Here is a 43,133-nt window from a genome sequence, read left to right on the forward strand (position 1 = left end):
TCCTGCGCCGCGGCCACCCGGGGGCGGGCGGCGATCCGCCGCTGGGAGAAGTCGGCGACCTGCTGGGTCAACACGGCGTGGCGCGCCACCCGCTCGTCGACCTCGGCGACCGCCGCCGCGCACTCGGCGACCGCGGCCTCGGCGTCGGCCAGCCGGGTGATCGCGGCGGCCCACTCCCCCGTCGGGCGTCCGGTCGGGGTGAAGTAACGCCCGTATTCGGCGTCGATGCGTTCGATGAGCAATGGCTCGGTGCCGCACAGCCCGCCGCTATCGCCTGCGGCGACATCGAGCGCGCGGGAGAGCGCGTCGCACCCGGACAGATCGACCGCGGCGGTCGACGCCGACTGCAGCACCCGCTGGGCGTGCCACAGGTCGCTGTCCACCGTCTCGGCCAGCATCGCCCGGACCCGTTCGTGGGCTTCGTCGCCGGTCAGTTGTTCGCGGCAGGGCCGGACCACCGTCAGCTCTGTCTCGCACTTCTTGTGAAAACGCTTACGATAGACGAATCGGTAAGGACCGCAACTGATTTCGGCGGATACCTCGGAGCCCACGTCGCTGTGGGTCGGCTTGACCTGTTTGACTTCCTTCTTCGTCGAGCGGTCGCGGGCCTCCAACAACAGGTCCAGGGCTTCGATCATCGACGACTTGCCGATTTCGTTGGCGCCGCACACCACCACGACCCCATGATCGGGGAATTCGATTTCCCGGTGCGAAATCCCGCGGTAGTTGGTCAGGATCAGCCGGTGCAGCTTCACGCCGCGCCCCGGTCGGTGAGGCGCAGCAACAGCGCCAGCGCCGCCTGCGCGTCGACGGCGGTCGCGGAGTCCTCCTCGCGGGCCGTCGCCACCAGCTCTTCGACCGCCGCGGCGGCGAAACCTCCGATGCCGAGATCGCTGAATTCGCCGTCGGCCGGGATCACCGCCAGGTCGGTGTGACGTTCCCAGAGGCCCAGCCACGCGAACAGCCGTGCGTATTTGTCCAGGCAGGCGTCCAGCGCGGCGCGGTCGGTGACCGTCAGCGACCCGGTCAGCGCCAGGCGCACCACGGTCCGGTCCTTCTCGGTCATCAGGTCGAGGTTCAGGTCGAGATCGGCGATGTCTCGGCTGGTGTCGACCTGTCGGTGCATGGTGACGAACCGCCAGCTTCCGACGCGTCGCGGCGTCACGGACACCGCCCGCCGCGGGTCGGCCTCGTCGATGTCGACGATCAGGACGTGGCCTGGGTCGGATTCCACGTCGTCGAAATTGGTGACTTCCGGGGAGCCGGAGTACCACACCCGGCCGCTGCCGCCGACCTGGGTGAGTGAGTGCTTGTCCCCCAGCGCCACGTAGTGCACCGCGCCGCGGGACAGCGCGTCGTCGACTGTGGCGAGCCGGATCAGCGAGGGCTTGTCCCGATCGGGATCCAGGATGTCCACCCCACCGTGCGCCACCAGGATCCGGGTGACCGCGGCGGCGGGCAGTTCGTCGAGGACGTCGGCGACCAGGTCGGTGGTCGGCACCTTCGATCGCCACGGCGCGGCGACGATCTCCAGTCCGGGACGCACCCGATGCGGGCCGGCCTGGTCGAGCACCGTCACGTTGTCGGGGCGCTCGGCGGCGAACAGCGCGCTGGTGTACACCGACGAGGCGTCTAAGGGATCGTGGTTTCCGGGCAACAGGTAGACCGGAATCCCGATGGCGCGCATGGCTTCCAGGGACTGTCCGATGACCTTTGGGGGAAGCTGATTGTGTTCGAAGACGTCGCCCGACACGACGACGAACTCGGCGCCGACCTCTGCCGCCAACGCGCCCAGACCGGCAACCGCGTCGCGGCGGGCCGCCGAATAGCGCGGCTGCGCGTCACCGGCGAGGAAGTGCCGGGTCATGCCCAGCTGCCAGTCGGCGGTGTGCAGGAATCGCATGCCGGCGACCCCCTTTCGAAGTGCGTGTTTACCGGGGCATCGCGAGTTTAGGTCTGCGCACCGACAAGACGCGGGACCTCGATCGGCAGGTCTTGGTGTGAGAAATCCGGCCAGGTCCTGGGGTTGTCGATCGGCGGGTCGAATCCGGGCCGACACCGACTCGAGGCCGCGGTCAGAAACCCTGGCGACCGTGCCGCAGATGAGTTGCGCCAGTGTGAATCTAGACCAGAAGACCTGCACAAGCCGGTGCGGTCAGTCTCGGTACGTGGGAACTGCCGCAATGCCTTTAGATCGGCACGGTGAAGGTGCCGTTGCAGCACGCTTGGGGAAAGCGACGTAGGAGATGGCTGCGACCCAAGCTAACTTGGCGGGTTCACCGGCCTGCCGGGATTCGGAAACGCCGGGTTGGTGTAGGCCGGCGTCTGTGGCTCATCGCCGGGATTCGGATTCATGGTTGGTGGTGGCCCGGACTCTGGCTCAGCCGATGGAGGCGGGGGTGCCCGGTGTTCGGGCGGTGGCGGCTTGGGCACCAGATAGTTCTTCCACGCGCCCGGCGGATTCGGTGCAGGGCCGATCGTGTTGTCCGGCCAGCGCCATGAACAGCTACCGGAAGCACCCCCGAAATCGCCTGCGGGAATGGTCAACCCGAAACCCATGAAACTTCCACCGATGGGGGCGTTGCCACCTGGACCGCCCATGTTCCATCCGCCGTATTCGCAGTGCCAGTGCGTGCTGTTCTCTTCGGTAGGAAAATCGCAGTAGTACGTCGTGGCTCCCGCCTCGAAGGTACTTCCGCCAACACCGGGATAGTCGCACACGCCGGGGCCCGGAAGGTTGCCGCCCGGCCCGGCCCAGGCTGCCGGCGAATTGAGGATCACCCAGAAGGTAACTCCCGGTGCCACAAGTAATCGAATTCCCGTGCGCAACGACTCTTTCACTGTAACGCCTTCTGGCTTCGGCAATGGCAGCGCGTGCCTCGAGCGGGTGACTGCTATTCCAAGTTCTACAACGCCCGGGACATATTCGCAGAGGAATTAGGATTCGTCCCCTCGGCCGGTCCTGGCCGTCGGCGTCAGAGACCGTGCTGCCCGTCGACCGACCATCTCCACCCCGCTATGCCTACCGGGTGCAGCCGAGCTCGGCCCCGTCGTCTGCCAACCCACACCTCCCACCACCCCGAAAAACTGCGCGACGGCGACGGGGATGACGACCGCGTGCCGCACTGATTAATCTGATTGCTCGTGACTGGCCGGCGCACCTTGCTGTTGATGCGGCACGCGAAGTCCGATTACCCGCCCGGCGTCGCCGACCACGACCGGCCGTTGGCGCCGCGGGGAATCAGGCAAGCCGGACTGGCCGGCGACTGGATGCGCACCAATGCGCCGCCCATCGACGGCGTGCTGTGTTCCACGGCGACACGCACCCGGGAGACGTTGCTCAACACCGGCATCGACGCGCCGGTGCGATACAGCGAGCGCCTCTACGCCAGCACCCCCGGCACGTTGATCGACGAGATCAACACGGTGGACGACGCCGTCGGCACGCTGCTGGTCATCGGGCACGAACCGACGATGTCGGCCCTGGCGCTGGGGCTCAGCGGTGCGAGGAACACGAACGTCGGTGCCGCCGAAAGGATTTCGGCCAAGTTCCCCACGTCGGCGATCGCGGTGCTCACCGTGCCGGGCGCGTGGAAAGACGTGGAACTCGGCGTGGCCACGCTGATCGGCTTCGAGGTGCCGCGCTAGTCCGATTGCCCGATCAGGAGTTCGTGGCCAGCGTCAGCTCCATCAGCTTGATGGCCTGACCGCACGCGTCGATGCCCGGCGCCTGCGGGTTGACCCACCAGCCGACCACCCCGGCGGCATCGCTGGCCACGCCGCACGCGCCGTTCGCGTCGTCGGGCCGCATCACGATCGAGTCGATGCCGGCGATCGAACGCGTCTCGACCTTGTACTTCAAGAACTCCGCGACCTTGCGTTCGTTGGACAGGCTGCCCTGCTCGAACCAGAACCGGGTGATGTCGATCAGGCCGGCCGGGTTGGCCGCCTGCCAGCGGCAGATCGCGCCGACGAATGTGCTCTGGATGTCGAGCGGGTCGGCGCCCACCGTCTTGGCCAGGATGTCGCTGGTCAAGACCTCACACTCCTTGAGCAGGTTCGGATACTGCTGCTGAGAGTTGTTGTTGCGGGGCACATTGCCACCCGCCTTGACCGCGTTGCCCCCGATCGAGCGGGAACAGCCCGTCACCACCAACAGCGCCGCGATCAGCACGGCCACGGCGAGGCGGGCGCTCATTCTGCCGCGCGATCCCGCGCGCGTCGAGGCCATCATTTCGAATTCGCAATCGACTGACGAGCCAGTTCCTTCGCGATGTCGCACGGCGGCGGGAACGGCTTCTGGCTGAAACTGATTGACCACTCGATGAAGTCGTCGGAGAACTGGATGCCCACCTCGCACAGCGAGTCGCCCAGATTGGGCTCGTTGCCGACGGCGATGAAACCGCCGTGGCCGTCGATGTTGATGTCATCGACGCTGGCACGCGAAAGTTCCTCGGTCTTGCGCTCCCGACCGATCGGGCTGCCGCGATACCAGGAGAAGGAGAAGTGCGGCCCCAGGATGCCGCCCCCGGCGAGCCACTGGCACCCGACGGAGTTGCGGGCGGTGTTGATCAACCCGGTGACCTTGGTGAGCTCCGCCACGGTCTGGTCGCTGATGCCGCCGCACTGCGGGAACATCGCACCGTGGTTGCCCTGGCCGTTCTGCGGCGTCGACGAGGCCGTCGCGCCCGGTTTGTTGCCGCCGGAATCGGAGCAGCCCGCAGCCGCGGGGATCAGGATCGTCAATGCTGACGCCACGAGAGCCAGCGCCCTCGTGCTACGCCGCACCGCTACCCTGCTTCCGTTCCGCCCGCTGCTGGTCCACACGATGCACTGTAGCGGCAGCCCAGCGGGTCAACCACCGACGCGCCTGAGCAGGTATTTCGGGGCCGCAAACAAGTGGGGTGCCGACCTTGACCGTCCGGCGGTTGGCGGGGACGGTATGCGACAGTTACCCCATGCTCCTGGCACTGCTGCGCCAGTACATCCAGCCGTACCGACGGCTGGTGGCGGTGCTGATGGTGCTGCAGCTGATCGGCAACCTCGCGTCGCTATATCTGCCGACCGTCAACGCCGCCATCATCGACGAGGGCGTCGCCAAGGGCGACACCACCACGATCGTCCGGCTGGGCATGGTCATGCTCGGGGTCACCGCGGTGCAGGTGCTGTGCTCGATCGGGGCGATCTATTTCGGCTCGCGCACCGGGATGGGCTTCGGCCGCGACCTGCGCGCCGCCATGTTCGAGCACGTCACCACCTTTTCCGAACGCGAGACCGCCCGGTTCGGAGCGCCGACGCTGCTCACGCGCAGCACCAATGACGTGCGGCAAATCCAGTACCTGGTCCAGATCAGCGGCACCGTGCTGGTGACGGCCCCGATCATGTGCCTCGGCGGGATCGTCATGGCCATCCGCCAGGAGGCCGCGCTGACGTGGCTGCTGCTGGTCAGCGTGCCGATCATGGCGGTGGCCAACTACTGGGTGATGTCGCACATGCTGCCGCTGTTCCGCCGCATGCAGGGCCTGATCGACGGCATCAATCGGGTGATGCGCGACCAGCTGGCCGGCGTCCGGGTGGTCCGCGCGTTCGCGCGGGAAGGTTTCGAACGTGACCGCTTCGCCCGCGCCAACACCGCCCTGTCGAACACCGCACTGACCGCGGGCAACTGGCAAGCGTTGATGCTGCCGGTGACCACGCTGACCATCAACGTGTCCAGCGTCGCGCTGATCTGGTTCGGTGGGTTGCGCATCGACCGCGGCCAGATGCAGGTCGGTTCGCTGACCGCCTTCCTGGCGTACTTCACCCAGATCCTGATGGCGGTGCTGATGGCGACGATGACGCTGGTGGTGTTGCCGCGCGCCTCGGTGTGCGCCGAGCGGATCACCGAGGTGCTCGCCACCCGCCCGGCGGTCACCGATCCCCCGAACCCGCGGTCCCCGCGCGGCGCCATCACCGGAGCGGTGCGCCTGGACGGCGCGACATTCACCTATCCGGGCGCCGACCGCCCTGTGCTGCAGGACATTTCGCTGACCGCGCTGCCCGGAACCACCACCGCCGTCGTCGGCAGCACCGGCTCGGGAAAGTCGACGCTGGTGTCGCTGATCTGCCGGCTCTACGACGTGACCGGCGGGTCCGTCTCGGTCGACGGCATCGACGTCCGCGATTACCAGACCGAGCGGCTGTGGTCGGCGATCGGACTGGTCCCCCAGCGCGGCTACCTGTTCTCCGGGACGGTCGCGGACAACCTGCGCTATGGCGCCGCCCCGCACCAAGTGCTTACCGACGAACAGATGTGGGAGGCGTTGCGGGTGGCCGGCGCCGACGATTTCGTGCGGGCCCACGATGACGGGTTGCAGATGCGGGTGGCCCAAGGTGGCGTCAATTTCTCCGGCGGGCAGCGGCAGCGAATCGCCATCGCCCGGGCGGTCATCCGCCGCCCGGCCATCTATTTGTTCGACGACTCCTTCGCCGCGCTCGACGCGCGCACCGACGCGCGGGTGCGTGCCTCGCTACGGGATGCTGCCCGGGACGCCACCGTCATCGTTGTCACACAACGGATTTCGATCGCGTCCACAGCCGACCAGGTGATCGTGATCGACAACGGCAATCTGGTGGGCGCCGGCACTCACGAATCGCTGCTGGCCGATTGCACCGCCTACGCCGAATTCGCCGACTCGCAGTCCGTCGGCGCCGTGCGATCCGGTCGAGTCGGGGGCACGCCGTGACCCCCGCGGCCACCCGGGCCGCCAACCCGCAGGCCCCCGCAACCCGTTCCCGTGACTTCTGGGGTTCGGCCGCCCGCCTGGTGAAACGGCTTGCGCCGCAACGACAGCTGTGCATCGCGGTCATCGCGCTGGGTGTCACCGGCACGGCCATCGGGGTGGTCGTCCCGCGAATCCTGGGCCACGCCACCGATTTGCTGTTCAACGGTGTCATCGGGCGCCAGCTGCCCGCCGGAATGACCAAGACCCAGGCCGTCGCGGCCGCACGGGGCCGAGGCGCCGACACCTTCGCCGACTTGTTGTCCGGGATGAACGTGACGCCGGGGCAGGGCGTGGACTTCGGGGCGGTCGCACGAACGCTGGCGCTGGCGCTGACCCTCTATCTCGCTTCCGCGCTGCTGATGTGGATGCAGGCCCGGCTGCTCAACGTCACCGTGCAGCGCACCATGGTGGCTCTGCGTTCCGATGTCGAGGACAAAATCCATCGGCTGCCGCTGTCCTACTTCGACCGACGCCAGCGTGGCGAGGTGCTGAGCCGGGTCACCAACGACGTCGACAACATCCAATCGTCGCTGGCGATGACGATCAGCCAGCTGCTGACGTCGGTTCTGACCGTGGTGGCGGTGCTGGCGATGATGCTGTCCATCTCGCCGCTGCTGGTGATGATCACCGTGCTGACGGTGCCGCTGTCGCTGTTGGCGACGCGCGCTATCGCGCGACGTTCGCACCGCCTGTTCGTCGCGCAGTGGACCAGCATCGGGCGCCTGAACGCCCACATCGAGGAGACCTACAGCGGTTTCACGGTCGTCACGACGTTCGGCCACCAGGCGGCGGCGCGCGAGCAGTTCCGCACCCTCAACGACGACGTCTACCGGGCCAGCTTCGGCGCTCAATTCCTCTCCGGGCTGGTGGCACCGGCGACGACGTTCATCGGCAACCTCGGTTACGTCGCCGTCGCGGTGGTGGGCGGCCTGCAGGTCGCCACCGGCCACATCACCCTGGGCAATATCCAGGCGTTCATTCAATACGTGCGGCAGTTCAACTCACCGCTGAGCCAGCTCGCCGGCATGTACAACACCCTGCAGTCCGGGGTGGCCAGCGCCGAGCGCATCTTCGCGCTGCTCGACGAACCCGAGGAAGCGCCGGATCCGGTCCCGGCCGACTCCTCCCCGCAGCCTCGTGGGCGCGTCGAATTCGCCCACGTGAGCTTCGCCTACCGCCCGGGCACCCCGGTGATCGAAGACCTGTCGATGGTGGCCGAACCGGGCAGCACGGTGGCGATCGTCGGACCGACCGGAGCGGGCAAAACCACGCTGGTGAACCTGCTGATGCGGTTCTACGACGTCGACGCGGGCCAGATCCTGCTCGACGGTGTCGACATCAGCACGCTGGACCGCCGGTCGCTGCGGTCGCGCATCGGCATGGTGCTGCAGGACACCTGGCTTTTCGAGGGGACGATCGCGGAGAACATCGCCTATGGACGTCCCGACGCCGGCGAGGACGAGGTGCTCGAAGCCGCCAAGGCCGCCTACGTCGACCGTTTTGTCCGGACGTTGCCGGCCGGCTACCAGACCCGGATCAGCGGTGACGGAGGCAACATCAGCGCCGGCGAGAAGCAACTCATCACGATCGCGCGCGCGTTCCTTGCCCGCCCTCAGTTGTTGATCCTGGACGAGGCGACCAGCTCGGTCGATACCCGCACCGAGGCCGTCATTCAGCACGCGATGTGCGAGCTGCGCCGCGATCGCACGAGTTTCATTATCGCGCACCGACTTTCGACCATCCGCGACGCCGACCGCATCGTGGTGGTCGAGGCCGGCCGGATCGTCGAACAGGGCAATCATGCCGACCTGCTGGCCCGGCGCGGCGCGTATTACGCGATGACACAGGCGTAATGCCGCGCGTCTGGCGCGCGCATTGATAAGCGCCCGCGATCGCTACCAAGAAGTTATTGAGAAGACACCAAGGAACAAACGAGACCCTGGGATCGTCCTACTCAATAACGCACCTGAAAGGGGTGGCAGCAATGTTTTCACGCCGCATCACGAAGATGGCCACCACCGCAATCGGCACCGCCGCCGTGGGGTTCGCCGCCCTTGGCTTCGCCGGCACCGCCGCCGCCAGCGCAGTGCAGACCGCCGACGAGGCATTCCTGAGCCAGATGCAAAGCCTCGGCGTGTCTTTCCCGTCGACCCAGGCCGCCGTGCAGACGGGCCACCAGGTGTGCACCGAACTGGCCGCAGGCCACACGCCGATGGCGGTTACCGTCCAGATCTTTCGGCACACCAGCCTGACTCCGCCGCAGGCGGCGCACGTGGTCATGGCGGCGACCCAGGCCTACTGCCCGCAATTCTCCGGTCAGCCCGCCTGAGCCGTGGGGCGCCGGACTCCGCCGGCGCCCGCCCGTCGACCGATATGTGACGACGGCGCAAGTCAATTCGTGCGACGCACCGATTATCGTGCTGGGTACGAACGCATTTCAGGCCCGGCATCGCGCCGAGTGCCGTTGCGGGCTGATAGTTGGGACGACATGCCGCCGGAGCTGGCCGGTTTGTCGGGATTCGTAACGAATCTGCCGGCTTGCCGTCACAATCTCAATGGTGAGCTCAGGGCATCCGACGCCGCGGACGCGGAAAGGCTGGTAGGCGGGATGGCGGACGACGATCTTCAATTCGGTCTGCTCGGACCGTTGGAGATGAGCGTTGGCGGCACCCTGGTGCCGTTGGGCACACCCAAACAGCGGGCGGTGCTGGCCATGCTGCTGATGAACCGCAACAACCCGGTCGGCGTCGACCGGCTCATCACCGCCCTGTGGGACGAGTCGCCACCGTCGGGGGCACGGGCCAGCATCCACTCCTACGTGTCCAACCTGCGCAAGCTGCTGACCGGGGCCGGCGTCGACCCGCGCGCGGTGCTGGTCGCGGCACCACCGGGGTACCGGCTCAACATCTCCAACGACCATTGCGATCTCGGCCGGTTCATCGCCGAAAAGAACGCCGGCGTGCAGGCCGCGGCCGCCGGCCGATTCGAGCAGGCCAGTCAGCACCTGTCGGCGGCCCTGGCCGAATGGCGCGGCCCGGTGCTCGAGGACCTGGACGGTTTTCGGTTCGTCGACGCCTTCACCACTTCCCTCGTCGAGGAGAAGATCCTGGCCCACACCGCGCAGGCCGAGGCCGAAATCGCCTGCGGGCGTGCCTTTACCGTGATCACCGAACTGGAAGCCCTGACGGCCGAACATCCCTACCGCGAGCAGCTGTGGGCTCAGTTGATGACCGCCTACTACCTCACCGACCGCCAATCCGACGCGCTGGCGGCCTACCGGCGCGTGCAGAAATCGCTGGCCGACGACCTCGGCATCGACCCCGGCCAGAATCTGCGCGCCCTCAACGACCAGATCCTGCGTCAAGAGCCGCTGGACGTGAAGAAAAACGCCATGACGACCGCGGCCGTCGCGATCACCGTGCTCGAGCACTACCCGACCGACAAGAAGGCGGTCGCCTACCTGCACGAGGTGACGGGGCGCAGTTATCCGCTCCAAGGATCGACAACCATTGGGCGGCTTAGCGACAACGACATCGTGCTCGACTCCCCCAAAGTCAGCCGTCACCATGCCGTCATCGTCGACACCGGAAGCAGCTACATCATCGACGACCTGCGGTCCTCGAACGGCGTGCACGTCCAGGATCGACGCATCCACGCCGCCGCCACGCTGCAGGACGGTGACCGCGTGCGGATCTGCGACCACGAATTCACCTTCCAGCTCGCCGCTGACAGCGCCGACGAGGCCTGAGACCTCGGCGAGCCGACCCGGGCTGACACGCGCGGCAATTGTTCCGGTTATCGTGCGGTGGGACGCCTGCGCGCTTACCGTCATGATTGCTCAGTCACGGGTTGCGATTGTGTCTCTGCCCGCACGGTCTCGACAGAGAACGGCAGGCCAGGGGTTGGGTTGGAAGGATGAGGAATGAGTGACGAGCAGTCCTCACGGGCGGGGTCGATGTTTGGCCCCTACCACCTGAAGCGGCTGCTGGGCCGCGGCGGGATGGGTGAGGTCTACGAGGCCGAACACACCGTCAAAGAGTGGACGGTCGCGGTCAAACTCCTCTCCGAAAGCTTCAGCCGGGACCCCGTGTTTCGCGAGCGGTTGAAGCGCGAAGCCCGCACCGCCGGTCGTTTGCAGGAACCGCACGTGGTGCCGGTGCACGACTACGGCGAGATCGACGGCCAGATGTTCCTCGAGATGCGGTTGGTCGAGGGCACCGACCTGGACAGCGTGCTCAAACGCTTCGGCCCGCTGACCCCACCGCGCGCGGTCGCCATCATCACCCAGATCGCGTCCGCGCTCGATGCCGCGCACGCCGCCGGGGTGATGCACCGCGACATCAAACCGCAGAACATCTTGGTCACCCGCGACGACTTCGCCTACCTGGTCGACTTCGGCATCGCCAGCGCCACCACCGACGAGAAGCTGACACAGCTCGGCACCGCGGTGGGCACCTGGAAATACATGGCGCCGGAACGGTTTTCGGACGCGGAAGTCACTTACCGCGCCGACATCTACGCGCTGGCCTGTGTGCTGTTCGAGTGCTTGACCGGGTCCCCGCCCTACCGCGCCGACAGCGCGGGCGTGCTGGTCTCCGCTCACCTGATGGACCCCATACCCGCGCCCAGCGCGCAGCGCCCGGGCGTCCCAAAGGCCTTCGATGCGGTGATCGCCCGCGGCATGGCCAAAAAGCCGGAGGAGCGCTACGCCAGCGCGGGCGACCTGGCCCTGGCCGCCAGGGAAGCGCTGAGCAACCCCGACCAGGACCGCGCGGCCACCATCTTGCGCCGCAGTCAGGAAGCCGCACTGCCCACCGCCGAGTACCCCGGCGCGCCGGCCAGCGCCGCTGCGGCGCCCCCGCAGCCCTTCGGGCCCGCGTTCAACACCCCGCCGCCGTCGCCGTTCGACCCGCCGCCGGCCCCGAGTTCGGGGCCGATACCGTCGCAGGGCGGCCAGGCCTGGACCCCCACCAGCGGGCCCATCCCCGCGGCCGGTTCGCCGTATTACCAAGGTGGCAACGCCAACTGGGGCGCCCCACCCCAGTTCACCAGCTCAACGCCCTGGGGTCAGGCACCCCCCAAACCGCACCGCTCGATCTGGCCCATCATCGCGGCCGTCGCCGTGGTGCTCGTCGTGATCGCGACCGGGGTGGGCATCTGGCTTGTCGTTCGACCCAAGCCGCAACCACCCCAGGCCGCCCCGCTGGGGCCCGAACGCCTCAGCGGCCTGCTGCTCGGCCCGGCCGACGTCAACACAGTGATGGGCTCGTCGTCGATGCAGCCGGGCAAGCCCATCACGTCGACGGACAGCTCTTCGGTGACGGTGTCCGCGCCCGATTGCCAAGGGGCGCTCTACACCACGCAGGATCCGGTCTACGCGGGCACCGGCTATTCGGCGGTCAGCGGACTGGTGTCCTCGGAGGCCGGCGATAACTACGACCACTGGGTCAACCAGGCCGTGGTGCTGTTTCCCTCCGCCGACAAGGCCAAGAGTTTCGTGCAAACCTCGGCGGAGAAGTGGAAAGGTTGCGCCGGCAAGACGGTGACCGTGACCAACAAGAGCAAGACGTATCGGTGGACGTTCGCGCAGCTTCAGGGCAGCCCACCGAAGATCACGCTGATGGACACCCAGGAGGGCGCCGACGGCTGGGAGTGCCAGCGCGCGCTCAGCGTAGCCAACAACGTCGTCGTCGACATCAACGCCTGCGGATACCGCATCAGCGATCAGGGCGCCCAGATCGCCGACAAGATCGTCGCCAAGATCGACAGCGAGAAGCCCGAGGGCTGAGGCGCGACGGCCCCGTCAGGACTGAAGATCGGGGCCCTGCGCGCGTAGGTCGTCGACCGCCGACATCGCGCCGCGCAGTTTGGCCAGCCACTCTTCGGCGTGCTCACCGACCAGCTTGACCGACCAGGCGAGGGCGTCGGCGCGTGACCGGGCGACGCCGGCGTCCACCAACGTGTCGAGCACCTGCCGTTCGGGTTGTTTCAGCCGGGTCATGACCGGTACGGCGATGTGCGTGAACAGGATTCGCTCGGTGCCCGCCTTGGAGACGACCTCGACGCCCCACGAAACCTTGCGTCCGTAGCGGTCCTGCGCTTCGTCGGCGATGTGCATACGCTCCGAGCGGGTGTCTTCGCGGAATCGCGAGGCCCGCCCGGCCGCGCGGGCCTCGCTCGCTTCGCCTTCCGCACTCTCGGGCTCCGGGAGCTTGCCGATGACGGTGATCTCTTCGCGGTCGACGACCACCGTCGGGTCGCCGTCGAACCAGTTCTCCGGGAGACGTCCGGCGAACCACTCCGCGGCGTCGCTGGCGTCGGGTTGCTGGGCTTGCTGCCAGCCGCCGGGGCGGCCATACCGCCTGTGTGCGTGATGAGCCTTCATGATTACATGATTACACCGTTGCATGCGTAAGGGAATGGCCGTTCACCGGGAGCGAAACGACGGCCGTCACGGGCGTGATTGTCGGCTGCGCGGCGACGCCGGATAGCGGTCCTCGAAGACTCGGACCGACTGGCGAAAACCCGTTGATAAGGGCTGTTGGTCGGCGTATTTTGGTTAGCGAAGCAGGCCCGGGAAGCGACCAATTCGAAGCGCTGGAACACGGGGTAGGAATCCGGCCGCGTAGGACACGCATAAGACGTAGTCACACGCCCCCTAGAGTCGCACCGGGCCTGCCCATGCGTCGGTCACGTTTCTCTCGCCCGGGCGGCGGGCCATCAGTCGCCGTCGCCGCGCCGGACGCGGAAGAGCTTCACCTCGTTCTTGATGCCCTTGAGGCGCCGGGCGCCGGCGAACGAGCCGGAGAACTCACCGCTGTCGCCGATGACGTCCCAGACCGAATCCGCGACCAGGACCGTGCCCGGGCGCGCCACGTTGGTGACCCGGCTGGCCACGTTGACGGGGCTGCCGAACCAGTCGCCGGCGCGGCTGACCGCCATGCCGGAGGCCACCCCCGCGCGCAGCCGGGGAAAGTCGTTGTCGGTGTCGACGGCCTCGACGAGTTTCACGATGACGTCGAGCAACGGCAGCGGATCGGGACACACGAACATCACCGCGTCGCCGATAGTCTTGACGAATCGCACCGGCGGCACCGTCATGTCCCGGGCGAGGTTGGCCAGCCGGTTGGCCAGATGCCCCAGCTCCTCGGGTGACACCGCCTCGCCGATGCGGGTGAAACCGACCAGATCCGCGAAGGCAACGGTGATTTGGCGCGCCCCGGGCAGCGGCTCGCCGGCGGCTCGCTCCGCGGCATTGATCGCCTCGGTTTCCATCATGTGGCGCAGTTGCATGAACAACATGTGCTCGATCATCGGGCCGAGCATGGGCGCGATCTCGCTCACCAAAGCCTTTGACGCCTTGGCGATTTCGAGCTCGCTGGCACCCGGTCGCATGATCGCCGAAAGCGCGGTGGAGCGCATGACTTCCGCGGCCCGCGACAGGCCTTCGGCCAGCACCCGAACCACGAGAACCACCTGTTCGGGATCGAGCCCCAGCTCGACGAATCGCTGGGAGAAGGCGGCGGCTTCGCCGTCGGCGCGCATGTGTACGACCGCGTCCGGGTCGTCCACCCGGACCAGGCCGATCGCGCGCTGCACGCGCTGCAACAGCCCCAGGTCGATGCCGTGGGTCTCGCTGATCTCCCGGGTGGACACGTAGGTGCCGTCGTCGCCGATGAGATGGCGGGTGGCCAACAGCAGGGGCGGATTGGTGGTCCGGATCTCCTCGGGGGTGATGCCCTGCTCGAGCAGCCATCGCACCAGATCGGCGCGTTCCATGCGCGCGGTTCCCTCGAGCCCCTCGAGCAGATCCTCGATGTCCTGGTCGGCTCCGTCGTGCACGTCGTCAACCTACAACGCGGGCCAGTCATGATGTGAGGCGATGAGCGCACCGCTGCTAGGCGCCCGTCAGGACACCGGCGGTCGCCGAAGGGCCCACGGCCGGGCCGCTTCGATCTGCGCCGACAGCGACAACAGCGTCGCCTCGTCATATGGCCTGCCGACGAGCTGGACCGACAGCGGCAGGCGGTCGCCGTCGAAGTCCCACGGCACCACCGCCGCGGGCTGTCCGGTCAGGTTCCAAATCTGTTGGTAGGGAACGTATCGACCGACCCGCAGCAGTGTCGACACCGCGCCGCGGCGTTGATAGGCGCCGATGCGCGACGGGCCCGTCGCGGTGCCGGGCGTGACGACGACGTCGACGTCGTCGAAGATCGCCTTGATCCGCGAGACCACCGCCCCCTCATTGGCCCGGATGGCCTCCATCCGCCGGTCCGAGAAGAACGAACCCATTCGGGCGATGTTGCGGGTGCGCGCCTCGAGACGTTCCGGATGGGCCAGGGCGTCCGCGTCGTCGCAGATACCGCGCAGATACCGGGGCAGGTAGTTGGCGAACATCGCCGACGCCGGATACTCGGGATCGGCCGTGATGACGTCATGGCCGAGATCGCGCAGCAGCGCACCGGCCTGATCGACCGCCGCCAACTCCGCCTTGCCCACCCTGACCGGCAACGGGGTTGGCACCTTGGTGCTCAAGGCAATTCGCAACCGGCCGGGACTGCGACCCGCCGCCGTGACGAACTCCCCTTCGGGGCCGGGCACCGTCGACGTGGCATCCAGGAACACGGCGGCGTCGAGCACCGTCCGCGCGATCGGGCCGTTGACGCTCAGCCCGTACCAGGCGTCGTCGTGCGGTTCCAGCGACACGCGGTCGCGCTGCGGCTTCAGGCCGAACAGCCCGCACCACGTCGCCGGGATGCGGATCGAGCCGCCCCCGTCGGATCCCAGGGCCAGCGCGGCCAACCCGGCGGCGACGGCGGCGGCGCTTCCCCCGCTACTGCCGCCCGGGGTGCGGGTGGGATTCCACGGGTTGCGGGTGGCGCCGAAGGTCATCGACTCCGTGTAGGGCATCATCATCAGCTCGGGCACATTGGTCTTGCCGATGATCACCGCGCCCGCGGCGCGCAACCGGCGCACCACCTCCGCGTCGGAGCTGACGGCCGGCCGATGTCCGCCGCTGCCGAACGTCGTCACCTCCCCTGCGACGTCGACATCGTCTTTGATCGCGATCGGCACGCCGAGCAGCGGCAGTCGTTCGCCCGCGTCCAGGCGCTCCTGCGCCACGGCGGCCTCATAGCGAGCTTGATCGGCGAGCACCACGCGGTAGCACCGCAGCTGGCTGTCCAGCCGCGCTATCCGCTCCAGGTAGACCTCGAGCAACTCGGGCGCGGTCAGTTCACCGTTGGCCAGCATGCGCGCTTGTGCCGCCGCGCCGGCGAAGGCGAGATCGTTCACCGCGGCAGCGTATCCCGCGATTCGCGGCTGGTCTCGGCGTGGCCGTGGCGAAGCAACCAGTACCGTGGGCGACATGTCCTGCGTGTTCTGTGCGATCGTCGCCGGCGAAGCGCCGGCCATCCGGATCTACGACGACGACGACTACCTGGCCATCCTCGACATCCGCCCGTTCACCCGCGGCCACACGCTTGTGCTGCCCAAGCGGCACAGCGTCGACCTCACCGACACCGCGCCGGAGACCCTGGCCGGGATGGTCACCCTCGGCCAACGCATCGCCCGGGCCGCGCGGACCACCGAACTGGCCGACGCCACCAACATCGCCGTCAATGACGGTCGCGCGGCTTTCCAGACCGTGTTGCATATCCACCTGCACGTTTTGCCTCGCCGCAACGGCGACAAGCTGTCGATGGCCAAGGGAATGCTGCTGCGCCGCGACCCCGACCGGGACGCCACCGGCCAGATTCTGCGCAACGCGCTGGCCCGCATCGACGCAAGTCAGCCCGATTGAGCCGATCGGCGACCGTTCCACGCTGCCCCAACCTGGCTAAAGCCGCACTTCGCGAACGTCGGCAGCGGTTTAATGCCCAGTAACTCGTGGTGAGGTCGCTCGTTTCTTCGCCACATAGCAGGGGATTGGCTGGAGCGGTGATGAAGCGCTGGGCGGTAAATCCGTGGCGGCGGTCGGGGGTGCCCGCGCGTGCGGGCTGGACCCTCGCCGCCGCATACGGCGTCGCCGAATTGCTGCTGTTGCTGTCCTCGTTCCGGGGTTTGCATGGCCCGTACGGGACTCGGCCGGTCAACGAGTTCGTCACCGCAGCTTGTCTGGTGATCGGCGCGGGATGCGCAGGCCGCGCGGCCCATCACACGTCCGGGCGCCAGCGTTACGGGTGGCTGGCGCTGGTGACGGCCCAGCTCGGCTGGGCGGTGGGCGAGATCATCTGGGCGGTCTATGACGTGCGACCCGAGGTCGAGCACGCCGCCCATCCGGCGGCGTCGGAGATCGTGCTGCTGTTGTGGCCGTTCGGCACCATGGTGTCGCTGATGCTGCTGTCCCAGCTGTCGCGCAACAGCCCCCGGCGGCTGCTGCTCGACGGCCTCATCGTGGCGACCTCGCTGTTCGTCATCTCCTGGGTGTTCGTCGTCGAAGCGCAGCTGCAGGAGCGGACGGGCACCCGGCTGGCGACGCTGGCGGAGATCTTCAACGACATCGTCTTGCTGACGACGGCGATCCTGATGCTGTCGCGGGCGCGCCCGGGCGACCGGCCGAGCCGGAGTCTGGTCGCCGCCGGTGTCGCGACGATCAGCGTTGCCGACATGATGCTGGTCTTCTATGCCGGCATCGGCAGCTATCACACCGGTGATGTCGGGGACATGATGCGGGTGGCGGGGCTGGGGATGCTGGCGCTGGCCGCAGTGGGTGCCACGCACCAGCGCCCCGCGCCGGCCTCACCGGATGAGATCGAGTTCCGCGCCCGGCTGTGGCTGCCCTACCTACCGCTGATCCTGGCCGCGACGGTGGGTTGGGCGCACGCTGCGGGCGATGCGATAAACGGACCCATGCTGGCGGCCCTGGGCATCCTGGTGGCCGCCGTCTTGGCCCGGCAATTCGTCGTCCTGGTCGAAAACCAGAATCTGTTGTCCGAGGTCGCGCGGGAGGCCTTCCGCGACCACCTGACCGGTCTGGCCAACCGGGCGCTGTTCCTGCACCGGCTGGACCAGGCGATCGCGCGTCGCCGTCCCGACGGCACGCCGATCGCGGTGCTGTGTCTGGACCTCGACAACTTCAAATCGGTCAACGACGCCCTGGGCCATCCCGCCGGCGACGAACTGCTGGTCCGGGTGGCCGGCAGGCTCACCGCCGCGCTGGGGGAACAGGGCACCATCGCGCGGCTCGGCGGCGACGAATTCGCCGCGCTCATCGAAGCTTCCGTCGAAGAATCGCAGGCGGCCGCGCATCGCATTCTCGACGCCTTCACCGAAGCGATTCTGATCGAAGGCATTCCGATCACGGTGCGGCCCAGCATCGGATTCACGGTGGCCACCGGCGCGGCCAATTGCACGGTCGATCAGCTGCTCAGACACGCCGACTTGGCCATGTACGCCGCCAAACGCGAAGGCGGCCAATGCATTCGCAGCTTCATGCCCGACCTGCCGCTGCCCTACGCGTTCTCCGCGGCGCCGAGTTCGATCCGATCCGCGGTTGCGGCCCGCGCTCTTGACGGTGACGGCGGGATGCCACGGAACTCCCGACCCGTCGCCGAGGTCGCGACCGCCGCACCGCCCCCATCCGAGGATGCGCTCGACGCTGAGCGCCGGCCCCCGCGGGGCGTCCGGACCGCCTTCGCGCTGCTGACGATCGGAGTGGTCGCCTTCACCGTGTCCAGTGCCGTCCGCCCCGATGCCGGGCACGGCATCTTCTCCGCCGCGGCCCTCTACACGGCGCTGACCGTGGTTGCGGCAGGACTGATTGCCCTTCGCGCATACGGCGTTTCGGCTGACCGGTTGGCCTGGGCTTTGATCGCCGCCGGCATGGCGTGCTCGGCCGTGGGCGATGTCGTCTATGCCGTGTGGGTGCCCAGCGGCCGATCCCCGTCGGTCGCCGATCCGGAGTATCTCGCGTACTACCCTTTCGTCTACGCCGGGCTGCTGCTGCTCATGCGGGCACGGCTCAAACGGCTGCCGATCGCGATTCAGTTCGACTCGGTCATCTGCGCCCTGACGTTGGGGGCGGTGGCCGCGGCGCTGATGACGGGACCGATCCGCGCGGCCGCGGTACGCGCCCCGGCAACGGTATGGGTCGGCCTTGTCTATCCGTGGAGCGATCTGGTTCTGCTGGCGCTGGCCGCAGGAATGTTGCCAATCCTTGGCTGGCGCAACGAGATTCGGTGGGCACTGCTGGTGGCCGGATTGGTCCTCTTCGCGTTCGCGGACGCGGCGTATCTGTTCGAGACGTCCGCCGGCTTGTATCGGGCCGGTTCCCTGCTGGACGCCTGCTGGGCCGCGTCGTCGTTGCTCATCGCGATGGCAAGTTGGGCCAGATCGTCGTCGGCCACGCCACCAACCCGTGGCCGCATCGGGCCCTACGCCACCCCGGTGGCGTCCGCCGTCGTGGCGCTGGGCGTCATTGTCGTGGCATACCATTCGCGGACCGCCGCGACACTGGCGGCGCTGAGTCTGGTGGTGGGGGCGGGCCGGTTCGCGCTGACCTTCCGGGATGCGAGCCTGCTCGAGGTGGGCGACGAGCACGCCACGACCGACGAGTTGACGGCCTTGCCGAACAGGCGCTCGATGACAGCGGCCTTGACGAAGTTAACCGCCTCGGCGTCGCCGAGGACCGCGTCGATGCCGAACAGAGCGCAGCCACGTCGGGCCTTATTGCTGTTGAGCCTGATTGATTTTCACGAGATCACCGACTCGATTGGCAGGCAATTCGGTGATGAACTGCTGTGCCACATCGCAAATCGGTTGTCCGGCAGCGTGCGCCGCGACGACCTGCTGGCCCGGGTGGGCGATGACCAATTCGCCGTCCTGCTCTCGGAGGGGGCCAACCTCACCGCGGCCAGCGCCTCGGCGGGAAGGCTGCTCGAAGCACTGGGTGAGCCGATCGCGCTGGATCCGGTCACCGTGCAGGTCGAAGCCCGCGTCGCGATCGCGCTAAGCCCCGACCACTGCGACCATCCGCAGGATCTGCTGAACTGCGCGGAAACCACCATGGCGCATGCCAAATCATCGGGCACGAAGATCGCGGTCTACGACTCGTCGTTGGACGTGTGTCGCCACAACGACCCCAACCTCATCGAGGAACTGCGCTCGGCATTGTTCGATACCGACGAGCTGCGCTTGCACTACCAACCCAAGATCGACGCCCGGGACGGCAGCGTCCACAGCGTCGAGGCGGTGCTGCGCTGGCAGCATCCCCGCCGCGGCACGCTGCTGCCCGAGGAATTCCTGTCCGTCGCCGAGGGCGCCGGGCTGATGCGCAAGATCTCCAATCGGGTCCTCGGCATGGCTCTCGCCCAGGTCCGGTCCTGGCGTGAGCAAGGCATGCCGCTCACGGTCGCGGTGAACCTGTCGACGACCAACCTGCTGGACATCGAACTCGTCGGCACCGTCGAGCGACTCCTCGCCAGTTACGACCTGCCCGCCGAGGCGCTCATCCTCGAGATCACCGAGAGCGCACTTGTCGATTCCGTGCGTTCCCGCAACACCGTCGCCGCGCTGCAGGGCCTGGGAATCCGGATCTCGCTCGACGATTACGGCACCGGCTGGTCGTCTTTGGCTCGGCTGCAAGAGGTTTCGGTCGACGAGCTGAAGCTCGACCGGATTTTCGTATCGCGCTTGGCGCACGACGCGCGGTCGGTCGCCATCGTGCGCTCGACGGTGGCGCTGGCATCCAACCTGGGCGCTGACCTGGTGGCCGAGGGGGTCGAGAACGAGGCCACGCTGAACGCCCTGCGCCGGTACGGCTGCAACATCACCCAGGGCTTCGTGCACACCCCGCCGTTGCCGCCGGATGACCTGCGGGACTGGATCGCCAACCACGCACCGAACCCCCACCCGAGCCAATCCAACGGATGAGCGTGACCGCTCGAGGCTTCAGAACAGCTCTTTGGCCAACAGCTCGAGCGTCGCGACCCGCGCCGGTGCAGTGTCGGGATCGGTGCCGCGGCGGGCCGAGGCCACCGGGTTGACCATGACTTCGTCGACCCCGAACCGGTCGGCCAGCGCCCGGATCTGTTCGGCGGCCTCCGCCGGTGCTCCCAGGACGGCGCGCCGCAATCCGCTCTCCACGATCCGCTGCTGCTGGCCGGTCAGCTCGGCGACCGCGGCCTCCTCGACCAGCGGAACCGGCCCGAGCGGCTGCCCGGTTCGCAACCGGGCCATCATCTGCAGGTTAGGCAGCATCAAAGCCGTTGCCTCTTCGCGTGTTTCGGCCACCGCGGCGTTGACCGTCAAAAAGGTCAGCGGCTCGGCGGCCAGCTCGCTGGGCTTGAATCGCGAACGGTAGACTTCGAGCGCCTCTTCGGTTCCGTTGCCGGAGAAGTGATGTGCGAACACATACGGCAACCCCTTGGCGGCGGCCAGATGTGCCGAATACATCGACGAGCCCAACAGCCACAGCCGCGGCTCGCCCGCCGCCGCCGGGGTGGCCTTGAGGGTGTAATCACCGGAGCGCAAGGGAACCCGCACGCCTCGGGCGCTCATCAGCGCCGCCACGTCGTCGAGGTACTCGGGGAAGTTCTCGATGTCACGATCGTCGCGACCGCCGCGCAGCGCGTAGGACGTCACCGGATCCGAGCCGGGTGCGCGGCCGATGCCGAGGTCGATGCGGCCGGGGGCGGCGGCTTCCAGCAGCGCGAACTGCTCGGCCACCGCCAGGGGCGCGTGATTGGGCAGCATCACGCCACCCGAGCCGAGGCGAAGCTGCGAGGTCTGCGCGGCCAGGTAGGCGAGCACCACCGGTGGGCTGGTGGCGCCCACCGACGGCATGTTGTGGTGTTCGGCGACCCAGTATCGGGTGAAGCCCAGCCGATCCGCGGCCTGGGCCAGCGCGACGGTGGCGGCCAGCGCGTCCCCTGTGGTCTGGTCGGTGCGCACGGGGATGAGGTCGAGGACGGAAAGACGCACGTTGGCGTCAACGCGTGCGGGCCGGCAAACGTTCCCGCGCTGCTCAGTACTCCTTGAGGGTGATCGAGGCGACGATGCGGTCGAACACCTCTTGGGGGATCGGCGCGCCGCCCGGAATGTTGTCCACCACCAGCCACTGGTTGCGCTTGACGTAGTCGCTGAACTCGCGGTGGTAGTTGGCGAAGCCCGCTTCGTAATCGACCGTCTCGCCCTCGGCGGCCACCTTGAGCTCGCCGGCCAGGATGTAGGCGCCCAGCAGCGCGACACTGGTGCCCTGGCCCGACAAGGGCGAGCAGCAGTATCCGGCGTCGCCGACCAGCGCCACCCTGCCCCGCGCCCAGCGATCCATCTTGATCTGTGACATTTCGTCGAAGTAGAAGTCCGGCCCGCCGCGCATGTACTCCAGCAGTTGCGGGCGGACCCAGCCGTCGCCGGCCATCCGCCGCTCCAACTCGGCGAATTGGGCCTCGGTGTCGCGATAGTCGATGCGCAGCTCGGTGTCCATGAAACCCAACATGGCCCGCGCCTCGGCGTTGTTGCGTGCGCTGTAGACCCCGGCCATGGTGGAGTCGCCGTAGTGCCAGATCTGCCAGTAGTCGAGGTTCAGAAAATTGGGCACGGTGAAGATCGCCGCGTGTGTGCCCAGCCTGTCGATGAAGTCGTCCTCCGGCCCGAAGATCAAACGGCGCACGGTGGAGTGCAATCCGTCGGCGCCGATGACGAGGTCGAAACTGCGCGGCGCGGCGCGCTCGAAGGTCACGCGGACCGCCGACCCGTCGTCGTCCAGCGCGGTGATGGTGTCGTCGAAGAGGTATTCGGCCGTCCATTGGCTTGCGCCGTAGAGCAATTCGACCAAGTCGTCGCGCAACAGCTCGATGTTGCGGCTGTCGATGGGCCCGCCGGTGGGCGTCGATTCGGTGTCGCGGGACAACTCGTTGCCGTCACGGTCGACGACGGACGAGCCCCGGATTTGCGTTCTGCGCTTCTGGGCGGCACCCAACAGCCCCATCCGTTCGAGCACCGTCAGCGCCGGCCCCCGCACGTCGATGGCCTGGCCGCCCGGGCGCGGCCCCGGATGGCGCTCGACCACGGTCACCGAAAAGCCATGCCGCCCAAGCCAAAACGCGGCCGCCGTACCCGCCACGCTGGCGCCCGATACCAGAACTTCGGTCACTTGATTCCTGCCAGTTCTTTAGCGTCGCGGAAGACGTCGTCGAGCATTGCTGGTGTCAACCTACCGGTGAACATGTTTTGCTGGCTCGGGTGGTAGCAGCCGAGCAGCCGCACCCCGGGCGCCAGGTCGGCGACGACGCCGTGGCCGAAGCGGGGCTTGCGCCCGGTCGTGGCACCCGGCAGCCGCAGCGCGATCTGCCAGCCGAATCCGCCCAGGGCCACGACCACCCGAACATCTTGGGAGACCAACCGCCATTCGGCCTGCAGCCAGGGCCAGCAGGTGTCGCGCTCCTGCGGCGTCGGGGCGTTCGCGGGAGGTGCGCACCGCACCGGCGCGACGATGCGAATCTGCTTGGTCCGCAAGCCATCCGCGGCGTCGACGCTGGTCGGTTGGTTCACCAGCCCGGCCCGGTACAGCGCCGCGTACAACTGGTCACCCGAGCGGTCGCCGGTGAACATCCGCCCCGTGCGGTTGGCGCCGTGGGCGGCGGGCGCCAACCCCACGATCAACAACCGGGGCCGCGCCGACCCCCAGCTGGGCACCGGCCGGCCCCAATACGGTTGATCGGCAAAGGCTCGGCGTTTGACGACCGCGACGTCCTCGCGCCACTCGACCAACCGCGGGCACGCCCGGCAGACGCTGACCAGAGCGTCGATTTCGGGAATCGAGCCGGCGTGCTCGGCGAGCTCGGCGACCGCGGCGGCGTCGACCGCCACCGGGGTCTGCGGTGTGGCCGGATCGCCCGGCCATCCGGTGCCGGCACCCACCGGTGAGCCGAACACCTGGCCGGTACGTGGGTGGGCGAGCACATGAACATCCTGCACGAGAGCAAATAATCGGTCGCCGCAAACAGGGCTATGGCATACATTCAGCGGCGATATTCCCATGAAAACCGGCGGCCCAGCGTTCCTGATCCTGTTCGCCACGTTGACGGCGACCGCGGGTAGCGGCATCTCCATCGTCGCGTTCCCGTGGCTGGCGTTGCAGCACCACGACAGCGCGCGACGCCTCGGCCGTCGCCCTGGCCATGACGCTGCCGCTGGTGTTGTCCACCCTGGTCGCCGGCGCCGCGGTCGATTCCTTCGGGCGCCGGCGCGTGTCGCTCGTCTCCGATTCGCTCTCCGCGACCGCGGTGACCGCCGTGCCGCTGATCGCCTGGTGGCTCGGCGCGGACGCGCTGAACCTGGCGGTGCTGGCCGTCCTGGCCTTCTTCGCGGCCGCGTTCGACCCGGCCGGCGCGACCGCGCGCGAGTCGATGCTGCCCGAGGCCGCCGCCCGCGCGGGCTGGTCGCTGGCCCGCACCAACAGCGTCTACGAGGCGATCCTGAATCTGGGATTCATCGTGGGCCCGGGCATCGGCGGCCTGATGATCGCCACGGTCGGCGGCATCAACACGATGTGGGTGACCGCGGGGTTATTCGGCTTGTCCATCCTGACCATCGGGTCGCTGCGGCTCGAGGGTGCCGGCAAACCGGCGCACGAGACGCGCCCAGAGGGGTGGCTGTCCGGCATCGCCGAAGGCCTGCGCTTCGTCTGGAACCTGCGGGTGTTGCGGACCCTGGGCCTGATCGACCTGACCGTCACCGCGCTGTACCTGCCGATGGAAAGCGTGCTTTTTCCCAAATACTTCTCCGACCAGCACCAACCCGCGCAGCTGGGCTGGGCGTTGATGGCGATCGGATTCGGCGGCGTGGCGGGCGCGATCGGCTATGCCGCACTGTCGAACCGGCTGCGGCGGCGCGCGGCCGTGCTGGCGGCGACCCTCACCTTCGGCGCGGCGACGGTCGGGGTGGCGTTCCTCCCGCCGCTACCCGTGATCCTGGTGCTGTGCGCCATCACCGGCTTGGTCTACGGACCGATCCAGCCGATCTACAACTACATGATGCAGACCCGGGCCCCGCACCGGCTGCGCGGCCGAGTGGTCGGCGTGATGACCGGGTTGACCTACGCGGCCGGCCCGGTCGGCCTGCTGGTCGCCGGTCCGCTGACCGACGCGGCCGGCCTGAAGGTCACGTTCCTGGTGCTGGCGGTGCCGATCCTGCTGATCGGCCTCATCGCCTGCCGGCTGCCGTCGCTGCGCGAACTGGACCGCGCACCGGAGTTCGCCGAGGACCCGGGTCCGTGACGCGGGCTTAGTATCGGGCCGTGAGCTCTGACGCCCTGGCCAGTCTGATCGCCGATCTCCCCGACGGGATGGTGGTCACCGACCCAACCGTCACCGAGGGCTATCGCCAGGACCGCGCCTTCGACCCGTCGGCCGGCAAACCTCTGGCCGTGGTGCGGCCGCGGCGCACCGAAGACGTGCAGACCGTGCTGCGGTGGGCGAGCGCCCACCGGGTGCCCGTGGTGACGCGGGGAGCCGGCAGCGGCCTGTCCGGCGGGGCCACCGCGCTGGACAACGGCATCGTGCTGTCCACGGAGAAGATGCGCGACATCACCGTCGACCCGGTCACGCGGACGGCCGTCTGCCAGCCCGGCCTGTTCAACGCCGAGGTGAAGCAGGCCGTCGCCGAACACGGCCTGTGGTATCCGCCCGACCCGTCGTCGTTCGAGATCTGCAGCATCGGCGGCAACATCGCCACCAACGCCGGGGGGCTGTGCTGCGTGAAGTACGGCGTCACCACCGATTACGTGCTGGGCATGCAGGTGGTGCTGGCCGACGGGACGGCCGTGCGACTGGGCGGCCCACGACTCAAGGACGTCGCGGGGCTGTCGCTGACCAAGCTTTTCGTCGGCAGCGAGGGCACGCTGGGCGTCGTCACCGAAGTGACGCTGCGACTGGTGCCCAAGCAGAACGCGTCCAGCATCGTGGTGGCCAGCTTCGCCACCGTCGAAGACGCGGTCGAGGCGGTGCTCGGCGTCACCGCGCGGCTGCGTCCCTCGATGCTGGAGTTCATGGATTCGGTGGCGATCAACGCCGTCGAGGACACCCTGCGCATGGATCTCGACCGCGGGGCGGGCGCCATGCTGGTGGCCGGGTCCGACGAGCGCGGCCGCGCCGGCAGCGAGGACGCCGAGATCATGGCCAAGGTGTTCGCGGAACATGCTGCGACGGAAGTGTTTTCGACCGACGATCCCGACGAGGGCGAGGCGTTCGTCGTGGCCCGGCGGTTCTGCATCCCGGCCGTCGAAGCCAAGGGATCGTTACTGCTCGAAGATGTCGGGGTGCCGCTTCCGGCGCTGGGCCGGCTGGTCACCGGGATCGCGGACATCGCCGCCGAACGCGACCTGATGATCTCGGTGATCGCGCATGCCGGTGACGGCAACACCCACCCGCTGATCGTCTACGACCCCGCCGACGCCGACATGACCGAGCGCGCGCACCTGGCGTTCGGCGAGATCATGGATCTGGCCGTCGGGCTCGGCGGCACCATCACCGGCGAGCACGGCGTCGGACGGCTGAAGCGGCCCTGGCTGGCGGGCTATCTGGGGCCCGAGGTGATGGACCTCAACCACCGCATCAAGCAGGCGCTGGATCCCCTGGGCATTCTCAATCCGGGGTCGGGTATCTGAGTCTTGGCCCGAGTGCCCGGCCGGCGGGGCACCGCACCCGGTGTAGGTACTCACTTCCCGCTGCATATGGTCGCGGCTGTGACGTGCAACTCTCCGATTTGTCTCACACAGGTTGTTTCAAGGTTTGTCTCACGGAAAGCTTCATTTCCTACTGGGTGACGGTCTCGGCTTGGTTGTCTGATCCTCTGACACCGCGTCGTCATGACCCGCGGGACGACGCCGAGTGGCCGAAGGCCACCACGGCGACGGCGATAGAATCCGCGACTGGGGTCAGCACGGCGCTATCCAGGAAAGGATGCAGACCGTATGGGCGGTGTCGCTGCAGCGGCAGGGTTCGCCTATCAGCACGCCCAAGCCGTGCAAATGGCCTTGACCATTGCCACAGACCCCAGCCTGCATGCCATCCGCGTCGAGGCCAAAAACGACATCATCGACGTCGAAATCCGTTCGCAGGATGGACATCTTGTCAAAGGTTCTCAATTTAAGCTGCGCAATCAGAGTGATACCTGGGGTCAACAAGAACTCATTGACGAGTTGGTTCGCTGGTCGGGGCTAGCGGGCGAAAATCCAGGGGCCACCTATGAATTCGTCACCGACGGGCGCCTCGGCCCGACGGGCGTGAAAGTGCGCGATGCGCTGGAAAAGGCCGCGTCCGGCGACCTGGACGATATCCGCCAGCTCTTCACCGGTAAGACGGGAGGCGTCGTCGTCAGCGACGAGTCCCTGACGCGGGCCTCTATTCGCGCTGAAGGGCTGGCCTATGCCGATCTCATTGACGCGGCGCAGACGCGCGCCAGGGCGCTCCTATCCAACGTGACCAGCACGGCCGAAGCCGAAGAACGGGGTCGTTGGGTTGTACTTGAGCTGGTCAACATGGTCACCGAACGCAGCGGCTTGGCCGACGACGCCGCCCGGATCATCACGCGCGACGAAGTGCTGGCGTTGCTGGCAACGCCGCAAGACCATATACCGAGCACGCAATGGGATACCGCACTCAAGAGCAAATTCTGCGCGTCGGTCCTCGCACGCCCCGACGTCTCACCGGTCGAGCTGGCGTGTCGGCCGGACGTTGCCATCGGCATCGGGTCAGCAGCCGAGCCGCAACTCTTGGAGAGCTGGGCACAAAAAAATGCGGTCCGCTTGTTGGCTGGGGCATCGGGCAGCGGGAAGTCCACAGTCGTACTCGACATGCAGCGCCGCGCGGCCGAGCACGGCGCGGTGGTGATCGCAGTCAGCGCCGAGGATTATCTACCCGGCCGGCTCGAGGCGATGGTCGCCGCAGGGCTTAACCGGCACACCTTCATCGGTGCCCATCCCGCAGTGGGTACCGCAGCTTTGGCCGACCCCGAAGTCGTCATCGCCGTCGACGGAGTAACCGAGATCCCACCCGGGACGCGGGAGAAGCTTGAGGATGAGCTCAAACAGTTCCTGACGGCGGACCGACGTGCCGACCTGGTGCTGATCGGACGCGGGCTCACGGCCATGCGCGCCATGCTAACCCGCTCGGTCACCACCACCGACCTCATGGTCTGTCCGATGTCTGAAGATGAGCAGTGCCCGATAGTGGAGAGCTTCTTTCAGCTAGACACCGGCACTGCGCAGTGGCTGGTCCGTCAAGTCAATCATGTGATGCACGAGGCGGCGAGCAACCCACTGATGCTGCTGCTGGGAGCCCGGGCGATTGCGTTGCAGGGCACCGCGTCCAGTCCCGCCCTGATCTTCCACACGGTGATCTCGGATATTGCAGAACAGTGCGGTTACCCCGACGCCAGCATCCTTTTCGCCGGCCTCGGGATGGCCTACGCCACACTCCTCGACGGACAGAAGCGTTACTGTGACACCCTCGACTGGGGTTCGCTTTTGACCCAGTCCGCCCAGCGGCTCACCGACGCTGGCCATTCGGTGACCGTGCGGCGTCTGCGTGAATTCGGTTCTGAAACAGGGATTGTCCGGTCGGCACCCTTCGATACGGTTCGTCCGATTCACGACTCGTTTGCCGATTTCCTGGCAGCCGTGGCATTGAGTCGTTCGCTTGCGGAGTTGCCGGACCACCTTGGTGAACATGATCGGCCCCGGGCGCGATTCCTGGCTCAACTCTCCGGAGTGGCTGTCGGGTTGGCCGATCGACTCACCCGGGATCTGCCCTTCACCGCAGTCAACGTCGCGCCCTACGAGAGGCGCCCGCCCGAGGAGGCCTGGTTCGATGAGACCAAACGGCACCTCGACCACCTCTTGCCGAACACCCAGGCCCGTCCGACGGTCGCCTACTGGCAGGACACCAACGGCCGGGTGGTGGCGACCGTCGGCGCCGGCGTCGAAGGCTGGTTGGGAAGCGCCGCGCCCGATCGCGCTGTGTTCGAGTCGGGATGGACGTTCCCGCTAAGCGACGGGCAAGGGCCGTTGACGGTCGCAGTCCGCATTTGGCGCCGCTGGGTTGAACAACATCTCACCGCGCCCACATTGTCGGGTGTCGCTGTGCCGCAGACCCTGCAGGAGTCGCGCGCAATGCTCGCGGCGCACTCCACCGCGCTGCTGCAGCATCGTCTCGATTTGTCCTCGCAGATGGGACTCCGTGGTTCTGATGGCGAAGCGTTGACAGCGGCGGCGTCTCAGCAGATCCAGTTCGCGATCTCCCAGCACCAAGTTGACGAAGAACGAGACCGCGGCGTGTGGTTCCGTGAGCTCGCCGAGCTCACCGCGGGGGAGGAAGTCCTTGTCGGTGAACTCTCCGACCCTGCGGGGTGGACCGGTCGCGGCAGTGTGGACTCATTCGTCACCACCAGTGTGGCACAGAGCGCATCTCGAGACCTCCGGCAGATTATCAACGCGATGGTGAGCAGGACTTGGCTATGATCCTGTTTGCTGATATGGCGAAAACTGTTGATAGACAAGGGTGAATGATGTCGACTGAAGACGTCTGGCCTGCGGTACAGGCACTGGCTACGACGTGGTCGGGCAGCCCATTAGTCCGAACTTTCCTGGCACGTCATCCCGCGCATAACGACAGTGACGATGTCGTCACCGAGGCACTGCGGAACCTGCAGGGCGGGGTCACTGTGCTGACCGAGACACCATTGTTGACGAGCAATTGGGAGCAGGTTGCCCAGCAGGTGCCGTCGGTCCAGCTCAGTGGCGAGGTGCGCGCCTACCTGCGCACGATCGCGCCGCTCGGGCACGCGGTCGAGTCGACGGTGGGATGGGTGCGTAGCCGACTGCCTCTATACCCTGCCATCCCCGTTCCGCAATTTTCTCCGCGTGGCTATCGGCGATCGCCGGAATACTCGCTTCGACTACCGTGGAGCCAGCAGGTTTTGCAAGCCAACCTGCAGGCCGAACCGGCGCCGCCGTCCGTGGCCGTCATGCTCGGTCTCGATAGCAACGAAGTTCTCAGTACCGCACGGGATGTTGTGGCGGCGTTCACCGATTCGGCCGAATGGCAACGCTACGCCGATCTCGCCGCAGCCTTGACCGAACAAGATCGGCACGTCCTCGACGATGCGCGGCACCGTGTAGGGGTGCTGCTCAATCCGCGTCTGGTCAACGCATACGAGCCTGCACGCAACGAGCGGCGCAACCAGTACCGTCGGCAGCGTGTCGCCGAGGTCATCGCTGAGCTGAACGGTCGACCGAAAGAGCTGGCCGACGCGTTCGATGCCATTGACGATCTGATTGACCATGCCCTCATCAACATCCACGGGCAGCTAGTTGTTCGCGGTGACATTCCGTTAATCCAGCCGACCAATGTTGCCCTGGACGGGCCGCAGGCAAGCTTCGAGCACGAAGGAGATACGCCGTTTAACGTCGGCGAATCCGTCCGTCTCGACGACCCGCTGGCAGCCGGTGCTTACCTAATCAACGGCATGAGCTTCAATTTCGGCCAGCTCGAAGGTCTCAAGACGAGGTGCACCGCGCAACGCCTGCCTGCCACCGAGAACGCGTTCCAGGTGAGCTGAAATTACAGCAGCCTGCCGTTAGCCGCCGCTGACGCCCGCGGGCGACCGTACGGACGCGGTGACAAACAGTCGGTGCATCAGGGCGCGTGCGCGGATGCTGTAACGGGTGGGGGTTGAGGGCGCACTGCTCGACTTTGCGCACCACGGATGTACAGAAACATCCGGCCCGCTGATTCGGATTGCGACGTCCAGACCGACCTACAGAGCGATTGGGTCAGCAAGTATGGGTACACGTTTCGTGTGAAACGTCATTGAGACGAAAGGCGTCGCAGGGAGCAATTCTATTAGCGTGAGCACACCGACTGACACTGCCTGGCTGAAACTGCGCCACATCGGCGCCCACGGCGGGGATGTCGAGTTCCGACCCGAGATGGCGGACCTCGGCTTAGACGCCGTGCACGGTGTCTGTGACCGCGCCCCCGCCAGCCAGGCACTCGGCTTAGCGCCTGGTTGACATCTGACCGCCGCTGTCGTACGAATGAGACATGGCTGCTGTTATGTCTCACGAGGCCCCGGTCGCTTTTCAGCTGGCCACCGCCGACACCTGGCCTAATCCGTGGCCGATGTACCGCGCGTTGCGGGACCACGACCCGGTGCATCACGTCGTGCCGCCCAACCATCCCGAGCATGACTACTACGTGCTCTCCCGGCACGCCGACGTGTGGGCCGCGGCCCGCGACCACGAGACGTTCTCCTCGGCCAAGGGTCTGACCGTCAACTATGACGACCTGGAACTGATTGGGCTGCAGGACAATCCACCATTTGTGATGCAGGATCCACCGGTGCACACGCAGTTCCGCAAGCTGGTGTCGCGGGGCTTTACCCCGCGGCAGGTGGAGGCCGTGGAACCCAAGGTCACCGAATTCGTCGTCGAGCGCATCGAGGGGTTGCGTTCGGCCGGCGGCGGCGACATCGTCGCGGAGCTGTTCAAACCGCTGCCGTCGATGGTCGTCGCCCACTATCTCGGTGTGCCCGAGGAGGATTGGGCCCAATTCGACGGCTGGACCCAGGCCATCGTCGCGGCCAACACCGCCGAGGGCGGCGTCGCCGGCGCCCTAGAAACCGTCGGCGACGCGGTCGGCTCGATGATGGCCTACTTCACGGGGTTGATCGAACGGCGCCGGAGCGAGCCCGAGGACGACACCATCTCGCACCTCGTGGCCGCCGGGGTGGGTGCCGACGGCGACGTCGCCGGCACCTTGTCGATCCTGGCGTTCACCTTCACCATGGTCACCGGCGGCAACGACACCGTCACCGGCATGCTCGGCGGTTCGATGCCGCTGCTGCACGAACGGCCCGACCAACGTCGGCTGCTGGTGGGCGACCCGGGTCGCATTCCCGACGCGGTCGAGGAATTGCTGCGGATGACCTCACCGGTGCAGGGGCTGGCGCGCACGGCGACCCGGGACGTGGCCGTCGGCGAGACGACCATCCCGGCCGGGCGCAGGGTGCTGTTGCTCTACGGTTCGGCCAACCGCGACGAACGCCAATACGGTTCGGATGCAGCCGAACTCGACGTGACGCGATGCCCGCGCAACATCCTGACGTTCAGCCACGGCGCACACCATTGCCTGGGCGCCGCCGCGGCGCGGATGCAATCCCGCGTCGCGCTGACCGAACTGCTGGCCCGCTGCCCGGACTTCGAGGTGGACGAATCCGGCATCGTCTGGGCCGGCGGCAGCTACGTGCGGCGGCCGCTGTCGGTGCCGATTGAGATGAAGTCCTGATGCCCGGCAACGACTGGCTGGGTACGCACCGGACCGAAGCGGCCGCCGACCGGATCCTCGACGCGGCCGAGCAGCTGTATACGCAGCGCGACTCGGACTCGATCGGCATGAACGAAATCGCCCGCGCGGCCGGCTGTTCCCGCGCGACGCTGTACCGGTATTTCGAGAACCGCGAGGCACTGCGAACCGCCTACGTCCACCGCGAAACCCACCGGCTGGGCCGCGAGATCATCGCGCGCACCGGCGACATCGAGGACCCGCGGGAACGGTTGATCGCGAGCATCCTCGTCACGCTGGAGATGGTTCGCGAAAGCCCCGCGCTGGCATCGTGGTTTGCCACCACCCGCCCGCCGGTGGGTGGCGAACTGGCCGGGCGGTCCGACGTCATCGCGGCCCTGGCGGTGGCGTTCCTGCACTCCCTGGGGCCCGACGATCCCGCCGTCATCGAGCGCCGCGGCCGCTGGATGGTGCGGGTGATCGTTTCGCTGCTGACCTACCCGGGCCGCGACGAGGCCGACGAGCGGGCGATGATCGAGGAGTTCGTCGTCCCGATCGTGACGCCGGTTTCCGCCCGGGACTGATCTGTCAGTCCCGCACGCGGGTGAACCGGTGCAGCAGCCACGCCAGCGGAATCGTCACCACCAGCGTCGCGACGAACAGGTACAGCATCGGGCCGGTGTAGACCCGCGCACCGACGATGTAGTCCATCGCGAATTCCATGGTGATCAAGTGGATCAGGAAGATCTCGTAGGAGATCTCCCCCAGCCACACCATCGGCCGGCTGGCCAGGATCCGCGAATACCAGCCCTGGGCGCCGGGAGCGCCGCCGAGGGCCAGCGGTGCCACCGCGAGCGCGGCGATGACGGCGTAGAAGCACGTCTTGAACAACGCCTCGCTCAGCGTCGCCGGGGACGTCGTGGGCGCGCCGGCGATGGGCGTGGACACGATGAAATAGCAGATGACCGCCAGCGGGATGGCCACGAACCCGTAGCCACGCACCCCCATCTCCTGCAGCACGGTCAGGATCATGCCGCCGAGGAACCACGCCAGATAGGTGGGCAACCACAGCCGCGCCCCGTCGGGAAACCAGTGATCGGTGTGCACCAGCACCAACCAGGCCGGGCTGATCAACAGCAGACCCGCCAGGGCGCCCAGCACCAGTTTCGGCTGCCATTGCCGCCGGCAGATCACCACCAGCAGCAGGTAGGCCAGCAGCGGCAGGATGACGTAGAACGAGCCCTCCACCGCCAGGCTCCACATCTGGGTCAGCCCTTGGTGCAGATACTTGCCCAGGTAGCCGTTGCAGTAGATCTGCGTCAGCGTCAGGTTGCGCGCCAGCCCCAGCCAGCTGTGGCCGGGGTTGGGCCCCGCGTCGCGGAAGTGGTAGAGGACGTAGGCGAACAACACCGTGATGACGTAGGCGGGCATGATGCGCCGAACCCGGTGCCACGCATAGCGACTCAGCGACGGCGGCGGACCGCCTTTCGCCGACGCCTTCACCCACGGGCGGAACAACAGATAGCCGGAGAGCACGAAGAAGATCGGCACACCGATTTCCATCCGGGAACCGACCAGACCCCAATAGCCGTGCGTGTATTTGCCGGTGGTGTAGGCCGCGTGGGTCCCGACGACGAGGAGCGCGGCGACCGCGCGGATCCCGGTCAGCGAGGCGACCCGATCGACGCGAGAGGTCTGCTCCAGGCCGCCCTGGGCGTCCTGCTCCTCGGACAGCGTCATCCGTCGTGTTTCCTGCGCGGCTTCCCACCGTCTCGGCTGCGCGGCTTGGCGGACGAGCGTTCCGGTTGCAAGTTGATCAGTACCCCCGAGATACGGGTGTGCTCAAGGCGTTTGAAAGTCGACTTGGGCAACTTGGCCGGCAATTCCACCAGGGAGAAATCCGGCCCGATCGCGATGTGTCCGAAATCGCTGCGATGCAGCCCGCCCTCGTTGGCGATGGCGCCGACGATCGCGCCGGGGCCGATCTTGTGCCGCTTGCCCACCGCGATGCGATAGGTCGCGAACGGCTTTGCATTCCTTGGCCTTTCGGGACGGTCGCGACGTTCGGTGCCCCGCTCTCGCCGCTCCGGGGGCGGTTCGGGCGCCATCAGGAATTCCTCGCCGTCGCGGGATTGCAGCGCCAGCGCGGCGGCGATGTCGGCCATCGGGGTGTCGTGCTCGCGTTCGTAGTCCTGAACCAGCTTGCGGAACAGGTCGATTCCGGGCGAGCCGAGCGCGGTGGTGATGGAATCGGCGAACTTGGCCACCCGCTGGGCGTTGACGTCCTCGACGGTGGGCAATTCGGTCTCGGTGAGCGTTTGGCGCGTCGCCTTCTCGATCGCCTTGAGCAGGTGGCGCTCGCGCGGGGAGACGAACAGCAGCGCGGTTCCCGACCGCCCCGCCCGGCCGGTGCGCCCGATCCGGTGCACGTACGACTCGGTGTCGTGCGGGATGTCGTAGTTGAGCACGTGCGAGATTCGCTCCACGTCCAGCCCGCGCGCGGCCACGTCGGTGGCGACCAGGATGTCGATGCTGCCCTCCTTCAGGGCGGCAACGGTCCGCTCGCGTTGGCCCTGCGGGATGTCTCCGTTGATGGCGGCCGCGGAAAAACCTCGGGCCCTGAGCTTTTCGGCGACTTCCTCGGTGGCCTGTTTGGTTCGGACGAACACGATCATGGCCTCGAACGGCTCGACTTCCAGCACCCGCGTCAGCGCGTCCATCTTGCGCGGGCCGGCGACCTGGATGTAGCGCTGCGAAATGTTCTCGGCGGTAGCGGTTTTCGCTTTGGTGCTGACCTCGAGCGGATCGTGCAAGTACTTGGTGGTGATCTTGCGGATCGCGGGCGGCATGGTCGCGGAGAACAGCGCCACCTGCTTGTACTCCGGGGTCTCGGACAGGATGCGGTCGACTTCTTCGGCGAAGCCCATGGTGAGCATCTCGTCGGCCTCGTCGAGCACCAGGTAGTCGACGTGGGACAGATCCAGGGTGCCGCGCTCGAGGTGGTCGATCACCCGGCCCGGTGTGCCGACCACCACGTGGGCGCCGCGGCGTAGCCCGGCCAGCTGCACGCCGTAGGACGAGCCGCCATAGATCGGCAGCACGTTGATCTTGGGCAGGTGAGCTCCGTACCGGCTGAACGCCTCGGCCACCTGCAGGGCGAGTTCCCGGGTCGGGGCGAGCACCAGCGCCTGGGTGGCGGTGCTGGTGACGTCGATCTTGGACAGGATTGGGATCGCGAACGCGGCGGTCTTGCCGGTGCCGGTCTGGGCCAGCCCGACGACGTCGGAGCCCGCCATCAGCGCCGGGATGGTCGCGGCCTGGATGCCGGTGGGCGATTCGTAGCCGACGTCGGCGATCGCCCGCAGGACCAAGGGATTGATCTGCAGGTCGGCAAACGTCGGTGAGGCAGCTTCAGTCGAGCTGTCCGGGTGGGTCATCGTCCAAGGAGTCTAGTGGTGATCGCGAGCTCAGCGGACGCTGAGCGGTGCGGGTCACCACCCGAAGGCCCCGTGGTGATCGCGAGCTCAGCGGACGCTGAGCGCTGAGCGTGATCGCCGTTGGACGCGCGGGGTGATCATCCGCACACCCGGCCATGCCTGCCACGGCCGCGCACCGGATGACGGTACGGTCCCGAGATGTGTGGTCGCTGCCTTGCCGTACCGAGCCACTGACCGGCTCGGTCGCCGTCGCCCTAATCGCCTTCACGCTGTCCGGCTGCGGTTCGGGAGACTCCACCGTCGCCAAGACGCCGCCGCCCAGGTCGACGTCGGAGACCGCGTCGATCACGGCTCCGGCCATCCCGTCGGCGGCCGCCCAGCCCGGTAACGCCCCGCCGACCGACCCCTGCGCGGTCAACCTCGCCTCGCCCACCATCGCGAAGGTGGTCTCCGAGCTGCCCCGCGACCCGCGCAGCCAGCAGCCCTGGAACCCCGAACCGCTGGCCGGCAACTACAACCAGTGCGCGCAGCTATCGGCGGTCATCATCAAGGCCAACACCAACGCGGTCAGTCCGACCACCCGCGCGGTGCTGTTTCATCTCGGCCAGTTCATTCCGCAGGGCGTGCCCGACACCTACGGTTTCAACGGCATCGACCCGGCGCAAACCACGGGCGACACGGTGGCCCTCACCTACCCCAGCGGGATCAACGGCCTGAACACCAATGTGAAATTCCACTGGAACGGCAACGCGGTCGAACTCATCGGCAACACGCCCGCGCACTGATCCGGGGCGCGCCCGCCCGGCGCGACCGCCATGTCGGGGCGCTGGCCTACTGTGGCTCCAGTGTTGGTCTCCGGCGACAGCATCGTTTACAGCGCATCGGATCTGGCCGCCGCCGCCCGTTGCGAATACGCGCTGCTGCGGGATTTCGACGCGAAGCTGGGCCGCGGACCCGCGGTCACCGTCGAGGACGAACTGCTCACGCGGACGGCCGCCCTCGGTAGCGAACACGAGCGGCGCGAACTGGCCTCGCTGCGCGACCGGTTCGGGCAGGCCGTCGCGATCATCGGCCGACCCGCCTATACGCCCGCCGGCCTGACGGCGGCCGCCGACGCCACCCGGCGGGCCGTCGCCGACCGCGCGCCCGTGATCTATCAAGCCGCCATGTTCGACGGCCGCTTCGTCGGCTTCGCCGATTTTCTGGTCCGCGACGGCGAGCGGTATCGGGTCGTGGACACCAAACTGGCCCGCTCGGCCAAGGTCACCGCGCTGTTGCAGGTGGCCGCCTACGCCGACGCGCTGGGCGCCTCGGGCGTCCCGGTCGCCCCGGAGGCCGAACTGCGGCTGGGCGACGGGACCGCGGTGCACCACCGCGTCTGCGATCTGATCCCCGTCTACCGCTCCCAGCGCGCCCGGCTGCAGCGCCTCCTCGACGACCACTACGCCGGCGGCGCGGCGGTGCGCTGGGACGACGAGGGCGTGGCCGCCTGCTTTCACTGCCCGTTGTGCCTCGAACAGCTGCGGGCCGCCGACGACGTGCTCCTGGTCGCCGGCCTGCGAGTGAGCCAGCGCGACAAGCTCTTTGACGCGGGCATCAGCACGGTCGCCGAGCTGGCCGAGCATCGCGGGGCCGTGCCCGGCCTGGCGGGCGGCGTGCTGGACAAACTGACCATCCAGGCGAAACTGCAAGTACGCCAACGTGAAACCGGTGTCCCCCAGGTCGAGGTGATCGACCCGCAACCGCTGGCCCTGCTGCCCGAGCCCGACCCGGGAGACCTGTTCTACGACTTCGAGGGCGACCCGCTGTGGACCACCGACGGTCGCGACTGGGGGCTGGAATACCTGTTCGGGGTGCTGGAAGCCGGGCCGACGGGCAAGTTCCGCCCGCTGTGGGCGCACGACCGGGCCGACGAACGCAAGGCCCTGATCGACTTCTTGGCGCTGGTGGCCAAGCGCCGCAAGCGCCGCCCCAACATGCACATCTACCACTACGCGCCCTACGAGAAGACCGCCTTGCTGCGACTCGCCGGGCGCTACGGTGTGGGCGAAGACGAAGTCGACGAACTGCTGCGCAGCGGCACGCTAGTGGACCTTTACCCGTTGGTGCGCAGGAGCATTCGGGTTGGCGCGGAGTCGTTCAGCCTCAAGGCGCTCGAGCCGCTCTACATGGGCGCCCAACTGCGCGCCGGCGACGTGACCACGGCCACCGGGTCGATCACCTCCTACGCCCGGTACTGCGAACTTCAGGAGGACGGGCGCGGCGACGAGGCCGCATCCGTGCTCAAGGAGATCGAGGACTACAACCACTACGACTGCCGCTCGACCCAGGAACTGCGGAACTGGCTGATGTTGCGCGCCTACGAATCTGGCGTCGTCCCGATCGGCGCCCAACCGGTGCCCGACGGCAACACCGTCGACGACCGCGACCGGCTGGCGGTGACGCTGTCGGCGTTCAGCGGCGCGGCCGGCATCGACGACCGCACCCCGCAGCAGGTCGCGGTGGCGCTGCTGGCCGCGGCGCGCGGCTACCACCGGCGCGAGGACAAACCGTTCTGGTGGGCGCATTTCGACCGGTTGAACTTCCCCATCGAGGAGTGGGCGGACAACACCGACGTGTTCGTCGCCGAGCACGCGTCGGTCAGCGTCGACTGGCACACGCCGCCCCGCGCACGCAAGCCGCAGCGGCGGCTGCGGCTACGCGGTGAGCTGGCGCGCGGTGACTTGAAGAGCGACGTCTTCGCGCTCTACGACCCCCCGGCGCCGCCCGGCATGAGCGACAACCCGGACCGGCGTGCGGCCGGGCGTGCCTCGGTCGTCGAGGCCGACGATGTGGCGGTCCCCACCGAAGTGGTGGTTCTCGAACGGGTTGGCAACGACGGCAACACCTTTCACCAACTGCCGTTCGCGCTGACTCCCGGTCCGCCCATCCCGACGACGGCCCTGCGCGAGTCGATCGAGGCCACCGCGGCCGCGGCGGCCGGCGGATTGCCGCACCTGCCGCCGACCGCCATCGTCGACGTGCTGCTGCGCCGCCCCGCGTGCGCGGCTGCCGCGCGGCGGCGACACCGTCGCCGACATCACCGCGGCGCTACTGGATCTGGATTCGTCGTACCTGGCGGTGCACGGGCCGCCCGGTACCGGCAAGACCCACACCGCCGCCCGGGTGATTCACCACCTGGTCACCCAGCGCGGCTGGCGCGTCGGTGTCGTCGCGCAATCGCACGCCACCGTGGAGAACGTGCTGGACTGCGTGATCGATGCCGGGCTCGATCCGCAACGCATCGCCAAGAAGCGCTACGACCATCGGGCACCGCGGTGGCGGGAGATCGACGGCGGCGCGTACGCCGCGTTTCTCGCCGACACGCCGGGGTGTGTGATCGGCGGGACCGCATGGGATTTCGCGAACGCCAATCGGATTCCGCCGGGAAGCCTGGACCTGCTGGTCATCGACGAGGCCGGCCAATTCTGTCTGGCCAACACCATCGCCGTGGCCCCAGCCGCCGCCAATCTGCTGCTGCTCGGCGATCCTCAGCAGTTGCCACAGGTCAGCCAGGGCACGCATCCGGAGCCGGTGGACACCTCGGCGCTGGAGTGGTTGGTCGACGGTCAGCGCACCCTTCCCGACGAACGCGGGTACTTCCTGGACCTCTCGTATCGGATGCATCCGGCCGTCTGCGCCGCCGTGTCTGCGCTCTCCTACGAGGACAGGCTGCGCTCCCACGAATGCACCGCCGCCCGCCGCCTCGACGGGTATCCGGCCGGTGTGCAGTTGTTTTCGGTTGAGCACCAAGGCAACTCGACCGAGAGCCCCGAGGAGGCAGACGCGATCGTCGCCGAGATCGACCGGTTGCTCGGCGGGTCGTGGACCGACGAAGACGGGACCCGGGCGCTGACCGCGACCGATGTACTGGTGCTCGCGCCCTACAACGCCCAGGTGGCGCTGCTACGCCGCCGGTTGGCCGCCGCGTCGCTCGACGGGGTGCGGGTGGGGACGGTCGACAAGTTCCAGGGCGGGCAGGCGCCGGTCGTCTTCATCTCGATGACCGTGTCGTCGATGGATGTGGTGCCCAGGGGAATCTCTTTCCTGCTCAACAGGAATCGGCTCAACGTCGCGGTAAGCCGGGCTCAGTATGCGGCCGTGATCGTACGCTCGCCGTCGCTGACCGAGTATCTGCCCGCCACACCCGCGGGCCTGATCGACCTGGGCGCCTTCCTGGCGCTCACCCAGCCGGATCTGCGGTGACCGGCTAACCGGTGGAGGAGTGCCGGCCCGAGCCGGTGGGATCGTCGTCCGGATCGGAGCGGTGATGGTGACCGCGCAGCGACTCACCATCGGGGAGAAAACGTCCCGCCGCGCCGTTGTGGGGCCGCCGCGGCGGCCGGGTGGGCCGGTCGCCCGGCGCAAGGGGCTTTGGCGAGCGCCGCACCGCCACCTGGCGGAGGCGCTTGCCGCTATCCACATGAGACCCGTTGTGGGCGTGGCCGATCGGTTGAGCCTGCGCGGCCGGTCCGCGCCGCGGCACCGCGGTGGACGGGGGGCGCGGGCGTTCGACGGGCCGCCGGGGTGGCTCGGGAACGCGTGTCGGCTCGACGTCGGATTCGCGCACCAAAACGAATTCGACGTACTCATCGTCGTCATAGTCGTCGTCGACGACGTCGTCGTCGGCTTGCAGCGCGTCGTCGCCGCCGCTGCCATCGCCCGACCACGGCGCAAAGCCCACCAGGAACAGCGCGGCGACGATGCCGAACAACGCGATGAACGCCGGCAACAGCACCGATTGCGACATCGCGGCGGCGAACGGGTCGCGCAGGAATCCGGGCAGCTGCAAACTGAGCGCGTCCTCGCCGACGGCGTCGCCGGACGGCTGGCGCGGCATCTCGGCGGTGATCCGCCAGGTCATGAACGCGGCCATGCCGGCGCTGCCGAGCACCGCGCCGAGCTGGCGCACGGAGTTGTACACCGCGGAGCCCGCGCCGGCCAGGTGCGGCGGCAGGTTACGCGTCGCGGTGGCGGTCAACGGTGACCAAACAAAGGCCATCCCGACGCCCATCGCGAAGAACGGCAGCACCAGCCGCCAGATCGGCGTCGTCGGTGTCATCTCGAAGGTGATCCACGTCAGCGCGATGGCCAGCACCGAGAAGCCGAAACCGAGCACGGGCTGCGGATGGTATTTGTCGACGATCCGGCCGACGAACGGTGCGAAGACACCGTTGGCGATCGCCATCGGCGCGATCAACAAGGCCGAGCGCGTCGGCGAGAGCCCGCACACGGCCTGCGCGTAGAACGTCAGCGGCAGCATCATCGCCGTGGCGGTGAACGAGACGATGGCCACCCCGACGTTGCACAGGCTGAAATCGCGGTCGCTGAAGATCACCAACGGAATCAGCGGCTCGTGGGCGTTGAGCGACTGCCAGAACGCGAAGGCCGTCATGAAGCCGACGCCCGCCACGATCAACGCCCAGATCCAGGGCTGCCAGTGCGCGGCCTGCCCCTGCTGCAGCCCGAACACGATCAGGAAGATCCCCACCCCGGACAGCGCGACACCGATCAGGTCGAAGCGATGCGACTGGGTGGGCAGCACCGGAATCAGCCAATACGCCAGTCCGAGCCCGAGGACGCCGATGGGAACGTTGACGAAGAAGATCCACTGCCAGCCCAGCCCGTCGACCAGGACACCGCCGGCCAGCGGGCCCACCAGGCTGGCCACCCCGGCTGTGGCACCCCACAGGCTCACCGCGACGCCGCGCCGCTCCGCCGGGAAGATCCGGGTGATGGTCGACAAGGTCTGCGGGGTCAGCAGCCCGGCGCCGACACCCTGCACGACGCGCGCCGCGATCAGCATGGCGGCGCTGCCGGCCAGCCCGCACCACACCGAGGAGGCGGTGAACACCACCAGGCCGATCAGGTAGAGATTCTTGGGTCCGAACCGGTCGCCCAGGCGCCCGGCCACCAGCAACACGACCGCATAACCCAGCAGGTAGGCGCTGGTCACCCAGACCACGGTGTCGTAGCCGATGCGCAGGCTGCCCATGATGGTCGGGTTGGCGATGGCGACGATGGTCGAGTCGACCATGATCATGAAAAAGCCGATCATCATCGCCCACAGCGGGTTCCAGGGGTTCCGCGACTGCGGTGAGCTCCGGGTGAGAAAGTCCCAGCGGTGGGCGGTCTGGGGCGACGCCGATCGCGCGCGCCCTCCCCCGGGCGCGCGGGGCGTAGCCGTGGTCATCCACCCCACCTCGTTCCGCTCCCGACGACGCTGTTCAGCCGTCTCGGCCGCGTCTGATCGACCGGACCAGCCCACGCAGGTGATACCCGGCGGGTAACAGCATGGGACCGAGAAACGGCAGGGACCGTCGCAGACATCCAGCCTGCATTATTCCCGGTGAGGCAATAGGCCGGCGGCCGAGGATGGGATCGGCGGGCATAACGCGTCAGGATTCGCCGCGGGCGCGTTAGCCTGAATTAACGCCATTTGCAGGAGAGACAATATGCGGGCTCGACGGAACAAGTCGCCGAACCGGTTTTTCGCGATGTCCGACACGGGACAGGCGCCGACCGCCGACAACGGTCGGCCCAAGATGTCCGCGCGCGCGTTGGCGCAGGTCATCGAGCGGAGCTCGCGGTTGCAGGGCCCGGCCGCGGAGGCCTACGTGACGCGGCTGCGCAACGCCCACCCCAATGCCGGCCCGGCGGAGATCCTCGCCAAGCTGCACAAGCGATACCTGGCGGTCGTGACGGCCGGCGGCGTTGCCGTGGGGGCCGCGGCGACCATCCCCGGCATCGGCACGATCAGCGCCCTGTCCGCCGCCGCCGCCGAGACAGTGACGTTCCTGGAGGCCACCGCGTTCCTGGTGCTGGCGGTGGCCGTGGTCTACGACATCCCCGCCGACCACCGGGAGCGACGCCGCGCGCTGGTGCTGGCGGTGCTGGTCGGCGACAACAGCAAGCACGCCGTCGCCCAGCTGGTCGGCCCGGGCCGCACCAACGGCGGCTGGATCTCCGAGAGCCTGGCCGCCCTGCCGCTGTCGTCGATGTCGAAGCTGAACTCGCGACTGCTCAAGTCGTGGGTCCGCAAGTACACCCTGCGCCGCGGCGCCCTGCTGTTCGGCAAACTGCTGCCGGTCGGCATCGGGGTCGTGGTGGGCGCCATCGGCAACTACCTCGCCGGCAAGAAGATGATTCGCAACGCCAACCGGGCTTTCGGCGCACCGCCCGCCCGCTGGCCCCGCGCGCTGCATCTGGTGCCCCCGGTCCACGAAGCCGGTTAGCGGCGATCGCACCCGCGGCCGCGGCGGGTCGCCGCCATCGGGACGGGCCCCCGGCCCCCCTTCAACCTGGCGGATCGGCGGCGAAAGGTTAGCCTTTATAGGGCGGAAACAATGGGTACCGCCATCGGTGTGAGGTGCTCGGCCATCCGGGGCCGACGAGGGTGCAGGCGCCGCGGGAATGCGCTTGCGGAACAGAAGGATTGAGGCGAACTGCGGTCGTGAGCAACATAAGTTCACCGTTCGGGCAAAACGAATGGCTGGTCGAGGAGATGTACCGCAAGTTCCGCGACGACCCCTCGTCGGTCGATCCGAGCTGGCACGAATTCCTGGTCGACTACAACCCCGAGCCCGCCAACGAGCCCGCGCCGACCG

30 protein-coding genes and 2 pseudogenes are annotated in these 43,133 nt (G+C 67.8%); 18 read left to right on the forward strand and 14 right to left on the reverse strand.

The features are described from left to right. The 3 genes from DQP57_RS18665 to DQP57_RS26900 all read right to left on the reverse strand — a co-directional run. On the reverse strand, positions 1–755 hold a 755-nt coding region (locus DQP57_RS18665; RefSeq protein ID WP_114149388.1), incomplete at its 3' end, for an AAA family ATPase. Next, positions 752–1,903, reverse strand: a complete 1,152-nt coding sequence (locus DQP57_RS18670; protein WP_112634219.1) for a metallophosphoesterase family protein — start codon at positions 1,901–1,903, stop codon at positions 752–754. The genes DQP57_RS18670 and DQP57_RS18665, both read right to left, overlap by 4 nt. A gap of 359 nt (positions 1,904–2,262) precedes the next feature. Next, positions 2,263–2,841: a hypothetical protein gene (locus DQP57_RS26900; protein ID WP_165821841.1), complete on the reverse strand. Its 579-nt coding sequence runs from the start codon at positions 2,839–2,841 to the stop codon at positions 2,263–2,265. A gap of 303 nt (positions 2,842–3,144) precedes the next feature. Here DQP57_RS26900 and DQP57_RS18675 point away from each other — a divergent pair, with 303 nt between their 5' ends. Continuing rightward, entirely contained in the window at positions 3,145–3,648 is a 504-nt protein-coding gene (locus DQP57_RS18675; RefSeq protein ID WP_112634220.1) for a SixA phosphatase family protein, read from the forward strand. Between the two features lie 13 nt (positions 3,649–3,661). Here DQP57_RS18675 and DQP57_RS18680 read toward each other — a convergent pair whose 3' ends face one another. Together DQP57_RS18680 and DQP57_RS18685 are read right to left on the reverse strand one after the other, a co-directional pair. After that, positions 3,662–4,198, reverse strand: a complete 537-nt coding sequence (locus DQP57_RS18680; protein WP_165821842.1) for a DUF3558 domain-containing protein — start codon at positions 4,196–4,198, stop codon at positions 3,662–3,664. 32 nt (positions 4,199–4,230) lie between these two features. Beyond that, on the reverse strand, positions 4,231–4,788 hold the full coding sequence (locus DQP57_RS18685; RefSeq protein WP_112634222.1) for a DUF3558 domain-containing protein: 558 nt from the start codon (positions 4,786–4,788) through the stop codon (positions 4,231–4,233). Between the two features lie 170 nt (positions 4,789–4,958). On the opposite strand from DQP57_RS18685, the gene DQP57_RS18690 reads away from it, so the two are divergent. The 5 genes from DQP57_RS18690 to DQP57_RS18710 all read left to right on the forward strand — a co-directional run bounded on the left by DQP57_RS18690 (position 4,959) and on the right by DQP57_RS18710 (position 12,552). After that, positions 4,959–6,725, forward strand: a complete 1,767-nt coding sequence (locus tag DQP57_RS18690) for an ABC transporter ATP-binding protein (RefSeq protein ID WP_112634223.1) — start codon at positions 4,959–4,961, stop codon at positions 6,723–6,725. Further along, positions 6,722–8,617 carry an ABC transporter ATP-binding protein gene (locus DQP57_RS18695; RefSeq protein WP_112634224.1) on the forward strand — a complete coding sequence of 632 codons (1,896 nt, stop codon included), beginning with the start codon at positions 6,722–6,724 and terminating at the stop codon, positions 8,615–8,617. Before DQP57_RS18690 ends, DQP57_RS18695 begins: the two co-directional genes overlap by 4 nt. A gap of 131 nt (positions 8,618–8,748) precedes the next feature. Continuing rightward, on the forward strand, positions 8,749–9,093 hold the full coding sequence (locus DQP57_RS18700; RefSeq protein ID WP_112634225.1) for a DUF732 domain-containing protein: 345 nt from the start codon (positions 8,749–8,751) through the stop codon (positions 9,091–9,093). Positions 9,094–9,372: 279 nt separating this feature from the next. Then, positions 9,373–10,512, forward strand: a complete 1,140-nt coding sequence (locus DQP57_RS18705) for a BTAD domain-containing putative transcriptional regulator (RefSeq protein ID WP_112634226.1) — start codon at positions 9,373–9,375, stop codon at positions 10,510–10,512. A gap of 174 nt (positions 10,513–10,686) precedes the next feature. Continuing rightward, complete coding sequence (locus DQP57_RS18710; protein WP_112634227.1) at positions 10,687–12,552, forward strand: serine/threonine-protein kinase PknH/PknJ; 1,866 nt, start codon at positions 10,687–10,689, stop codon at positions 12,550–12,552. Positions 12,553–12,567: 15 nt separating this feature from the next. Here DQP57_RS18710 and DQP57_RS18715 read toward each other — a convergent pair whose 3' ends face one another. The 3 genes from DQP57_RS18715 to DQP57_RS18725 form a co-directional block, all read right to left on the reverse strand. Beyond that, entirely contained in the window at positions 12,568–13,149 is a 582-nt protein-coding gene (locus tag DQP57_RS18715) for a hypothetical protein (protein WP_112634228.1), read from the reverse strand. Between the two features lie 335 nt (positions 13,150–13,484). Then, complete coding sequence (locus DQP57_RS18720) at positions 13,485–14,606, reverse strand: adenylate/guanylate cyclase domain-containing protein (protein WP_112634229.1); 1,122 nt, start codon at positions 14,604–14,606, stop codon at positions 13,485–13,487. Positions 14,607–14,672: 66 nt separating this feature from the next. Next, positions 14,673–16,058: an amidase gene (locus DQP57_RS18725; RefSeq protein ID WP_112634230.1), complete on the reverse strand. Its 1,386-nt coding sequence runs from the start codon at positions 16,056–16,058 to the stop codon at positions 14,673–14,675. Positions 16,059–16,131: 73 nt separating this feature from the next. On the opposite strand from DQP57_RS18725, the gene DQP57_RS18730 reads away from it, so the two are divergent. Beyond that, positions 16,132–16,566, forward strand: a complete 435-nt coding sequence (locus DQP57_RS18730; RefSeq protein ID WP_112634231.1) for an HIT family protein — start codon at positions 16,132–16,134, stop codon at positions 16,564–16,566. 140 nt (positions 16,567–16,706) lie between these two features. After that, positions 16,707–20,636, forward strand: coding sequence for a bifunctional diguanylate cyclase/phosphodiesterase (locus DQP57_RS18735; protein ID WP_112634232.1), 3,930 nt, complete (start codon positions 16,707–16,709; stop codon positions 20,634–20,636). A gap of 18 nt (positions 20,637–20,654) precedes the next feature. Here DQP57_RS18735 and DQP57_RS18740 read toward each other — a convergent pair whose 3' ends face one another. From DQP57_RS18740 to DQP57_RS18750, 3 genes are read right to left on the reverse strand one after another with little or no spacing between them, the layout of a single operon-like run. Beyond that, positions 20,655–21,686, reverse strand: coding sequence for an LLM class flavin-dependent oxidoreductase (locus DQP57_RS18740; RefSeq protein ID WP_112634233.1), 1,032 nt, complete (start codon positions 21,684–21,686; stop codon positions 20,655–20,657). A 43-nt stretch (positions 21,687–21,729) separates the two neighbouring features. Continuing rightward, entirely contained in the window at positions 21,730–22,860 is a 1,131-nt protein-coding gene (locus DQP57_RS18745; RefSeq protein ID WP_112634234.1) for an FAD-binding protein, read from the reverse strand. After that, on the reverse strand, positions 22,857–23,684 hold the full coding sequence (locus DQP57_RS18750) for a uracil-DNA glycosylase (RefSeq protein WP_112634235.1): 828 nt from the start codon (positions 23,682–23,684) through the stop codon (positions 22,857–22,859). Before DQP57_RS18750 ends, DQP57_RS18745 begins: the two co-directional genes overlap by 4 nt. Positions 23,685–23,745: 61 nt before the next feature. On the opposite strand from DQP57_RS18750, the pseudogene DQP57_RS18755 reads away from it, so the two are divergent. From DQP57_RS18755 to DQP57_RS18785, 6 genes and pseudogenes are all read left to right on the forward strand, one after another. Then, a pseudogene (locus tag DQP57_RS18755) lies at positions 23,746–24,985 on the forward strand (MFS transporter). A 20-nt stretch (positions 24,986–25,005) separates the two neighbouring features. Beyond that, positions 25,006–26,373, forward strand: a complete 1,368-nt coding sequence (locus DQP57_RS18760) for an FAD-binding oxidoreductase (RefSeq protein WP_112634236.1) — start codon at positions 25,006–25,008, stop codon at positions 26,371–26,373. 306 nt (positions 26,374–26,679) lie between these two features. Next, positions 26,680–29,226 (forward strand): ATP-binding protein, encoded by a 2,547-nt coding sequence (locus DQP57_RS18765; RefSeq protein ID WP_133259265.1) that lies wholly within the window; start codon positions 26,680–26,682, stop codon positions 29,224–29,226. 47 nt (positions 29,227–29,273) lie between these two features. Beyond that, positions 29,274–30,326 carry a hypothetical protein gene (locus tag DQP57_RS26680; protein ID WP_133259266.1) on the forward strand — a complete coding sequence of 351 codons (1,053 nt, stop codon included), beginning with the start codon at positions 29,274–29,276 and terminating at the stop codon, positions 30,324–30,326. A 485-nt stretch (positions 30,327–30,811) separates the two neighbouring features. Beyond that, positions 30,812–32,053, forward strand: a complete 1,242-nt coding sequence (locus DQP57_RS18780) for a cytochrome P450 (protein ID WP_165821843.1) — start codon at positions 30,812–30,814, stop codon at positions 32,051–32,053. After that, positions 32,053–32,634, forward strand: coding sequence for a TetR/AcrR family transcriptional regulator (locus tag DQP57_RS18785; protein ID WP_112634241.1), 582 nt, complete (start codon positions 32,053–32,055; stop codon positions 32,632–32,634). The genes DQP57_RS18780 and DQP57_RS18785 overlap by 1 nt, the downstream gene beginning before the upstream one ends. 4 nt (positions 32,635–32,638) lie before the next feature. Here DQP57_RS18785 and DQP57_RS18790 read toward each other — a convergent pair whose 3' ends face one another. Both DQP57_RS18790 and DQP57_RS18795 read right to left on the reverse strand, forming a co-directional pair. Further along, on the reverse strand, positions 32,639–33,790 hold the full coding sequence (locus tag DQP57_RS18790) for an acyltransferase family protein (protein ID WP_112634242.1): 1,152 nt from the start codon (positions 33,788–33,790) through the stop codon (positions 32,639–32,641). Then, positions 33,787–35,487: a DEAD/DEAH box helicase gene (locus DQP57_RS18795; protein WP_112634243.1), complete on the reverse strand. Its 1,701-nt coding sequence runs from the start codon at positions 35,485–35,487 to the stop codon at positions 33,787–33,789. The genes DQP57_RS18790 and DQP57_RS18795 overlap by 4 nt, the downstream gene beginning before the upstream one ends. A gap of 179 nt (positions 35,488–35,666) precedes the next feature. On the opposite strand from DQP57_RS18795, the gene DQP57_RS18800 reads away from it, so the two are divergent. Together DQP57_RS18800 and DQP57_RS18805 are read left to right on the forward strand one after the other, a co-directional pair. Beyond that, the gene (locus DQP57_RS18800; RefSeq protein WP_112634246.1) at positions 35,667–36,272 is read left to right on the forward strand and encodes an LppP/LprE family lipoprotein; all 606 of its coding nucleotides are present in this window, start codon (positions 35,667–35,669) and stop codon (positions 36,270–36,272) included. Positions 36,273–36,332: 60 nt separating this feature from the next. Then, positions 36,333–39,732: pseudogene (locus DQP57_RS18805) on the forward strand (TM0106 family RecB-like putative nuclease). Positions 39,733–39,736: 4 nt separating this feature from the next. Here the strand turns inward: DQP57_RS18805 and DQP57_RS18810 are convergent. After that, positions 39,737–41,719, reverse strand: coding sequence for an MFS transporter (locus DQP57_RS18810; RefSeq protein ID WP_112634244.1), 1,983 nt, complete (start codon positions 41,717–41,719; stop codon positions 39,737–39,739). A gap of 262 nt (positions 41,720–41,981) precedes the next feature. Between DQP57_RS18810 and DQP57_RS18815 the strand changes: the two genes are divergently transcribed. Continuing rightward, a complete protein-coding gene (locus tag DQP57_RS18815; protein ID WP_112634245.1) occupies positions 41,982–42,761 on the forward strand; it encodes a hypothetical protein in 780 nt (259 codons plus the stop codon). Positions 42,762–42,979: 218 nt separating this feature from the next. Then, the coding region (locus tag DQP57_RS27655) for a 2-oxoglutarate dehydrogenase E1 subunit family protein (protein WP_430919707.1) at positions 42,980–43,133 on the forward strand (154 nt) is incomplete at its 3' end.

Source organism: Mycobacterium colombiense, assembly GCF_003284935.1.
Lineage (GTDB): Bacteria > Actinomycetota > Actinomycetes > Mycobacteriales > Mycobacteriaceae > Mycobacterium > Mycobacterium arosiense_A.

Excerpts from the sequence above, each read along its gene's own strand:
- DQP57_RS18670 (WP_112634219.1), bottom strand. The coding sequence starts at position 1,903 with ATGCGATTCCTGCACACCGCCGACTGGCAGCTGGGCATGACCCGGCAC.
- DQP57_RS18680 (WP_165821842.1), bottom strand. The coding sequence starts at position 4,198 with ATGAGCGCCCGCCTCGCCGTGGCCGTGCTGATCGCGGCGCTGTTGGTG.
- DQP57_RS18690 (WP_112634223.1), top strand. The coding sequence starts at position 4,959 with ATGCTCCTGGCACTGCTGCGCCAGTACATCCAGCCGTACCGACGGCTG.
- DQP57_RS18700 (WP_112634225.1), top strand. The coding sequence starts at position 8,749 with ATGTTTTCACGCCGCATCACGAAGATGGCCACCACCGCAATCGGCACC.
- DQP57_RS18705 (WP_112634226.1), top strand. The coding sequence starts at position 9,373 with ATGGCGGACGACGATCTTCAATTCGGTCTGCTCGGACCGTTGGAGATG.
- DQP57_RS18710 (WP_112634227.1), top strand. The coding sequence starts at position 10,687 with ATGAGTGACGAGCAGTCCTCACGGGCGGGGTCGATGTTTGGCCCCTAC.
- DQP57_RS18715 (WP_112634228.1), bottom strand. The coding sequence starts at position 13,149 with ATGAAGGCTCATCACGCACACAGGCGGTATGGCCGCCCCGGCGGCTGG.
- DQP57_RS18730 (WP_112634231.1), top strand. The coding sequence starts at position 16,132 with ATGTCCTGCGTGTTCTGTGCGATCGTCGCCGGCGAAGCGCCGGCCATC.
- DQP57_RS18735 (WP_112634232.1), top strand. The coding sequence starts at position 16,707 with ATGAAGCGCTGGGCGGTAAATCCGTGGCGGCGGTCGGGGGTGCCCGCG.
- DQP57_RS18765 (WP_133259265.1), top strand. The coding sequence starts at position 26,680 with ATGGGCGGTGTCGCTGCAGCGGCAGGGTTCGCCTATCAGCACGCCCAA.
- DQP57_RS26680 (WP_133259266.1), top strand. The coding sequence starts at position 29,274 with ATGTCGACTGAAGACGTCTGGCCTGCGGTACAGGCACTGGCTACGACG.
- DQP57_RS18780 (WP_165821843.1), top strand. The coding sequence starts at position 30,812 with ATGGCTGCTGTTATGTCTCACGAGGCCCCGGTCGCTTTTCAGCTGGCC.
- DQP57_RS18785 (WP_112634241.1), top strand. The coding sequence starts at position 32,053 with ATGCCCGGCAACGACTGGCTGGGTACGCACCGGACCGAAGCGGCCGCC.
- DQP57_RS18790 (WP_112634242.1), bottom strand. The coding sequence starts at position 33,790 with ATGACGCTGTCCGAGGAGCAGGACGCCCAGGGCGGCCTGGAGCAGACC.
- DQP57_RS18795 (WP_112634243.1), bottom strand. The coding sequence starts at position 35,487 with ATGACCCACCCGGACAGCTCGACTGAAGCTGCCTCACCGACGTTTGCC.
- DQP57_RS18800 (WP_112634246.1), top strand. The coding sequence starts at position 35,667 with ATGACGGTACGGTCCCGAGATGTGTGGTCGCTGCCTTGCCGTACCGAG.
- DQP57_RS18810 (WP_112634244.1), bottom strand. The coding sequence starts at position 41,719 with ATGACCACGGCTACGCCCCGCGCGCCCGGGGGAGGGCGCGCGCGATCG.
- DQP57_RS18815 (WP_112634245.1), top strand. The coding sequence starts at position 41,982 with ATGCGGGCTCGACGGAACAAGTCGCCGAACCGGTTTTTCGCGATGTCC.